Below are 57,671 nucleotides of genomic sequence, written 5' to 3'. Positions count from 1 at the left end.
AATTATGTGAGAAAGGTATTTTTCAGAATAATCAGGGAATTGTATCATCCCGCATTAGCCGGAAAGATTTTTATGGGATGCAGGGGGAGCAATTTGTGGAAGAGGCTTTTGACGGTTCCCTGCCGGCTTTTGTCGCTGCATTTACTGCCAGGAAGAAATTGTCAGATGGGGAGGTTCAGGAACTGATAGACATTATCAACCAGGGAAGGGGGTAACCGGAATGGATATTTTATATGGAATACTTCATAAAATTATCAATATGAGCATTACAGGCACAATAGCGATACTGGCTGTTCTTGTAATCCGTATGTTACTTTCCAGAGCGCCCAAAAAATATTCTTATGCGCTTTGGGGGATTGTGCTGTTCCGTTTGCTTTGCCCGGTATCACTGCCTTCTGTTTTTTCAGTGCTGAATTTAGCCCATGTGGAAGTCAAGGAGGGAGGCGAAGTTGCGTATATTTCAGAAAATATCTCTTTGGGACAAGGCAATCCGGACTTGTCAGCAGAACAAAAATTTCCCATGCAGCAAAGGCCAGTGAAGGAAAGAGAAAGTTCTTTAAAAGCAAAAGAAGAAGAGGCTTTCGGCATAAAATCAGTTGAGGATGAAACCGGCGCTTTGGTAAAGGTGGAAGAGAAGCAGAACAGTTTTTTATTCTTGGGAATGCAATCTTCTTTCTGGTTTGCGGTCTGGCTGATTGGGGCTGGGATACTGGCAGGCTCCAGGCTGCTTTCAGGAATGCGTCTTTCCCGTCAGGTATCCTGTTCCATACAGATTCAGGGAAATATTTACTTAGCTGATTATATTGCTTCTCCGTTTGTGTTGGGCATGCTGCATCCAAAGATTTACCTTCCTTCCTGCATTGAGGAAAAGGAACAGGAATATATTATCCTTCATGAACAATGCCATATTGCCAGAAAAGATTATTTCATAAAGATTCTGGCATTTCTTGCAGTATGTATCCATTGGTTCAATCCTCTTGTGTGGATGGCATTTTTTCTGGCAGGAAAAGATATGGAAATGAGCTGTGATGAAGAGGTAATGAGGAAAATGGACAGAGATATCCGGGCGGAATATGCGGAGTCGTTGCTGCGGTTTACTGTGGGGAAAAGAAAAATTCCAGGAATGCTCCTGGCATTTGGAGAGGGAGATGTGAAAAAACGAATTAAAAATATCATGGATTACAAAAAACCAACGGCTGTGGTAAGCGTAATCGGCATTGTTGGATGTTTACTGGGTGGGATCTGCCTTATTACAAATCCCAAACCGGAAAAAGTGATGCAGGACCTTGCCCAACTGGGAAATGGCAGTTCTTTTTTTGCAGATGGTTTTCATTCGGGAAGTGAAGGAGACAGCGGTTTATCTTCTGAAAGCCAGGAAAGGGAACAGATGGAAGAAGCGGCAGAAGCAGCCATAAAAGACGCCATTATAGAACATAATGGGACTTTTTATTCCGGAGAGTATAGTTATGACGTTGCCTGCGGCAGCTTTACGAAGCTGGGAGAAGAAAGTTCAGAGGATGCAAAGGGAAGGCAGAAAATTACTTATTATGGCTGGGCGCTTTACAATGAATATAAATTTCAGGAAAACGGCCTGAAAGAAGTGGGCGGTTCCCATATTCCGGCAGCATTGACATTTGTAATAGAGGAAGGGGAATATCTATTGGAGGAATACTGGGAGCCAGGGGACGGCAGCTATTTAGAGCAGGATATCCGTGGAAAATTTCCCGGGCATATCGTGAAAGACGGGCTTGACAGCCAGAAATTTATTGTAAAGCAAATGCAGGACTGTTATGAACAGGCAGTTGCATACGGGAAACTGGATACAGCTCCTGTCATAGAACAGTTGATTGATTCCATTTGTATGGATGGAGAATCGGAATCTTCTGACCCCCAGGACTATATAGACGCACATCTGGAAGAATATCGGGAGTTGATTTATTATGGAGGATATACGGTAAGGTATTGTATGAACCGGTTTGAACAAGGCGGAGAAACAGGGCTGGAAGGCCATATTATGGCAAGAGTTTGCGAAGAAATTACAGGAGCGGTAGCAGAAATTCCTGTCAAAGCGAAGCTGTCAGAAACAGGTCAGCAATGGTATGACGGGCTGAAGGGGTATGTAAGTAAAATTTTGGAAAAATTTGTTGAGACAGAAGGTATTCCAACTCATATAGAGTTTGGCATTCCAGTGTCACTGCCCCAGAATAAAAACTGGATTCAGAATCTTACAGTGCAAAAATCAGATGAAAAGTATCTTCAGCTTCAGTATTATGATGGGATTTTGAAAGGGCAGTGTACCATGTGGATTGTGAAGGACGGCGAAATTGATTTGCCGGAGATAGCTTTTGAAAAAGCCATGGATGAGACCTGGGAAGGCCATACGATAGCGGAACGCCTGGTGGAAGTAAAAGTACAGCATGCAGAAGGATGGACGCTGGCGTCTTGGGAATATGAAAGTTATAATTTTGCAATATTAGGAGAAGTGTCGTCACAGCACAGCGATACAATATCCATCCCTAAAACGGCATTGGGGCTTATTGGGAATTTGCCGTAGCGTAAAGCATTTGCAGTTGATTCGCCAGGCTGTGTATAGTATAATTTCTGAGTAGCAGCAAACAGAGGAAGTCGGGCTGTTGGCAGTTTCACAGCGTATTGCGGGAATTTGAAACGTGTTTTATATTAAAGAAAAAGGAGCTATGCGAAATGAAAAGGAACAGGAAAAACAATGTGATAGAAGAACCAGATTTCCAGGGGGTGGGTCAATGAGCCGCCTGCATTCTTCCCGAACAGGAATTTTTGTGGCTGTCTGCGGACTTCTCATGGCAGGGTATGGAATTTACCGGGGAGAAATATCCGTAGTTTTAGAGAAAGCGATTAATATATGTATGGAGTGTATCGGAATTGGATAAAAGAAAGAATATGTATGGAGTGTGCCGGAATTGGATAAAAGAAAGAATATGCATGGAGTGTGTCGGAATTGGATAAAAGAAAGAAAATAAAGGAGCCGAAACGTCATGGAGTGCAGGCGCTCTGGGCGCTTCTCACCAACAGTTACCTGGCAGGATTTTTACAGGGAAAAATATATCAGGGAAAATTGAAAACTCTCTGTGTTCCCGGCCTGAATTGCTATTCCTGCCCGGGAGCTGTGGGAGCCTGCCCGATTGGAGCAATGCAGGCGGTTATTGGAAGTTGGAATTTTAAATTTGCATTTTATGTGGCGGGATTTTTGATGTTTGTCGGTGGGCTGATGGGCAGATTTGTCTGCGGCTGGCTGTGTCCTTTCGGATTAATTCAGGATTTACTGCATAAACTTCCTTTTTGGAAAAAGCTTGAGACTTTTAGGGGCGATCGTCTGCTTCGGAAATTGAAGTACATAATTTTATTGATATTTGTCATATTGATGCCTATGGTTCTGGTGGATGTTTTAGGACAAGGGGCGCCTTATTTCTGTAAGCTGATTTGTCCGGCAGGCACGTTGGAAGGGGGGATTCCTCTGGTGCTTCTGAACCAATCCATGCAAAACGCATTGGGTTTGTTGTATGCCTGGAAGAATCTGCTGCTGTTGGTGACGATTCTTTTATCCATTTTGATTTACCGCCCGTTTTGCAAATACATCTGTCCCCTTGGAGCCGTTTATTCTGTTTTTAATCCCATATCTGTATTTCGTTATCGGGTGGACCAGGAAGCCTGTATCAATTGCGGTGTTTGTGCCAAAGTCTGTAAGATGCAGGTAAACCCGGCCAAAAACGCCAACCATCCGGAGTGCATCCGCTGCGGCGTTTGCAGGAACTCCTGCCCGGTAAAGGCCTTTCATTAGTGCGATAAAATTCTGTTCGTGAAGGAGTTAAAAACTTTAGTAAAAAATGCTTGCATTTTGTAAAGAACTGTGATAATATTAATCCGTCGCTGAGGTAACAGCGGGAAAGAGACAACAGTCAGGCTCCTTGGTCAAGCGGTTAAGACATCGCCCTTTCACGGCGGTAACACGGGTTCGATTCCCGTAGGAGTCATTTCATAGTTAATAATATGCCGATGTGGCTCAATTGGCAGAGCAGCTGATTTGTAATCAGCAGGTTATCGGTTCGAGTCCGATCATCGGCTTGTGTTGATTCAATCAACTTGGACCTTTAGCTCAGTTGGTTAGAGCAACCGGCTCATAACCGGTCGGTCCTGGGTTCGAGTCCCCGAAGGTCCACGCTATTAACTATGAGGAAATGGCCTAGTGGCTCAGTTGGTTAGAGCGCCGCCCTGTCACGGCGGAGGTCGAGGGTTCGAGTCCCTTCTGGGTCGTTATACAATTTAAGATTGTATAGTGATTGAGCATAACTTCAATCAGTGTTTAGAATGGGATCTTAGCTCAGCTGGGAGAGCATCTGCCTTACAAGCAGAGGGTCACAGGTTCGAGCCCTGTAGGTCCCATTTGTGCCGGCGTGGCGGAACTGGCAGACGCGCAGGACTTAAAATCCTGTGGTGGCGACATCGTACCGGTTCGATTCCGGTCGCCGGCATTTATTTATGAGAATTGTATCATGAGCGTAATTGTTGTAGAGTTTAGCGGGCCGTATGGCTATCTACGATATTCAGTAGGCAGATATAGTTCATCGGTAGAACGCCAGCTTCCCAAGCTGGAGAGGCGGGTTCGATTCCCGTTATCTGCTTTACAGGCAAGAGCCGTAGACTTAAGGATTTTAGCACAATCATAAGTTTACGGCTTTTCTTATTATTTTCAGGCATAATAAGGAGAATTGCCCCAGAATCATATCATCAATTGACAGGGAGGTTTTTCAATGATCAAACATATCGTTATGTTTAAACTGAAAGAAGCAAATGGAAAAAGCGCAGTTGAGAATGCCAAAGAGGCGCAGGCCATGGCAGCTCAGTTAAAAGATGTAATTCCCACTCTGGAGAAGATAGAGGCAGTATGCAACACTTCCAAGGCGGATCAGAGCAATTATGAACTGGCTTTGATCTGTGATTTTAAAGATACGGAAGGACTGAATGCATACCAGACTCATCCGGCGCATTTGAAGTTCGGAGAATTTATAAGCCGGATCAGAGAGAGCAGGGCATGCATTGATTACGAGTATTAATGCAGAAGCTGTATACAGTACAGAGGCATGGCAGGGGGGTGACCTGGCAGCTTTCAGGCATCTTTTTTGCGAATGGAAAAAGTGTCCGCCAGAAGGAGCCAGTTTGCCCGAAAAAGCTGCATAATTTGCCAGTATCCCATCCCACGGAGCCGGTATTCCTCCACCAGTCTGAATTTGGCCGAAAGGCTTCTCACATCTTCAAACCATACTTCATGGGTCAGGCCTTCTGAAAAATACTGAAAATAAGGAGACTGGGCAGTTTCATCAAATTGTATGGAGGCATCGTTGGCTATGGCAATCTGAACTGCCTGGATATTGCCGATGGTGACAGCCTTAGATGCGCCCTGTACAAAGGGGAGCGTCCAGTCATATCCGTAGTTGGGAATGCCCAGATTGATTTTGGAAGCCGGTATTTTTGTCAGCGCGTACTCCACCACTTCCCGAACTTTATTCAGCGGCGCAACTGCCATAGGCGGCCCGTAAGTATACCCCCATTCATAGGTCATTAAGAGAACTGAATCAGCAGCTTCTCCCAGAAGGCCGTAATCTTTTCCCTCATAGAGAAGCCCGATCTGCTGATCGGAGGTTTTCGGCGCCAGTGCAACGGAGACCGGATATCCCAGTTCATTGACGGCAGCCCGAATGTCACGTACAAAATTTACAAAGGGAATTTTATCTTCTGCAAGAATATATTCAAAGTCAATGTCCACTCCTTCAAATCCCCGTTCTGTTATTTGGCCAGTGAGATTTTCAATGAGACGCTGTTTGGCAGATTCGTTATTTACCACCTGAGAAATCAGATAGTTGCTGAATTGTCCGTTGGGGCCGAAAGGCGTTAAAGTCAGGATAGGAGCCGTGCCGGCGGATTTTGCCGCAGTAATGAGAAAAGTATCGTCTAAAAGGGGAGGAATCAGTTCCCCTTCCGGGGTAAATCCATAGGAAAAAATAAATAAATCAGAAAGATAGGGCAGGGTTTGATCTAATACCCATCTGCTGATAAATGGATAAGCATATCCGCCGGCGGATACTAGGGCGTTTGTTGCTTTTGGGGAATCAGAAGTTTCCCGGGACAGAAGAAGGGCCTGACCCACAGCCAGCGGATAGGGATAAGGAATCTGATTATTGTAAATGAGGGACTGAGGGGAAATACCGTAAGCATCGGCGATGGCGTCAACTGTATCACCGGGACGGACAATATAAATTTCCATAAAAATAAATCCTTTTTCTTTCAGAGTATGAAAAGGGACAGGAAAACATTCCGCGGAAAAATTTTTTCTTGTTTTTTCCGCCGGAAAAATTATAATAGAGATAAAGGTTTTTATATGTGCAGGAACTTAAAAGGCACAGCGGGGATATGTGAGAGGTGAAAGGCACAGCGGGGATATGTGTGCGGGGCAGAAATCGCAACGAGGAACGGTAAGGAGGAGACATATCATGGAGATGGGTAAGTTAAATACAGGACTTGTTTATACGAATGAAAAATGTATCGGATGTAACCACTGCATTTCAGCATGTCCGGTTTTTGAAGCAAATTATTCTCTGAAACAGGATGGAAAAGATTTGATTTATGTCAATGGTGAAACCTGCATCCAGTGCGGTGCATGTATTGACGCCTGCCACCATCATGCCAGGGATTTCCGGGATGATACGGAACAGTTTTTTGCGGATTTGGGAAAAGGGGAATCCATCAGCCTTTTGGTGGCTCCGGCATTTATTGCAAATTATCCCCGGGAATATGGGAAAATACTTGGATATTTGAAAAGTCTTGGGGTGAAACATGTGATAAGCGTCAGCTTCGGGGCGGATATTACCACCTGGGGGTATTTGAATTATATAATGAAACACAATTTTACCGGAGGAATATCGCAGCCGTGTCCAGCAATTGTGGATTATATTGAAAAGTATATTCCGGAACTGATACCCAGGATTGTTCCGGTGCACAGCCCCATGATGTGCGCAGCAGTTTATGTGAAAAAATATATGAAAATCACGGATAAACTGGCATTTTTGGGACCCTGCATTGCCAAGAAATCAGAGATCATGCGTCCGGAGAACCAGAAATATGTGGCTTACAATCTTACCTTCGCCCATTTGATGAATCAGTTAAAGGGTGTGAACCTGAATTCTTATGATGCTGTGGATGAATTGGAATATGGCTTGGGAAGCGTTTACCCTCAGCCGGGAGGATTGAAGGAGAATGTGGAGCATTTTCTTGGAAAGGATGTTCTGGTTCGCCAGATTGAAGGAGAACTTCATGCGTACCATTTTCTGAAGGAATATGCCAAACGGGTGAAAAGCGGCAAACAGCTTCCTTTTATGGTGGACGCGCTGAACTGCTCCAATGGCTGTCTCCACGGAACAGGCGTGGAGCCGGGGTCGGCAGAGAGCGACGACGTATTGTTTGAGATACATAATCAGAGGGATAGAGCAAAAGCCAGTAAGCGGGATAAGAAAAAAGATAAAGCAAATCCATGGAACAGACAGCTTTCCTTTGAGAAGCGTCTGGCTAATTTCAACGCCCAGTTTGCAGAATTAAAGCTGGAAGATTTTATGTGCAGTTATCAGGAACGGAATCTGGCGGCTTCCGTCAGCGACAGCCAGCTTGAGGACGGATATGAAGATATGAAGAAAGACACTTCGGAAAAACGGGAGATTGACTGCGGAGCCTGCGGATATGAAAGCTGCCGTCAAATGGCTGCGGCAGTGGCCCTGGGGCTGAACCGGAAGGAAAACTGTATGCATTACGAGAAATATGCGCTGCAGGAGGAGCAGGAGCGGATGCGGGAGTTTACCGCTCAGTTGGAAGAATCTCAGAGACGAAAACAAGAGTTGTATGAAGAGGTGATTGCTGATTTTCAGCAGATTAAAAATGCTATGGGAGAACTGGCAGAGGGAAACCAGGCGTCTGCGCAGGATTCCACGAAAATTGCCCAGGCTGTGGGAGGAATGTCAGGATTTACGGAAATGCTGCGCGGCTCCATGAAACAGGTGGTGGATGCGGTGCAGGGATATGATATGATGAATGAAGATATTATCAAGATATCCAATCAGACTGGAATGTTAGCGTTAAATGCAGGAATTGAGGCAGCCAGAAGCGGCGAGGCCGGAAAAGGATTTGCGGTAATTGCCAACCGTGTGCGGGATCTGTCAGAACAGACCAAGGAAGCAGTGTCCACTGGAAAGGGACAAAGCGCAATTTTGCTGCCTGCCATTCAGAAGCTTGATTCGGAAACCAGTCAGTTTGTACAGAACATAGAGAATATTAACGACGGTACCTCAGCCCTTGCGGCAAGCAGTGAGCAGATCGCTGCACAGACTGAAATGGTAAATGAGATTGTCAACCGTCTGGCAGAGAAGATGAAAGAGGTTGTAGATTAGAGAAGAAAAGACAGGAATTGATGATGCGAGAGAAAATTTACACCATTCCCATTCACGATGCATTTGCTCAGGATTGTGAATGTCCGGTCTGCGTTATGTACCGGAAATTAGAAGAAAATGCCATTCGCTATACGATAGGCCCAGGCGCAAGCTATATGGAGGAGGATATCCGGGCCCAGATGGATGAACAGGGGTTCTGCCAGAAACATTTACGGACTCTTTATGAGTATCCCAATAAGACGGGACTGGCCATGATGCTGAAAACGCATATGGACAGGACGATCAGGGAACTGGAGAAGGCTGCAAAAGCGCCGCTTCCCGGGCCGAATTCCATGTTTAAGAAAAAAGTCCGGCCAGCTTCCCCGGTGATTGATTTCATTGAAGAGCAGGAGAAAAAATGTTTTGTGTGCGGCTATATTAACCAGACCTTTGAAAGTTATCTGATGACCATTTTTTACCTGTATGAGCGGGAGGAAGAGTTCCGGCAGCAGTTTGCCGGGACTAAGGGATTCTGTACCGGCCATTATAAAAATCTGTTTGAACTGGCGCCCAGGTATCTGAATAAGAAGCATCTGGAATCTTTTCTGGGGCAGCTGAATGAGAGTTATCTGGATAATTTTAAACGTGTGCGGGACGACGTGGAATGGTTTATCTGTAAGAATGATTACCGGTATCAGGAGGAGCCCTGGAAAAATGCAAGGGATTCGCTGCAGAGGGCGTTGACCAAGGTAGGAAGCGTGATTGTATCAGAGGAGGTATCGTAAGCTCTGCCGGGGAAAAGAATATCGGAAAAAGATTTACGCAGAACGAGCCGCCGGAGCAAAAGATTTACCCAGAAAGAGCCGCCGGAGTAATAAATTGCGGGTAATCTGAGCATTGCCGGCGGCCTTTTTTTGCATAAGACGCCCCTTACATGCATCCCGGCTGATGCAGAAGCTGGCGCATCTGACAGATGTTTTTTTGCTGAGTACTGACAATTGTATCCAATATGGGTTTCAGTTGGGGACAGATATCGTACTGCAATGTGGTGTTGGACATTTCAATGGCGCCCATATGGTGGGGAATCATTTCCCGGATAAAGTCCGGATTGAGCTGGTTGGTGTCCGGGGCGCAGGACATTCTGGAAAACATATACTGCATAATCTGATCCATTCGGCGCTGATACAGGCATAAATCCTGGCTGCAGTTTTTGCGGAGGCTGCAGGAGCACTGGATTTCCTGCATATGCTCGATGCTTTTGGTCTGTTCTGCAATGATACTGCATGCAAGATCCTGCAAAGGGATATAGGTGGTGTACTGCAGCAGGTTTTGCGACATTTCAATGGCGGCCTGGTGATGGGGAATCATCTGCTTGATAAAATTACCGGAAATGCTGCAGCCCAGTTCTGCTGAAGTCATTTCCCGAATCATTTCGTCCAGAATACAGTGAAAAGTATTCAGATAATTTTTAGCGACATTGCTTAATTTACATGATGTCTGCATAGGAAAACTCCTTGTAACTCATATCAGTTACTTTAGTATATGCAGAAAAAAGCAGAGTGTTGCGGAAAAGAACGGCAAAAAGAGGGCCGCCTTTGCAGACAGCCCTCTTTCGTCAGATACAGAATCCTTTACAGGATTAGCCCTCTAAATCTTTTTTTACCTCATCTACCAGTGCAGCAGTGATAATTGCCATCGAATAAGCTTCATCTGCGGTACATCCTCTGGACAGGTCATTAATGGGGGAATTCAGTCCTAACAGGATTGGTCCGTATGCGGCAAAGTTACCCATACGCTGCGCAATCTTATATCCGATATTTCCGGCGTTGATGTCCGGGAAAATAAACACATTGGCATGTCCTGCCACTTCATCGTCCGGGCATTTGGTACGCGCCACACGGGGAGAAACGGCAGCGTCAAACTGCATTTCACCGGAAATCGGCAGATCCGGCCGCAGCGCTTTTGCCTTAACGGCGGCGTTGTGCATTTTGTCTACATCCTCTCCTGCGCCTGAACCAAGGGTTGAATAGCTCAAGAATGCAATTTTGGGCTCAATACCGAACAACTGGCTGCAGTCGGCAGCGCCAAGGGCGATATCCACAAGCTCGTCCTCCGAAGGCTTGATATTGATGGAACAGTCAGCCATGGCAAGCACTTCATTTTCACCGGTAGCGGAAGGACGTACCAGAATAAAGCAGGAAGATACGATATTTTTTCCGGGCCGTGTTTTGATAAGCTGAAGAGCAGGACGTACGGTGTCTGCAGTGGTATAAGTTGCGCCGCCCAAAAGACAGTCAGCATATCCCATTTTCACCAGCATGGTTCCGAAATAGTTGCCCTGCTTTAAGATTTTGCGTGCCTCGTCCATCTGCATGTTTTTGCTTTTTCTGAGCTCGCATAATAATTCGGCCATTTCGTCAATGCTTTCAAAATTGTCCGGATCAATAATTTCCGCTCCGCGGATGTTGTAACCATATTCCTCTGCAGCGTCCTCTACTTCTGTTTTGCTTCCTACCAGTACGGGGGTCAGGAAATAAGAAGCCAAAAGACGTGATGCCGCTTCCAAAATCCGGGGATCGCTTCCCTCTGTAAATACAATTCTTTTCGGGTTCTTTTTCAGCTTGCTGATCATCATTCCAAAACCCTGCATGTTCCTATCCATAGTGTAATTCCTCCTTAAAAAATATTTTGAAATTATTCCTGAGTATTAATGTAACATGTTTTTAAAATTTTTCAACCGCTTTGTGTGTATAAAAACAAATACAGTGAGAAATTTTATGTATTTTTTTAAAAACAGCAGAGATTTTCGAAAAAAAGATGCCAGTAAAAGAAGATTGTCAAAAAAATAACAAAATAATTTCATAAAAATTTTATATTTATTTTATTGTATTTTCTGTCATAGATGATTATAATAAATTGAAAACCGACCAGTCGGTCAGAAAGTAAACAGGAGGATGAGAGAATGCTGTCAAGATTCAGCGTGAAAAAGCCCTATACAGTAGTTGTGGGAATCGTACTGGTGATTATTCTGGGAGTGGTGTCTTTGAGTAAAATGAGCACGGACCTGCTGCCCAGTATCAATCTGCCTTATGCGATTGTGATTACTTCCTATCCGGGAGCAAGCCCGGAGCAGGTGGAGAATGCGGTAACTCAGCCGGTGGAGGCGGCAATGGCCAGCACCTCCAACATTAAAAATATCAGTTCCAGTTCTTCCAATAATATGTCCATGGTAGTTCTGGAATTTGAACAGACTGCAAATATGGATTCTGTTACAGTGGAAATCCGGGAAAGCCTGGATCAGATCAAAGGATACTGGCCGGACACTGTGAGTAATCCTATCATTATGAAGCTGAATCCGGACATGATGCCCATTATGATTGCGGCTGTGGAAGCGGATGGAATGGACAGTCTGGCAGTCACCGATTATGCGGAGAAAGATTTGATTCCGGAAATTGAGAGTGTGGAGGGAGTTGCCTCCGTTACCGGTACAGGGTTGATTAAGGAATCCATACGGGTGACTTTAAGCCAGGAAAAGATTGACGCAATTAATGCAAAAATTACTGCTTCCCTGGATGATAAATTTGCAGATGCAGAGGACGAGATGAGTTCAGCGGAAAGTGAAATCAGCAGCGGAAAGAATAAGTTAGACAGCGGCAAGCAGGAGATGGCAAATCAGCTCAGCGATGCCCAGAATCAGCTGAATGACAAGAAAATCGAACTGTTCCAGACAGAGACAGATTTGAACAATAAGCTGGCAGAGCTTAAAGAGACAAAGAGCAGCACGGAACAGGGAGTGAAATCGTTAAAAGAACTTAAAAAACAGGTGACTTCCCTGACAGACGGCAAGAAGAAGCTGAAAGAAGGCATTGCAGAATTAGAAAAACAGATTAAAACGCTGGAGGGACAGTCCGGTCAGTTGGAAGAAGGGCTTTCCCAGGCCAGGGACGGTCTTTCCCAGGTGCAGCAGGCATTGCAGCAGGCAAGCCAGGGACTGGAACAGCTTCAGCAGGCCATTGCCCAGGCTCAGGCAGCCCAGATGCAGGAGCAGGCGGCCCAGCTTCAGGCCCAGGCAGAGCAGCTTCAGGCTCAGATTAGCCAGTTAGAAGAGCAGCAGGGGCAGCTTCAGGCCCAGATTAGCCAGTTAGAAGAGCAGAAAGGAAAACTGGAGGACGGTCTGGGGCAGATGCGTCAGCAATTGGAACAGCTTCAGGAGCAGCTTGCCCAGGTGGAAAGCGGACTTGCGGCAATTAAGAGCGAACTGGCTTCCCAGGAGGGAAGCACGCTGAAAGCGGATGCTTCTGACAAACAACTGGCGTCTTACATATCCAAGTCCATCACTCAGGCAGAGCAGGGCATTGTGCAGATCAATGGAGGAATTGCAGCAATTGAGGCAGGACTTCAGAGTGTGGCAGAGGGAAAGACTACCATTAACGATACCCTGGCTACGCTGAATCAGAGCCAGATTACCGGGTCTGTGGATATGGGAAGCGCGGCGGCTCAGCTTGCAAGCGGAGAAGAGAAGCTGAAGGAATCCAAGGAAACCTTCAAGGATACCAAAGAGGAGGCGTATGACTCTGCAGATCTGAACAATATCCTTACAATGGAAACTCTGACAAATCTGCTGACCGCCCAGAACTTTTCCATGCCGGCCGGTTATATTACCGACGAAGGCGAGCGGTATATGGTGCGTGTGGGGGATGCGGTAGACAGCGTAGACGCATTGAAGGATATGGTTTTAATGGATCTGGGCATGGACGGCGTGGATGTGATACATATGTCAGATGTGGCGGATATTGTCGTTGTGGACGATTCTGCAGAATCCTATGCCAAATTAAACGGCAAACCCGGAGTGATGCTGTCCATTGAGAAACAGACCGGGTATTCCACCGGAGACGTGGCAAAACGGATCTATGATAAGTTTGACAGCCTGAAAAAGAATAACGAGAATCTGGAAGTGTCTGTTTTGATGGATCAGGGAATTTACATTGATATGATTGTGGATTCCGTGATGAATAACATGGTGTTCGGCGCGGGCCTTGCGATTTTTATTCTGCTTTTGTTTTTAAAGGATATCCGGCCTACGTTGGTGATTGCAGTGTCCATTCCCATCTCGGTAATTTTTGCAGTGGTGCTGATGTATTTCAGCGGCGTGACACTGAATATGATTTCCCTGTCGGGCCTTGCGCTTGGCATTGGTATGCTGGTGGATAACTCCATTGTGGTAATTGAAAATGTCTACCGGATGAGAAACGAGGGACTGTCTGCCAGAAAAGCGGCCGTGGAAGGGGCAAAACAGGTCAGCGGGGCAATCTCAGCCTCTACGCTGACAACCGTCTGCGTATTTGCGCCGATTGTATTTACCGAGGGAATTACCCGGCAGCTTTTTGTGGATATGGGTCTTACCATTGCCTATTCCCTTCTGGCCAGTCTGCTGATTGCGCTGACCTTTGTGCCGATGATGGGCGCGGGGCTGCTGAAAAAAACAAAGGACGTCAAACATCCCTGGTTTGACAGGTTTCAGGAAGGATACGGGGCGGTTTTGGAGAAGCTGCTGCATGTCAAGCCTCTGGTGCTTCTGGTAATGATTGTACTGCTGGTTGTCAGCGCAAAGGCTTCCATGTTAAAAGGAACGGCCTTTATGCCGGATATGGAAAGTACTCAGATGTCGGTAACGGTTACTCCGCCGGAGGAGGCGGAATTTGAGGACGCCTGCAGACTGGCAGATGAAGTGACGGAGCAGATTCAGACCATTGAGGATGTGGACTCTGTGGGAGCCATGGCAGGCGGAAGCGGCATCGCGGCAAGTATGATGGGCGGCGGAGGCGGCAATGACGTCAGCCTTTATATTATTCTGAAAGAAGATAAGAAGCTGACCAACGACGAAATTGCAAAACAGATTACAGAGTTAACCCAGGAGATGGAAGGGGAAATCAGCGTCAGCAGCTCTAACATGGATATGGGCGCACTGGCAGGAGAAGGGATTTCGGTTCAGATCAGGGGACGTGATTTGGATAAGCTGCAGGAACTGGCCAAAGATGTTTCCGCCATGGTGGAACAGGTGGAGGGAACCGCTGAGGTATCGGACGGCATGGAAGAGACAGAGAAAGAATTCCGCATTACCGTAGACAAAGAAAAAGCGGCCAAATACGGCATGACCGTGGCCCAGGTGTATCAGCTGGTGTATGAGCAGATGGAAAATGAAACCTCAGACGATACCATTTCCACCGATATCAAGGATTATGAGGTATACCTGGAAAGTGTGGAGCAAAAAGAAGCTTCTCTGGATTCTCTGAAAAAACTGACCTTTACTTATACGGACAAAGAGGACGGCAAGGAGCAGGAAATCTCTGTTTCGGAGATTGCCCGGTTTGAGGAGTTAGAGAGTCTTACCTCCATCAGCCGTGACGGCCAGGAGCGTTATGTCACGGTAAGCGCGGCCATTGCAGAAGGCTACAATGTAGGTCTGGTGGGAAATGATGTGGAACAGGCTCTGAAGGATTATAAAATGCCGGAGGGCTATTCCCTGGAGATGACCGGAGAAAATGAAACCATCAATGAGGCCATGGAGCAGCTGATGCTGATGCTGATTCTTGCCATTGCGTTTATCTACCTGATTATGGTGGCCCAGTTCCAGTCCTTAAAAGGGCCCTTTATCATATTATTTACGATTCCCCTTGCGCTGACCGGAGGATTTCTGGCGTTGTTCTTTACCGGTAATGAAATCAGCATTATTTCTATGATTGGATTTATCATGCTGGTGGGAATTATTGTAAACAATGGTATCGTAATGGTGGAATATATCAATCAGCTCAGGAAGGAAGGAACAGAGAAACGCGAAGCCATTGTAACGGCCGGGAAAACGCGTATGCGGCCCATTCTGATGACGGCCATGACCACAATCCTGGCTATGGTTACCATGGCCTTTGGAAATGATATGGGATCTGACATGTCAAGGCCTATGGCAATTGTAACCATCGGCGGTATGATTTACGGTACGCTGATGACGCTGATTGTGGTGCCCTGTATCTATGATTTGTTCTACAGTAATAAGAGCATGGTAGAGGAAGAGATATAATGAAAAAGGAAATCACAAAAACAAATGATCCCGGCCTGGAGCTGGAGCGGAAATATCCGCCCAAGGTAAAGGCCATGTATGAGGCGGTGTTGGAGCTCTTTGCCTCCGGGCGGGAGCTTGACACCCTGAAGGTGTCTGAGATTACGGCCCAGGCGGGCATCGGAAAAGGAACGGCCTATGAATATTTTTCTACCAAGGAAGAAATGATTGTAGGCGCCATACAGTATGAAACGGAACGTCATATTTCCATCATTTTTGAACTGATTGAGAATGGACAGAGCTTTCAGGAAATTATTTTCCAGGGAATGGATATGTTGGAAGCCACCTGCAGAAAATACGATGGTTTTGTACTGATGGAAAAGATCATGCGGGATAATACCATAACCGGGAGCAGCCTTTTGAATGAACTGGAAAAACGAAAGGAGGACTGCCGTTCGGCAAAGCATCTCACAGACCGGCTGCTTCAGCTGGCAGCCGATAAGGGATTGATCTGTGAAAAAGACGCCTTTAAAGTGTGGAGCGCTATTTTGTCCCAGTTTGTAGCATACGGTTTTTACCTGACCCATCAGTTTGTGTTTGACAATATAGAGCGTGAAAATGCCAGGAATTTTGTTTATGAGAATATCATAAAGCTTTTGAACTGAACCGATGCTGATTTTTCAAAAAAATTGCGGCAGGCTACTTGACATTTTTGCCGTTAGATTTTACAATGGACAGAAGCTATTGCTCCGGCGGAGTAATATGTGAGGCAAAGGTAGTGAGAAAGAGGAGTAGGCAGAATGCTCCTGTCAGAGAGAACAGCCCCTTGGCTGAAAGGCTGTTTCAGGAAGGTCTGCGGAAGGTAGCTTTTGAACCGGAAAGCCCAACAGGGCGGCATTTGCCGTCAGTAAGTTTTCCCGGCCCATCCCCGTTACAGGATACAGAGATATGCTGCGCTGCAGTGTGAATAAAGGTGGTACCGCGTACAATCGCCCTTTACCGGATTGGTAAAGGGCGTTATTTTTTGGAAAAGGAGAACAATTATGAGCAAAGAATTAGCTAAAACTTATGATCCCAAATCCATCGAAGACCGGCTCTATCAGAACTGGGAAGAGAATAAATATTTCCATGCAAAGGTGGATAAAAGCAAAAAACCTTTTACCATTGTGATGCCCCCGCCCAATATCACCGGGCAGCTCCACATGGGCCATGCCCTGGATAACACCATGCAGGATATTTTAATCCGTTACAAGCGGATGCAGGGCTACAATGCGCTGTGGCAGCCGGGAACGGATCACGCGTCCATTTCCACGGAGGTAAAGGTGATTGGATCGCTGAAGGCGCAGGGAATTGACAAGAAAGACCTGGGCCGGGAAGGTTTTTTGGAAAAAGTCTGGGAATGGAAGGAAGAATACGGCGGAAAGATTGTAAAGCAGTTAAAGAAAATGGGCTCCTCCGCAGACTGGGACAGAGAACGTTTTACCATGGACGAGGGATGCTCCGGGGCCGTACAGGAGGTGTTTATCAAATTATATGAAAAGGGCCTGATTTATAAGGGCTCCCGGATTGTAAACTGGTGTCCGGTGTGCAAGACTTCTATTTCTGACGCGGAAGTGGAGCATGAGGAACAGGACGGCTTTTTCTGGCATATTAATTATCCGGTAAAGGGAGAAGCGGGAAGATTCGTGGAAATCGCCACTACAAGGCCGGAAACGCTGCTGGGAGACACTGCAGTGGCAGTCAATCCTGAGGATGAACGGTATCAGGATATTATAGGCAAAACCCTGGTTCTTCCGTTGGTGGGACGTGAGATTCCGGTGGTGGCTGACCATTATGTGGATAAGGAATTCGGAACTGGCTGCGTAAAGATTACCCCGGCCCATGACCCCAATGACTTTGAAGTGGGCAAACGCCATAACCTGCCGGAAATTAATGTGTTGAACGACGATGCCACTATCAACAAAAACGGCGGAAAATATCAGGGAATGGACCGCTACGAAGCCAGAAAACAGATGGTGAAGGAACTGGAAGAGCAGGGACTTCTGGTAAAAGTTGTGCCCCATTCCCATAATGTGGGAACCCATGACCGCTGCAGAGCCACAGTGGAGCCTATGGTAAAACAGCAGTGGTTTGTAAAAATGGACGAATTGATTCAGCCGGCTGTAAAGGCAGTGAAAAACGGGAACGTTACCCTGCTGCCGGAGCGGATGGAGAAAATATATTTTAACTGGACTGACAATATCCGTGACTGGTGTATTTCCCGTCAGCTCTGGTGGGGACACAGGATACCGGCTTATTACTGTGCGGACTGCAAAGAACTGATCGTTGCAAAGGAAAATCCCGGAACATGCCCCAAATGCGGCTGCACCCATATGACGCAGGATGAAGATACCCTGGATACCTGGTTTTCTTCTGCCCTTTGGCCTTTTTCCACTCTGGGCTGGCCGGATCGGACGGAAGAATTAGACTATTTCTACCCCAATGATGTGTTGGTTACCGGCTATGACATTATTTTCTTCTGGGTGATCCGGATGATTTTTTCCGGCTATGAGCAGATGGGAGAGAAGCCGTTCCATACAGTGCTGTTCCACGGGCTGATCCGGGATTCCCAGGGACGGAAAATGAGCAAATCCCTGGGAAATGGAATAGATCCCCTGGAGGTGATTGAGAAATACGGCGCAGATGCGCTGCGTCTGACGCTGATTACCGGAAATGCGCCGGGGAATGACATGCGTTTCTATTGGGAGCGGGTGGAATCTTCCAGAAACTTTGCAAATAAAATATGGAATGCGTCCCGGTTTATTATGATGAATCTGGAGGAGGGAACTCTGGCAGAACCGGCCCTGTCGGAACTGGCAACGGAGGATCGCTGGATACTGTCAAAGGTGAACCGGCTTGCAAAAGACGTAACGGAAAATATGGATAAATTTGAACTGGGAATTGCTGTTCAGAAAGTTTATGATTTTATCTGGGATGAATTCTGTGACTGGTATATCGAAATCTCCAAGACGAGAACCTTTAAGAAAGAAGAAAATCCGGAATCCGCCCGGGTGGCCATGTGGACGCTTAAGACTGTTCTGATTCAGGCGTTAAAATTGCTGCATCCCTATATGCCATTTATTACAGAGGAAATTTTCTGCACCCTTCAGGAAGAAGAGGAGACAATTATGCTGTCCCGGTGGCCGGAGTACAGAAAAGACTGGGACTTCCCGGAAGCAGAAGAGGCTGTGGAGCATGTAAAAGATCTGGTTAAGGGAATCCGCAACACAAGGGCAGAAATGGAAGTTCCCCCAAGCAAAAAAGCGAAGGTATTTATTGTAACAGAGGAGGAGTTTCTGGGCAGTACATTCCAGGCCATGCAGGAGGCTTACCGCACCCTGGCCGGCGCCAGTGAGATAAAGGTGCAGCAGAACAGGGACGGAATCGGAAAAGACGCTGTTTCCGTGGTTATCCCGGGGGCTGCCGTATATCTGCCGCTGGAAGATTTGGTGGATTTTGAAAAGGAAAAAGAACGGCTTCTCAAGGAAAAGGAGCGGCTTGCCAAAGAACTTTCCCGTTCCAGAGGAATGCTTGCCAATGAGAAATTTATCAGCAAGGCGCCAAAAGCCAAAGTGCAGGAAGAAAAGGAAAAACTGGAAAAATATGAAAAAATGATGGCGCAGGTTCAGGAACGTTTATCGCAGATGCCATAGAGAATAATTCCTGGGAAATATTTATCCCTGTATTTTGAATAAATATGTTGAAATAAGACGCAAAAATTGTTATTATAGTATATATAACTTTATTTCGCTATAAATTCCAGGCAAGGGGGAATCTGTAATGACAGCTTTAACGAAGAATGAACCGCAGGTAAGAGTCAGTCATGACAACATGCAGGCGTATCTATACTTACCGGATCCCGTATTGGAAACATATGAAGAAAGTGATATCAGAGAAGCATTGCAAAAAAGCGGTGTGGTGCATGGGATTCAGGAAGATAAGATTCCGCAGATAATAGAGAGAAAAATGTACAATCGGGAAGTGCTTATTGCCCAGGGAGATACTCCCAGGGACGGAGTGAACGGTTACTATGAGTACAAGTTTGATGTGAATTTCAGCAAGAAACCAAAGGTGCGCCCGGACGGTTCCGTAGACTACTGGAGTATTAAGATGGTAGAGATTGTGACGGAAGGCCAGGAGATTGCAGTATACCATAAGTCAATCCCCGGCAAGGACGGAATGACGGTGAAGGGCAGGCCGGTACTGGCCAAGCGGGGAAGAGATCTGGTTCCTCTGCGGGGCAAGGGCTTTGAACGTTCGGAAGACGGTCTCAGTTATGTTTCGCAGATGGACGGCAAGATTGAGATGAACAATGAGCGTATCACAATCCTGCCGGTATATGAGGTAAGCGGGGATGTGGATCTTTCCATAGGAAATATTGATTTCAGGGGAGATGTTATCATCCACGGCGGAATCTGCAGCGGCGTGTCTGTGAAGGCCACCGGAACCATTACCGTGGACGGCGTGGTGGAAGGCGCTAAGATTGAAGCAGGCAAGGACATTGTGTTAAGAAGCGGCGTAATGGGAGCTTCCAGAGCAGTGATTACCACAAGAGGAAATATTTCAGCTAAATTTTTTGAATATACCAGAGTACATGCCAATGGTTCCATTCAGGCAGATGTATTTCTGAACTGCCAGGTATCCTGCGGTGAGAATATTATTCTGGATGGAAAGAAAGCAAGCATTGTCGGCGGAGAAGTAGGAGCCATTCAGGGAATTGTGGTACATACTTTAGGCAGCGACGGAGAAGTCAGAACCCAGGTGAGAATCGGCAATGATTCCTCTGTCAGACGGCGGATCGGCGTGCTGCGCAATAAGATTGAAGTGGAAAAGGCCAATCTTCAGAAGATTGAGGATGGTTTGAAGATCCTGAAGGATTTAAAGAATGATCCCAGAAGAACGGATCTTTTGCGGGTAAAGATTCGGGATACCGCATTACTGGCGGAGGACACGGCAGAACTGGAGAAGTTAGAAGATCAGTTAGAACGGGCCAAGGGCGGAAGCATTCGGGTCAACGGCCATGTCTATCCGGGCGTCCGGGTTGAAATTGACGACCTGGAAGTGCATGTGAAGGAAGAGCAGATCCGTTTGGAATTCATCAGGCAGATGGATAAGATTATTATGTGCTCTCTCTGATGTCTTTTGAGTTTGAGAAAAGAATATATATAAGCCTGAAGCAGTCATTTCGTGAAGGAGATGGCTGCTTTATCTGTCGGCAGAGAGTATTAGGGTATAGGATACCTGCTTTATCTGTCGGCAGAGAGCATGAGGGTACGGATATTATAGGCCAGGAGGCCGCGTAGAGACGCGGCCTGCGAAAATTGTCGCACGAAAATTTTGAAATATGGAAAAAATATCTGGATTTCATGGATAGGCTATATTATAATGGGTGGAGTATAAAGAGGTGCAATCAGATGAAGTCTTATGAAGAAACGGTAAAGGAACTCCTGGAGCTTCCAAAGTTTACCAGTAAAAATACATTGGATCACACCAGGGAATTCTTAAGGAGACTGGGCAATCCCCAGAACAGATTTCAGATTATTCATGTGGCGGGAAGCAACGGAAAGGGCAGCGTATGCGCCTTTCTGGCCAGTGTTCTGAAAGCAGCCGGGAAGAAAACCGGTCTTTTTACTTCTCCCCATCTGGTGGAGATTGAGGAGCGGTTTCAGATCGATGGAACGCCCTGCAGAAAACAGGAGATTGTACAGGCGGCAGAACAGGCAGAGGCGGCAGCGTCTATGATGGTGCAGGAGGGACTGCCCCATCCTACTTTTTTTGAGTATGTATTTGCAGTGGGCATGGTGATTTTTGCAGAGCATGAGATAGAATATGCCGTGTTGGAAACAGGGATGGGAGGAAGGCTGGACGCCACAAATATCGTGGCTCATCCGCTGCTTACGGTGATTACTTCCATCAGTCTGGAGCATACGGAAATTCTGGGTGACACTCTGGAAAAAATCGCAGCGGAAAAGGCGGGAATTTTAAAGCCGGGGGTTCCGGTGGTGTATGACGCTTCTGTGCCGAAAGCCGTATCCGTAATTGAAAAAAGGGCGGATTTTCTTCATTGTCCCAGGCATCCGGTCAGGCCGGAGAAAATAAAAATTTTATTAAACACAGGAAAAAAGATTGATTTTTCTTATGATTCTGGTTATGATGTTACTGAACTTTCCATTCCTTTCGGGGCGCCTTATCAGGCCGGAAATGCGGCGGTGGCGCTGAAAGCGCTGGAATGCTTGAAAGAGGCAGAAGGGATTTCTGAAAAAGCAGTCAGAACCGGCATGGCCGGGGTAAGATGGAAGGGCAGAATGCAGAAAGTGCAGCAGGATGTGTATTTTGACGGGGCCCACAATCTGTCGGGAATTGAACGATTTTTGGAAGCGGTGAGGCAGATTACGAAAGAATCTGCTGTTTTGCTTTTTTCCATGGTAAAAGAGAAAGATTATATGAATACCGCCCGGCTGCTTTTGACGGAAGGAAACTGGGAGAAAATTGTAATTACAACTGTTCCGGGAACCCGGGGAACAGACTGCAGGACATTGGGCCATGCATTTCGGGAATTTGCCGGAAACAGCCATGGGATGATTGTGGAAATAGAGGACAGGAAACAGGCGTTTGAATATGCCCTGGCTGTTAAAAAGCCGGGACAGAAGCTTTTCTGTGCAGGGTCTTTGTATCTTATCGGAGAACTGGAGCAGATAACAGGAGGTATGCAGAATGATTAACTTTGAGGAAGAATTGAAGAAATTTAAACCGAGCCTGGAAGTGGAAGAGGCGGAGGATGCCATATATGACAGGGATTTGACTGATATGACGGATATCATGCAGGAGATTCTCAGGGAAGCAAAACAGCGGAGATAAGGAACTATTTTTAGAATTAAGAAAGGAACTCTATGGATTCTTATAATAAAATTATTCGTGTATCCAATGCATTGTACAACGATGGATTGGAGAGAGCAAAGGTGAGGGATTTGTCCGGCGCCATCCAGTCCCTTCGGAAGAGCCTGCAGTATTACAAAGCGAATACACAGGCGAGAAATCTGCTTGGACTGATTTATTATGAAATGGGCGAAGTGGTGGATGCTTTAAGCGAGTGGGTATTGAGCCGCAGCCTGGAGCCTAAGGGAAATCCGGCGGAAAAATATCTGGAAGAGATACAGTCCAACCGTTCTCAGCTGAATGCAGTGAATCAGACCATTAAAAAATACAACCAGGCCCTTTTATACTGTCAGCAGGACAGCAAAGATCTCGCCATTATACAGTTAAAAAAGGTGCTTTCCATGAATCCGGGACTGGTGAAAGGATATCAGCTTCTTGCCTTGCTGTATATGGAAGAGGGCAAATATGAACTGGCCAGAAAAGAGCTGTGGGCCGCTGCGGAGATTGATACCAATAACGGCACTACCCTCCGGTATCTGCGGGAGGTAAACATCCACCTGCAGGAAAACCACTCAAAGCTGGGGCGTAAGGAGAAGGAAGAGTCCGCTTCTTATCAGAGCGGCAATGATACCATTATACAGCCTGCAAATTTTAAAGATAATTCGGCGGTAATGACGATTCTGAATCTGGTGATTGGCGTGGGAATCGGAGTGCTGATTACCTGTTTTCTGGTAATACCCGGAATTAAGCAGAATGCGGTATCCCAGGCAAAGAAGGCAGAACTGGAAGCAAATGATTCCTTAACTACCCGCAACCAGGAAATTAAGAGTCTGCAAAACCAGATTGAGGATCTGGAGAAGCAGATTAAGGATCAGAAAAATGATTCCAAGGATGCCCAGAAAATTGTGGACAGTTATGAACAGCTGATTGTGGCCTACGATGCATTTGCCCAACAGAATATTCAGGGGGCAGGAGACACCATTGCCAATGTGGATTCCAAATTACTGAAAGGTCAGGCCAAGGCAATATATGACAGTTTAAATACCCAGGTGAATGAGCAGTATATCAATGCCGTTTATGCGCAGGCAGAGCAGGATTACCGGGGAAATCGTTTTCCGGAAGCCATCACAGGACTGGAAAAGGTAGTGCAGGCAGAGGAAGATTATAATGACGGATATGCCATTTATTATCTTGCCCAGTCTTACCGTCAGACCGGGGATACGGCAAATGCCCAGAAATACTATCAGAGAATGGTGGAGCTTCATCCCGGTACTTCACGGGCCAGACGGTCGCAGCAGTATTTGGATGAAATGGCGGCGCAGCAGCAGCCTCCCCAGTGACAGTGTAAAATAAAATATAAGAATGATACAAAAGACGTCTTAATGCAGAAGGCGTCTTTTTTTGTGGGGCAGTTGCATTAAGAAAAACAATTATTCCACTGCAGCGGAAAGGAAGGAGAATTATGGAGCACAGATTTGAAAAAGAGTATGGATGCCTTGTGATCCGGATGCCCAGAGAACTGGATCACCATCAGGCGGAAGTTTTGAAGGAGGAAGCAGACGGGCTGATTCTGAAATATCCGGTGCGCAGTCTGGTATTTGATTTTTCCGATACCTGTTTTATGGACAGCTCCGGCATCGGGGTGGTAATCGGAAGATGTAAAAACGTGCGCTTTTCCGGCGGATATGTCAGGGCAGTGCATTTGAACCGGCAGATACAGCGGATTTTCAGGCTGTCTGGTCTGCAGAAAATTATGGAAGTGGAACAGGAAGAGAAATAAGGAGGATTCTATGGAACAGATAAGGAATGAAATGAAAATGGAATTTCTGGCGTCTTCAATGAATGAAGGCTTTGCCAGAATTACAGTGGGGGCATTTGTGGCAGAACTGAATCCCACAGTGGACGAGCTGGCAGACATTAAAACAGCCGTCAGTGAAGCAGTGACCAACTGTATTATCCACGGATATGAGCAGAAGGAGGGAAGTATCTGGATTCAGTGCAGTACCGGAGAGCAGCAGGTGGAAATCTCCGTGGTGGATACCGGAAAGGGAATCCGGGATGTGGCACAGGCCAGGGAACCCTTGTTTACCACCAAGCCGGAGCTGGAACGGTCCGGGATGGGATTTGCTTTTATGGAGGCTTTTATGGACGAGGTGGAGGTGGTTTCAGAGCCAGGCCAGGGAACCTGCGTTACCATGCGCAAAACCATTGGGAAAGGATAGGATGTTATGCGCGATTTGTTAAAACAGGCGCAGCAGGGAAATGCAGAGGCCAGAGAACAGCTGATCCAGAAAAATATGGGACTGGTCTGGAGTATTGTACATAGGTTTGCCAACAGGGGCTATGAACTGGAGGATTTATTTCAGGTGGGAAGCATTGGACTGATGAAAGCCATAGACAAGTTTGATCTGTCTTTTGAAGTGAAATTTTCCACCTATGCGGTGCCTATGATTACCGGGGAGATCCGGCGGTTTCTGCGGGACGACGGCATGATTAAGGTCAGCAGGAGCCTGAAAGAAAACGGCGCAAAAGTCAGGCAGGCCAGAGAAAAACTTCTGGCAGAGCTTGGACATGAGCCCACATTACAGGAAATTTCAGATGAAACCGGATTTCCCCGAGAGGAAATTGTGATGGCTCTGGAGGCAAACGGTGAGGTGGAATCCATTGATAAAACGTATCAGCCTGAGTCAGGCAAAGAATCCTGTCTGGCTGACCGGATTCCCCAGAAAGGAGACAGCCATGAAGCGCTGCTGAACCATATGGTGTTGGAGCAGCTTCTTTCAGAACTTGGAGATATGGAAAGACGGCTGATTGAGCTTCGGTATTTTAAAGATAAAACCCAGACTCAGGTAGCCGGGGAACTGGGCATCAGCCAGGTGCAGGTCAGCAGACTGGAAAAGCGGATTCTGTTGGGAATGCGAAAGCGGATTCGGTGACAGCAAAAAAGCATGCCGCTGCGGAGATGAAAACGTTACGGCGTGCTTTTTGTATTTTATGCTCTGGCGGATATTTGGTTTTAAGAATTGCTGATATGGAACTGCCGGAGTAGTACATATAATAAATATTTACGAAATGTTAATTGAGAAATTCTCCCAGATTCCCACCGGAATGTCTTGTCCGAAAGAATATTGCTCCACCAGCTCCTGTTCGATCTGATATACGGATACCATTTTTTTGTCCGGATCTACGATCCAGTATTCCCGAACCCCGGCGGTGCAGTATTTTAAAAGTTTCACCATATAATCCCGGGATTTGCTGCTGGGGGAAACGATCTCAATGACCCAGTCCGGAGCACCGTGGCAGCCCTTTTCATCCAGTTTGGAAGTATCGCAAATGACAGAAAGATCCGGTTCCACGTAATTGGCGCTGTCTTTGTTCAGAAATACGGCAAATGGGGCGGGGAATACTTCACAGTTTCCGCCGTTTGAATCAATATGGTTGGAAATAATTTGATTCAGTTTGCTTACCAAATGCTGATGCGTCCTGCCGGGAGGCGCCATATAGTAAAGCTGCCCGTCAATCAGTTCGGCCCGCTTTCCCTCGGGCAGGGAGTAAATATCTTCAATTGTGTAAATCAGTTCATTGTTTAACGCGTCCATGAAATCACCTTCTTTTTCTTTTATTATACATGTTTTCCATGTTGATTACCACATTTAATTTTCTTTTTCCCAATGAATAAATTCTGGATAAGATGGCATACTACTTCCAAAGATGGAAAAAGGATGTGAGAATATGAATCATAGTCGTAGCGCCATTTACCGAATTTGCCTTCTGGCAGTTGTGATTCTTACCATTGCAGGAGGAATTTTCTATTATGTGAATTACGTGGAAAAACAGACCACGGTGACGGAGGGAACTCTTGTATGGCAAGTTCAGACACCGTATATCTGAAAATAGAGCAGAATGTGCTGGTCAGGGAGCCTTCTGTGACATTGAAGGATATTGCGAAGATTACTTCCACCAATCAGCCGCTGATTCACAAATTAAAAACCCTGAAGGTATATACGTTTCATACGCCGGCCAACCAGAGCCGGAAGAAAAAGCAGGTGGAAGTTTTTTCTGTGATGAAAATTATTGAATTGATTGGACAGGAATTTCCCAATGTGGACGTCCAGAATATCGGGGAAAAGGATTTTGTCCTGGAATATGAGCCGAAACAGGAGCCCAAATGGCTGCTGTACCTGAAAACGGCAGTATTATGCGTGCTGATTTTTTTCGGCTCCGCATTTACCATTATGACATTTAACAATGATGTGGGCGTAGGGGAAGTGTTTGCGGACTTTTACCAGCAGGTGATGGGCACAGAATCCAGCGGATTTACCGTATTGGAAATCTGTTATTCTATCGGGCTGTTTTTGGGGATTACGATATTTTTCAATCATGTGGGACATAAGAAAATTACTCACGATCCAACCCCCATTCAGGTGGAAATGCGCACCTATGAAAAAGATGTGGACGCCACATTTATAGAAAACTGTGGAAGAAAAGGAACCAGTAATGATGTGGATTAAACAGGTGTTTTTGGGGTTTATCGGACTGGCAAGCGGTTCTGCAATTGCGGCAGGGGTGTTCAGCTTTATTATTTCTATCGGAGTGGTTCCCAGAATTATTGGGAAAAGCCGTACCGCAAAAGATATTGTTGCCTATGAGAATGCGGTGATTTTAGGCGGCGCAGTGGGAAATATTTTTTCCCTGTTTCCTGTTTCGGCGCCTCTGGGAATCGGGGCTGTCATAGTATTTGGGCTGTCGGCCGGAATATTTACCGGATGCCTGGCTGTGGCTCTGGCGGAAATTCTCAACACATTTCCCATTATGTTCCGGCGGTTTGGTATTAAAGAAGGATTAAGCCTTATGCTGTTTTTTATGGCTTTGGGCAAGGCGTTGGGCGCGTTGTATTTTTATGCAAATCATATGCACAAAATGTAAATCAGAGGAAAGGAAGGTCAGTTATGGCACAGGAAACCATGGAACAGAAAGAAAAGAAAAATCAGGAATATAATGATTATGTGAAGCAGGTGACTCCCACTCATTCCCTTCCGGCAAATATGGTGAAAGCATTTCTTACAGGGGGGATCATCTGTATCCTGGGACAGTTCATCCTGAATGTTGCGGTGAATACCTTTGAACTGGATAAGGATGCGGCGGGAAGCTGGTGCAGCATGCTCCTGGTACTGCTGAGCGTGCTTTTAACAGGCTTTAATATTTATCCCTCAATTGCCAACTGGGGCGGCGCAGGGGCTCTGGTGCCCATTACAGGGTTTGCCAATTCTGTGGCGGCGCCTGCCATTGAATTTCAGAAGGAGGGGCAGGTATTTGGCATTGGATGCAAAATATTTACCATTGCAGGACCGGTGATTCTGTACGGCATTTTTACAAGCTGGGCGCTGGGGCTGATTTACTGGCTCGGGCAGCTGATGGGGATTTTTTAAAGACAGGAAAATGAAATTCTTTTGATATTCTGTAAAAAAGAAAGGGATATAAATGGCTGGACAAATGGAAAACAAGGTTGACATGCCTATGGGTTTTAGTTTCCAGCTTGGGATGAACTCTAAAGCGATGGATGCGTATGGCAAATTGAATGATGAGGAAAAACGTCAGGTAATAGAGGCGGCAAGGAATGTGACCACCAAATTGGAGAAGCATCGGATTGTGGAAGGGTTGGAGCAAAATTTTTGCTGATGATGTATATAAAGGAGCTTGTCCCGAGGATATTTGCTTTGCAGGTATCCCAGGGACTTTTTTGTCAGATTTAGGAAACATTGAAGCTAATCATGGGAAATTCTTTTTAAATCTGATATAATGATTAGAATAAATCAGTGAGATGGATTAGCAGAGGATGTTATTTGATGAAAGCGTTTTTGAAGAGATTGAAAGGGGTTAGAAGGATTTCTATGATCCAAGTGGAGATATATGTGTTTCAAGCAGGTGAGGGTGACAGTTTTTTGGTTACAGTCAAAGATGGAAAAAAGGAAATAAATTTGCTGATTGATTGTGGAAACTATGTAACTTACCAGAAATATATACGAAAAAAATTATTGAACATGGCTCAGAATGGTAAGATGATAGATTATCTGATTTTGACGCATGTTCATTCGGATCATATTGGCGGAGCAATTCCCTTATTGAAAGAAAATGGAAGTTCAGATGCTGCAAAGGTAATACCAATAAGAAATGTTTTATATAACGGATTTTTGGGGCTGAAGCTGCAACATTACCAAGAGCAAGCTTGTGATGACAGGGAAAAATTAATTTATCAGGGAATATGTGCGCGGAGAGCAGCAGTCCTGTCGAAATGCATTAGAGGAAAAAGAATAACATTACAGGAAGAACTATGCATATCAAAATTGTTGTTAGACGGCAGATACAATTGGAATGGCGGATGTGGGGCGTGGCCGGAGAAAGTTATCATAAATCAGTCGGATCAGATTGAGATAGGGGAGCATATTAGCATTCGTTTTGTATCGCCTGGATTTAACCAACTTGTGGCTATGAATCAGGAATGGGAGAAATACTTAGAACGCATGAATAGGAGAATGGACTTAAAAGATAATACTCTTATTCGCAGTGCATATGAATCATTTCAATATATTTTAAATGAAAAAGAATATGAGGAAATTGCCCATATGATTGAACAGCCAAGTCCTGATAAAAAGGGGATAGAAAAACTGGCCGACAGTCGTATAAGTTATGATTATACATATGAAAACAGCAGTTCTATTGCATTTCTTTTGCAAGTGGGAAAAAAGAGGATGTTATTTCTAGGGGATGCCAATATAGGCGTTTGTCAGAAAATACTGAGAGAATGGTATGGAAATGAAGAAATGGAGATGGATTTCATCAAACTGTCTCATCATGGAAGTGAAAGAAATCTCTCAAAAAATTTTTTGAGACGGTTTGGTAGTAAAAACTATCTGATTTCTGCAGGCACAGGGAATAAGAGACCATCGAAAAGAACCTTGGCATTGTTATTTTCAGAGCATCCAGAAAGAAGCAAGAAAATATTTATAACAAATAGAAATGAACATATTTTATGGATGGATCAGGAGAAAATTCATCAGTATTATGATTTTGAATTTATTGATATAGCCGGTCAGTCAATTAGGATATAGGCAGCATGAAACAAGCTATGATTGAGGAGAAGCAGAATGACAGATATGAAAAAGGGGATTTGTGTAATTCGTAATTGTGAAGGTACTTTGGGAACAGGTTTTTATATAGGAAACGGCAGAATTATAACTGCAGCCCATGTAGTAGAAAAGCAATCTGTATTAGAGGCTGCTTTTATGGAAATTGATGAAACAGTGCATCAATACGAAGTGAAGCTTCAGGAAAAGCAGCCGGATACAGATCTTTGCATATTATCGGTAAAGGCAGATGCCTGGTTGGAAGATGTAATAATGCAATGTAATTTTAGCGGGGTCTTGGTCGGAAGTTCATTCTGTACTTATGGTTATCCAGGAGAGAATATGTCGCGGGGAAGCTATATTGCAGGGAAAGTTTTGAATGCGCATGATGGATTTCAGATGGCAGAATACAATATAGATTTGGAGGTCATGGAAGGGGCTTTGGAGAGCTATTCAGGTCTCTCAGGCGCTCCGGTTGTTATTGATGGAAAAGCTGTCGGGATTTGTACGTATCAGGATGCCAGGCAATTGGAAATGATAGAGTTTCATAAGTATAAGGCTGAATTAGAGAGATGCCTGGATTTAGAGGGGATGCAGGAGCCGAGTTGCGTTTCAAATATGCCGGATATTTCTGATCATGAGAAATATATACAAAATCCTTATCCCAGATCCGCAATCAGGTCACTGATTATGGATGGCGCCGTGAATGGAATTATCATTGTAAAGGGAAGAAACGGAACAGGTAAAACTGTGTGGACAGAATTGCTGAGTGGAGACAATCGGTTATATATTCTGGGAAAATATTTTATTCGAAGGTCAGATGATGCGTATTCGCCAATTTATCGTAAGAGCGAGGAGGCATTATATGAATGGATTTGTGACATGGCTGTCAAATTCGGAAAGGGAAGAGTGGAAATTGAACATGCTTCCTCTTACGGAAAGCGCCTGAAAAGCGCTCGAAGTATATTTGATATGCTGAATCAGGCAATGAAATCAGAAGGGAAGCATGGTTTGATCTGTATTGACGGTTTGGATGAATTTGTGTTAGATGCGCCATATATGTTTGAAGCGTTTTGTTCTTATTTTGCAGGAATGAAGTTAGAATATCTGCACATAGTTTTTACAGTCACAGATGAACAGATTCTTCCCGGGGTAATCAGAAATGATATCCAGGAGAATCAGATATTTGAATTGCCATATTTGAACAATATTCAGGTTCGGGATTTTCTGCTGAAAACGCTGAAAGTGTCGGGGATACAGGAAAATGTAGATGAATTGACCGAAAAAGCAGAAGGGCATCCGCTTTACCTTCGCTACCTTATTGAAACTGTTAAGAATATGGATAAGGTTGAAGAGGTACAATCCTTCATTCGGAAAATACCTGTTTATGGAGGAAGCATCCGTACATATTATGATTTTCGCTGGTTTGAGATGATGCGGGAGGAGGACCAGATTTCTTGTATTGCATATCTTTCGGCTTTTAGAAAATCTGTAGAAAGACAAAACTTTCTGGAAATGGTTCCGCAGGAAAAAAGGGCGGCATTTGATTTAGCGCTTAATAAAATGGGAAGTCTATTACAGCAGGGGGAAAGGCTTTCCTTTTTCCACACTTCTTTTCAACGGTATGTGGTAGAAAAAACAGGATACCTTCAGGAATCTATACATCATACATTTGCTGAATATTGTAAAGCGCATCAGGAAACGGAATATGGCGTGACACAGAAGTTATACCATTTATCATGCGGCAGTAATCAGGACAAGAAAGAATGTGTCATAAGCTGTAATCAGAAGTGGGTGGATCAATGCGCATTGTTTGATGTGGAGATCGAAGAAATGTTCTATGATATGCACAAGGTTTTGGAATTGTGCTGTTCGCAGGGGAATATGGCGCAGTTGATTGATAAACTGCTGCTCATGCAGCGTACAGAAATCAGATATAACGATATGTTTGCACGATTTGCCACGCAGGCGGCTTTGGCGGAAATAGCGTTGAACCGTCCGAAAAAGGCAATCCATTATTTGTATCGTAATCATTGCTTTATGGCAGATTCTGAGAGTTTGTTTGTATGCCTTGCACGTATGGTTGAGAAGGGAAGAAAAGACTGTGCAGAAGAGCTGTTTCAGCAGATGGAAGCTTCCTTTATGAGAAAATTGCAGGATAGAAATGCTGTTTCGGCAGAGGAGATTACTTATCTGATAAGAGGGTATCAGTTATTGGCTTATGCAGATGAGGGTGAAGACTATCATTTTTATGTGAAAAAATTGAAACTTTTCAATCAACTAATCTTTTCTTCAGAATTAGATGAAGTGTCAGAAAGTGCTTTTCTTCAGGCGTCTTCCGATTATAGCTTATGGAGCACGGGGGAAACTGTGACAGAAGACAGAATGGAGGAATATGGCCTAAGCATGAACCAGGCTTTTTTTGATACATGGCTGCTGACTGTTGCGGGAACAGCAAATATGACAAATTTGCTGGATAAAAGGGAGAAATCATTTGAAAAACTTTTGGATGCAATCTTAACGAATGCGGATTCGTATGAGTGGAATGAATTGTATACAAATGCCTATATGGATGCTGTTATGATAAGACGCGAATATGCGGCTAAAGTTCCAATAGACAAATTATGTCTGGCAGAGCAATGGGACGTGAAAAGCATCCGTGATGAAAATGGAGCAGAGGTTTCTTCTCAAAAGATTTATTATTTATTTCAGTTGTATCGCAGCAAAGGGTTTTGCGGAGAAAGATTTCAATATGGATGGAATCAGGGGGAGTGGAAAGGGCATTGGGAAGAGATGCTGGCTGATGGTATACGTTTTGTCGGCAGTTGTTATGGGTGCGGATTGAAGGGGAAGGAGCATGAAGCGGCAGAATGGATGAAAAGATTTCTGATGGAGGATATGTTTTCGTTTGATATGAGGACAAGCTTTCGGGATGCTTATCAGATACCGGAACATAGTATGGAATTCTTAATGATATATGTCGGCCAGTTTTTTCTTATCCTATATCCGGAAGATATGAATTGGTTTATGGAATTTATTCTGCAAAAATCGGATGACCAATTTGGAGTTTACTATGAATCTTATTTTCGGATTATGATAAGTATTGCCAAAGCGTTTTTAAAGTGGACGCCAAATGAAGAAGCTCCTGTTTCCATTTTGAAAAAAATTTATTCGGATATTTTGATGAAAGTTGCTAATCGATATGAAAGGACGGCATGGCTGCTTCAAGTGGTTGATCTGATGGAACGTTCCGGATGTGTGGAGTTGGCAGGGCAGGTATATCAGGAAATGTTACATAGTTCCATGGGGCCATGGTGGTATAAAGAAGCACAATTCACCTTGGCGGAACAACTGCTGGAGAACATGAAGGAAGATATGATTCGGCCACAGTTGACGGATAAAGTAATGGCGGCGCTTGACGCTGCATCAGGAGGGATGACGTTTGAGCGGTATATTCGAACTACAAAAGAAGATGTATTAGCTATATTATGGAAACGCAGGCAGTATGATTCCGTATTAAAGTATGTGCAAGTCCAACTGGTTCCAGAAGATTGGCAGGCGTCTGTTTTTAGCGACTACGAGCCGACGGATCGAAAAAATGGCTTGATTGGAAATTATCGCGTAGCTAATTGCATTTTCCCTCAGAGGCTGGTTTATTTGATAATAGCAGATGAACGGGTACCGGAGATTTATCGATGGATATTCAGCGAGATTTTTTTGCTTGTTGAACGGAGGCACATGGCGGATTATGCAGAAGTTCAGGCACAAATATTGAGCAGAAACGGAAAAGAGAAAAAGAAATATATCGAACGCATAGCGCAGATTCTTTTATTTGATACGGGAGACTATTATTTTGAAGATCTGTTACAGATTTATAAAAGTTGTCTGGATGAAAAAGATTATCATATTATCATTGAAATGATAGAAGAAGTTACAGAAAAATCCATAGAAGTTCCAGAATTTAAAACAGATGAAGGGAAAAGAGATATTGATACGAGAAACCCGGATGACGCGGCTTTGATAAAGGAACAAAAGGAAAATGAGGAAATTATAATGCCGGGAACATGGGGGACAACTGCTTCTGACAAGCAGGCTGAGTATTTATGGGAGGAGGCAAAAAAGGAAGAGGAACGCGGTAATTATCGGTGTGCATCTGACAAATATAAAGAAGTCATAAGGGAATTGGAGAAAGGCGGCTGGTCTGTATGGTCTTCAAGTTCATCTGAAAAAGGGAAACAGGCAATTCATAAAATTATTCAGATATCGGATAATTTCACAAACGCTCTTTGGGTGCTGCGGGAGGAAATCATCTGGCCGAAATATACGCCCAGATGGCAGATTGCGGACGAGTTATTAAAACTTGTAGCCGCAGGATTATCAGAAGAGGAAACGAATGCCTGTTATCAGGCAGTTATGGGACATTATCAGGAAATGATGACAGTTCCTGATAATCTGCAGGAACGGTATAAGAATGATAAATATCATGTGGAATCAGAGAGAGAGGCATTTTTTGCATTGCTGTTACAGTTTGTAGTATTGCCGAATCCATATATTAGCCAAAAGAGTATGGAAATGTTATCTTGGCTGGTATGTGAGGTGGGGGAAGAGATAGATAAAATGGTGGAGTATAGTTTTTTTGAAGAATTGGAAACAGCAGAAATCTGTTCTTCTCTGTGTGTAAAATTAGCCGATAGCAGAAACATGACGTTGAGGAAGGAATTGGAGAAAAGAGAAAATCTGGCAGAGAGGATCTTGAAATGTCCGTGGATGGTAGTGCGGGGAAATATGTATTTGGTATTAAAGTCGTATTGTGGCAGGAGCAGTTTGTTGAAGAAGCAGTGTCAACAAGTGGAATCTGCATTGATAGGAGAGACTGCAGCACTGACAAATGAAACCGAAAAACAGATAAAAGAAGAGCCGGCCTTGATTCCTGAAAATATAGAAATTTTACTGGATGAAAAAAGGTGTATGCCTCCAGAGAATATGAGACATGTATGTAAATATGCTTCAGAGGAAAGTATAAACGCTATGTGGAAGCTTTTTGGTGATGATAAATATCAGAAAGACTTATCCGCTTATGGAGAAAGGCTTTCAGCAGGATACCATAATGGTAATCTGAGGAACGATCCATGGAGAAGAAGATGGTATGAGGAAATTAATAAACTTGATTATCATTGTAACAATGAGTTGCAGATGATAAAATTTCTGAATGCGATTCGTCGGGTCAACTGTCATTTTCCAATCAAAGACATACAAGCGTTGCAGGATCGGAAACTATTTTGTATAATAAAGGAGATTTTTGATAGCCGCAATGTCCAGAAACTGAATATAGTATATGGACAGGAAATGTTACTGGCAGGGTTCCAGGCTGTTAATTTGGAAAATGGCATGACAGAAATATTCACTTTACGGACATTTGCAGTGCCGGAGAGTATGGGAGATAGAGATGGCGTTATGGCTGCCTTAAAGAATCACGAGGCTGCATATGCAAATATGTATCCGTTTGAGAAAACGAAAGGGGATACAGGGCATATCAAGGAACTGTCACTGAATATACATCCGGGAAGTATGCTTGGCGTGAATATAAGCAGTCGCATATTGAATCATGGCACATTATTGCTGATGGGGATATCCGGTAAGGATATAAAAGAGAGGGTATCAGTCGGTGAACGGCGCTGGAAGAAGCATATGGCGGGATGGCCAACGTTTCTTTCCGTATCCGGATGGATAAACAGAGATAAATTGAGATTGCCGGCAGGTTATAAATTGGTGACATTTGCAGAACTTGAAAAAGTGGAAAAAGAAAAACAATGGATGTTTCTTGATAACCAAACGAATCGTGTAGTATTTCTATGATAGAACAGGCGAAAAGAGGAGATGATATCATTTGGAAATTACCAGAATGAATACGCCCGATACGAGGGAAGAATTTGAGCGGAGAATGAATATTATGCACTATAGCGTGATGAACGGTAAGCTGCTGTTTTGTGAAGGTCTGACTACTATAGAAGGAATAAGTGATTTGCATGCGATGCCCAATGGCAGAGTGGATTTACTGACAGTGAATGAAGCTGCCAGACTTCAGGCAAATATGATGGTTCAATTTGGAGATAATATATTGGATATAGAAGAATATCAGAAAGAATAGAAATTTTTTGACAAAGAGAATTAGTCATATTGAATTGACTTTTTAAGGAGCAAGTATGGAAGAATTATTTGAACTGGCAAAATTTGATTCCTATAAAGAAGATAACCGAAGGGAAGTTAAAAAAGCAGAAGGCGGACTTCCTAATAGCTTATGGGATACCTATTCTGCTTTTGCCAACTGCTATGGCGGTGTCATAATTCTTGGGGTAAAAGAAGATAAATCAGGCAATTGGCATACAACCGGGCTGAAAAATGCGGCTAAATTGAAAAAAGATTTCTGGGATACCATTAACAATCGTAAAAAGGTGAGCATCAACCTTTTGAAAGACGATGATGTGGAAACTTTTTCAGTGGCCGGTGCAGATGACGTGATCATGGTAATCTGGGTGCCAGGCGCAAAGCGGGAGCAAAAGCCGGTATACATCAATGGTGACTTGTTTGGAGGAACTTTTCGCAGAAATTGGGAGGGAGATTACCATTGTACCAGATTGCAGGTAAAAACAATGCTGAGGGATCAGGCAGAGGAAACTATGGATATGGAAGTGATTGAGGAGGCCGATATTGAGGAGCTGAATCAGGATTCCATCCGCGGTTATCGCAACAGCCACAAATCCTTTAAGCCGGGACACCCTTTTGAGAGACTGGATGACAAGGAATATCTCAGAGTGATTGGAGCAGCGGGTTTTTCGAAAGACGATAAAAAACTTCATCCTACGGCGGCCGGGATGCTTATGTTTGGAAATGAGTATGACATTGTGAGATATTTTCCGGACTATTTTTTGGATTACAGGGAGAACCCGGATACGGTGCTCAGATGGACGGACAGGCTTCAATCATCGTCTGGCGAATGGTCGGGAAATGTATTCGACTTTTATTTTCGTGTATACAATAAGCTTACGAAGGATATCAAGGTGCCATTTCGGATGGAGGGCGGTTTTCGGGTGGATGATACGCCGGTTCACAGGGCGCTGAGGGAGGCATTGGCGAACTGTATCATCAATACGGACTTTTATGGGAAATATGGTGTTCTCATAATCAAAGAAGACGATAAAGTCATATTGGAGAATCCCGGTTATATCAGACTCGGGAAGGAGCAGATGCGCAGAGGAGGAAAATCCGACCCAAGAAATAAGAGTCTGATGAAAATGTTTAATCTGATAGATATCGGCGAGCATGCGGGAAGCGGAGTGCCTAATATTTTTAACGTATGGGAAGACGAAGGGTGGGAAGAGCCTGACATAAAGGAAGATTTTGATCCGGACAGGACATCGCTGACTTTAAAATTCATAAAAAAACAAGCGATAAAAACAAGCGATAAAAAACAAGCGATAAAAACAAGCGATAAAAAACAAGCGATAAAAACAAGGAATAATCAGGAAAAAATCAGATTGTATTTACAGGGGAATGAAACAGCAAAAACCAGAGATATCGCAGAATTGCTGGGTTTGAGCATGGCGAGGACGAGAGAAATACTTTCTATAATGGATGATGTGGAAGCGATAGGAAGAAATAAGAAAAGGATATATCGCTTGCGAAGAGAATCGTAATGGGCAGACAAATATTTAATTTTTCAAAAATTAATGGGTTCTAACTTGACACAAGCAGAGGGGCAGGTATTTGGCATTGGATGCAAAATATTTACCATTGCAGGGCCGGTGATTCTGTATGGGATTTTTACCAGCTGGGCGTTGGGGCTGGTTTACTGGGTTGGGAAGATGATGGGAATTTTTTAAGGCTTGACAGATAAAAATAATATGAGGTATAAAATTTTATTTTTTGTCTATACTACTTCTAAACGCAGAAAGAAAGGGTTGCAGGGAATGGAACATAACTATGATATGCCCATAGGCCTCAGCTTTCAGCTCGGGCTGAATGAAAAAGCATTGTCCGTCTACGCGAAAATGGACGACGAAGAGAAGCAGCAGGTGGTTGAGGCTGCCAGAAACGTGACTTCCAAGAGAGAAATGCAGCAGCTTGTCTCTGAATTGGAGCATAATTTTGTGTAGACGGAGAGAAGCCTGTTGGGAATTGATATGTAACCGCCGGGATAACAGGGCGGGCAGGCAGAACAGAGTAGAAAACCGGCGTCGCCGTTTAGGCGTATCGCCGGTTTTTTTATATTAGGTTTTGAAAAAATCCGAAAATATTGTTATAGTGGTAGTATGGCGGGAAAAGACACTGTTTTTGTATCATAAGGCGGGAAATGATATTGACAGGCAGAACAGGAACAAGAAAAGACAACAGAGACAGGGAGATTTTTATGGAGAAAAAAGACAAAGTATACAGGAGCCTGGATTTATATGCACGTCTGCAGAAGGGAGAAATTATCTGCAAAGCAGAAGAGGCTGTGAATTTTGGGGTAAATGAAAAAAGCATTCAGCGGGACATTGAGGATATCCGGGATTTTTTGAAAATGCAGATGGTGGAGGAAGGATTGGAGAATGATATTATTTATGATTATGACAAGCGGGGATACCGGATGCAGCGGTGGGAGACGATGAGTTTTTCCAATGAAGAAGCGCTGGCCATTACAAAAATTTTACTGGAGAGCCGTGCATTTACAAAGACGGAAATGACAGGGATGCTGGATAAGATGCTGAAACGGTGCGTTCCTGCGGAAAACCGGAAAACAGTGGAAGAGCTGATTGCAAATGAGCGTCTGCACTACATTGAGCCTCACCATAAAAAGGTGTTTATTGATAAAATGTGGGAGATCGGAAAGGCAATTAATGAGCATAAATGCATTGAAATTACATATGAAAAGTTGAAAGGAAATCAGAAAGTGTCCAGGAAGCTGCAGCCCTTGGCCATTATGTTTTCCGAATACTATTTTTATCTGGCAGCTCATATTGAAAATATAGACAGGGAGAAGGAATTCCAGGTTGCAAACGACATGTATCCCACCATTTACCGTATCGATCGAATCTGCGGCCTAAAAGTATTGGATGAATATTTTAAAATTCCATACAAAGATCGCTTTGAGGAAGGGGAATACCGGAAACGAATTCAGTTTATGTACGGCGGGAAGCTGCAGCGGATTGAATTCTGGTATAAAGGGCAGAGTATAGAGTCCGTTTTAGATAAACTTCCCACCGCGGAAATCATCAAAGAAGAGGATGGAAATTATCTGGTTCGGGCAGAGACTTTCGGCAGCGGAATTGATATGTGGCTGCGGTATCAGGGAGAGAATGTGGAATTGGTAAAAAAATTTTAACAAATTAAGTGAGAAGGACAGATTGTGTCCATGGCGGATGCTATAATGGAACTGAAGCAGCAGGAGCGCAGGATGCTGATGGTTCTGCCTGCGCTTTGTCCCGCCATTAAAATATATTCAGGAAGTATTATTTTTCAGGAATTCATCTAAAAGCTGCAAAAATACTTCTCTGGAAGAGGGTGGGAGGGAGCGGTATTTTTGAATGAGAGCAAGCTCTGTATTGTTTAAATCCGTAGGATGGACTTCTTCAATTTTATGGGGGCAGGAGGAATGGCCGATGAGATAGTCCACGGACACGTCAAAGAAGTCGGCAATGGTTTTTAACATATCAATATCGGGTTCTGTGATATGATGTTCGTATTTGTAGACAGATTGCTGGCCTATGTTGAGTTTCTCGGCAAGGGACTGTTGGGTGAGTCCCTTTTCCAGTCTGAGTTTTTTTAAATTGTCCATGGTTTGTGCTCCTTGCTGCTTCGGATATTCGATAAGTTTATTGTAACAAGAATAAAAATAGAAATACAAAACCAAAAAAGAGTTGAATTTAAAACTTATTTAGATTAGAATAGAAAGTGAAAGATTTGCCATTAAACCTAAGTTGTTGGTAAAAATGAGAACAAGAAATTAAGCTGCGGAAATAAGAACCTTTGCGTCCGGTGCGAAGGTATGCAGCAGAAATTTCTGACGAATATAAATATACTGGGGGATAAAGTGATGCAATTTGTAAAAGGCATGAGAGACAGAATCCAAAAATATTTTGATGAAACAAAAGTTTTTACTGTTGAGATGGAGGTTTTGGGCAACGCAACATATGATTGCTGCTGCTTTGGGGTAGATGATAAGGGAAAATTATCCGATGAAAATTATATGATTTTTTATAATCAGACAACTTCGCCGAATCATGAAATTAATTATATGGAATCAGGTCATAAAAGTATATTTGAGATAGATTTAATCAGGCTGCCTGAGAAAATAGCAAAGTTGGTGTTTACGGTCAGTATTGATGGCAATGAAACAATGGCAGAAATGGAAAGATTTTGCCTTAAGCTGAAACAGAACAACATAGAATATATATCCATACAGAATACCAAAACGGATTTTGCGAAAGAGAAAGCTATTATATCCACTGAAATATATCAAAAGAATGGTTGGAGAATTGCTGCTGTATCCAGTGGTTTTAATGGGGGATTGAGTTCCCTGCTTACATATTTTGGCGGTGTGGAGGAAAAAGAGAGAGCAGAGGTGCCGCCTGAGAAGGAGACAAAGGAGCGTCAGAAACAGAATGCGTCTTTTAAGACAAGTATGCCGCAGGAAATCAAATTACCGGCGGGGGAAGAGAAAGCATTGGGGAAAGTTAATTCGCAGGAAGTATTTAATTCGAAAAATGCTGACAATAAGCCCACAAGAATTGGATTTAAATATAATCCGTATGTGGTTGAGTCATTCATAACAATTGATGGAAAAGCAGTTGAGCCGCCTAACAAATTATATGATCTCAGAAATGAGAGAATTCAGGTGTGGATCGAACAGTTAATGCCAATATTGGTAGACTTATGCAATGACAGTTCTTTTTACATAGAATTTTATGGTCTTAGACTTGATTATGATGATTTGTATGAGACAGTAAAAGAATACTGTTTTGAACATTCCAATATTGAAGTTTCGCTTGTATTTACGGAGGCAAGAGGTTCTGAAGACAGGTTGGCTGAACTCCAAAAGCTTTTTGAGAAGATGCAGAGAGAATGTCCCTTTGAGGATTTGCGGACGCAGCAAATACAGGAAAATTTCTACAGCGCTGTTAGTTCTGAATTTGAGGTCAGCGTTATTGCCACAATGAGTTCCGGCAAATCAACTTTAATCAATGCTCTTCTGGGAAGAGAACTGATGCCGTCGAAAAATGAAGCCTGCACCGCGACGATAGCAAAAATAAAAGACAGAAGTTCCGGAACCGAATTTGACGCAGAGTACAGAGATAAAGATAACCGGATATTGGGAACGTATACGGATTTGACATTGGCGGATATGGAGGAGATGAATGCGAATCCCAATACAGCTTATATAGATATAACCGGCAATATTCCTAATATTGATTCATCAGGAATACGTTTGGTTTTAGTGGATACTCCCGGACCAAATAATTCCAGGACTGAAGAACATAAAAATCATACCTATCGGGTTATTAAGGAAAAGACGAAACCTATGGTATTGTACGTGCTCAATGCCACGCAGCTTCAGACAAATGATGATTATACGTTATTGGCTACGGTTGCAGAGGCTATGAAAGTGGGAGGAAAACAATCAAAGGATAGATTTATTTTTGCAGTTAATAAGATTGATCAGTTTGATCCGGATAAAGAATCTGTACAGGACGCATTGGAGCATGTGCGCGAATATTTACGGAAATTTGATATAGAGAATCCTAATATTTTTCCCACATCGGCGGAAACTGCTAAGGTTATCAGAATGTACCAGAACGGCGCTAAGCTGACGAAAGGGCAGAATAAAACATTGAGTAATTGCAGTGCGTTTATTGATGAACAGCAGCTGCATCTTTCTGAGCAGGCAAGTCTGGGAAAAAATAATCTCCAGAAAGTGAAAAATTCCATAGATGCGGCTAAAAGGTCGGGGAATATGTATGAAGAAGTTATGTGGTACACGGGGATACCTGCTGTGGAAATTGCCATCAATGAGTATTTGCAAAAATATGCGTATACTGCGAAAATTAAGGCGGCTGTAGATACTTTTAAGAAGAAAGTCGAAGAGAAAGATATGCATGCAAAGATGATGTCCTCCATCCAGAATAATGAGAGTTCGAGAAATGAAATACATCAGCAGCTTGAAACGATTAAAGGTATACTTGCGGAAGGGGAGGAAGCGAAAAAGTTCAGAAGCCGCATAGAGGCTTTGGATATGATGAAGGATGCAAAGAAAAGAATCAGGGAGGTCAGAGCTAAAATATCTAAAGAACTGAATCCCTCTTCAGGAAAAGGCGCAATGACGACATTGGAAGTTCAGCAGATGATGATGAAATTGAATAATACAGTGATGCATTTGCAGAGTGATGTAAAGACAGAGCTGGAAAACATTATTAATGATGTCATTGTGGAAAATGCAAATACCATTATGGAAGAATATACGGAGCATATTCATAAGCTGATCCAGAGCGGGGTTGTAAGAGAGCAGCAATATAGTGGATTAAATGATGATATTGGCGTTGGCTTCCTGGAAATGGATATTCCCAATGCCCAGGAGATCATTAATAGTTATAAATATGAAGAAACATATGATACAGGAGAAGTGGAATGGGTAGAAAATACAAACAAAAAATGGTATAAGCCATGGACATGGTTTGAAGCGTCTGGATATAACAGGGCAATTTATGCTAACCGGGAAATGGTGGATTATTCCACTGTGGAAAATGAGTATCTCACGCCAATCATCAGCAGCTTTAATGAAAATCTTGAAAGCGCGCAAAATACAGCAAAGGATGAAGCAAAGCAGTTTAAAAAATTCTTTTTGAGACAGCTGGAGGAACTGCAGGAGGCATTGAAGAAGAAAGTAGAAGAAAATGAAGAATTAACGCGGAATCAAAGCAGCATTGACGCAAGGATTGAATCTGAAAAAGAGAAAGCTGCATGGCTTGAGAAGTTCTTGGCGCAGTTAGATGCGGTTTTGGAAATATAAAATATGGAGGATATGATGGAGAAAATTGCGGCATTAGAGGATGCTATATCGAAAAAAAGTTTGGTTGGAATCTATAGTGTTTTTTATACGATAGCACATGGGGATCCGAATTTTTCAACAAATAAATTCAGGAATGTCCTTGAATATGTGAAGACAAAAAATATTTCCGGGCTGCTGCAGGAGTTTGATGGGGAAGACTTTGAGCCGGAGGAAAAATGGGATGAGGATTACTGGGCGCTGGTAGCTTCTTCCCTGATAGATAATTTTTGTGAAGAGAGAATTCAGCATCTTGAAATTGTCGGTAAAAAAGTGTATCCATTAAAAGCATCGGAGGAGAATAAAAGCCCCTGTAAAATTCCAATGGAAGAGGGGGCGCGGCAAAGTGAAAAAGGAAAAGCAGCGAAGAGGAAAAAGATGATGTCTGGTGAGCAGGGAAAAAGAATAATTTCAGAAGAGAAGAAAAAGGAAGTGAAAGCGAATCATGCGAACCGAATCCGTAAAAGCGGTGAGAGTTTATTGAGCCGGATACTTGGTTCCAGATCAGGGAGGTAGATATGCCGGAGCAATTACAGAAATTTACGCAGAGCCAGGAAAAAATAAACGCGGCGTTTACGCAGGCAGATAATATAATCATGAGAAAGTATATGCCGGAGATAGGTAACTATCCGATTAAAGATATTCCGGCAGAAATAGCGGATGCGAACATTAATAGCGTGCTTCGTATGAATCAGATAACAAAGATTGTTTATGATGCAGATGAGAATAATTTGGATAAGCTTATGAATGTTTACAATTCAGTAGCTTTGTGCGGCGGAACCCTTATACATATTATCTTGAGTGACGGCAATAGCGTTGAATATTATATTGGAACCAGAACAAGTAATATCAACGAAATTTCAATATGTCAATCGGTGCTGTCCGGAACCTTTGAAGGAAATTTTCCGGGATCAAAATTAATTCAGCAGGACAAAGCAGGATTAACAGCTTGTCTGAATAAAGTATTTTCGTCTTCTGCCCTCGGGCAAAGTCCTGTGATCAGCGCCGTAAGCGGCATACCGGGTTTGAGAAGTGAGAATAATAAAGATTTTGTGCAGGGGATGGAAAAGCTGATTGATTCAATGTCAGGAAAAAAATATGCCATGATTACAATTGCTGAACCTGTATCCTCAGAACAATTATTAGAATTAAAGGATAATTACGAGGAAATTTTTTCTCAGCTGTCGCCCTTTGCCAAGATTACACAGACATATTCAGAGTCTGACAGCAGTGCGTTAGCTGAAAATATTTCGAATGCGGTAACAGAATCTGTTGGAAGCACCATAAGCAGCACACGTAATGTATCGAAGACCAAGTCCAGGGGAAAAAGTAAGGCGATAAGCCCCAGCATAATAGTTCTTTCAGGAAGTTTTGGCACCAATTCCGGGGAGTCAAATCAGACAGGCTTTTCTCATAGTGATTCTCAGAGCAGTACAAGCGGAAGGACTCAGACAAAAGGAACAACAGATACATTTACAACAACAACAGGGCAAACGCTGCAGCTTGTAAGGGATAATAAAAAAGTAATCGATTTGCTGCAGAAAATTGAGAAACAAATAGAACGGATAGACGATGCAAAAGACAATGGTTTGTGGAGTACGGCGACATATTGTATATCAGATGACACACAGACCAGTAAGACGTTAGCAGGGACATTACAGTCATTGTGCAGAGGAAAGAAAGATACGGTAGAAAATTATAGTATTAATACCTGGATGGATCCTTACAAAACAAAACGGATAGAGGCATATCTTAAGAAAATGATGCATCCTCTGTTTGAAATGAATACTGGAAATGAGCCGGTAGACATTACGCCTGCGTCCATGATAAGCGGCAGTGAGTTGGTAATTACTGCCGGGCTTCCGCAGAAAGCGGTGAATGGCGTTTCCATAAGTAAGATGGTTTCTTTTGCAAGGAATGTTTTTATAGAAGATGGGCAATGTGAAGCAGGGAATACCATTCTATTGGGAAATGTATATCATATGGGGAAAAGAGAGCAGGCAAAAATTGAAATTGATCTGGAAAGTCTTGCTTCTCATATGATGATTACAGGAACAACTGGTTCCGGTAAATCAAATACAGTTTATCAGATATTATCGGAGGCCCGGAAAAATGGCGTCAAATTTTTAGTGATTGAACCGGCAAAAGGCGAATATAAAAATGTTTTTGGAAATGAACAGGATGTTCATGTTTTTGGCACGAACAATAAGATGGCAGAGTTGTTGAAAATCAATCCGTTTTCCTTTCCGGATGAAATACATGTCCTTGAACACATTGATAGATTGATAGAGATATTTAATGTATGCTGGCCTATGTACGCGGCAATGCCTGCTATTCTAAAAGACGCGGTTTTACAGGCGTATCAGGTTTGCGGATGGGATTTGGAAAATTCAGAAAATATATTAAAAAGCAAGAAGAGTTATCCATCTTTTAAAGATGTTCAAATGCAGATAAGAAGGATATTGGATACGTCTGATTATTCTGAAGACAACAAAGGAGATTATGCGGGAGCGTTAATTACCAGGGTCCGTTCTTTGACTAATGGAATTAATGGCCAAATGTTTACTGCGAATGAGGTATCCCCAGCCATTTTGTTTGAAGAGAATACGATTATTGATTTAAGCAGGATCGGTTCTCAGGAAACAAAATCGCTGATTATGGGGATTGTCGTAATGAAGCTCAATGAATACAGAATGGGCCGGGCAGATGGATGTATGAACCAGGAATTGAGCCATATCACAGTTTTGGAGGAAGCGCATAATCTTTTGAGAAATACGCAGGGGAGGTTTTCAGCGGAAGGGGCTGATATGGCAGGAAAATCCGTGGAGATGATTACGAATTCGATTGCCGAGATGAGAACGTACGGAGAAGGTTTTGTGATAGTGGATCAATCGCCCAACGCAATTGACATTTCTGCTATAAGAAATACCAATACAAAGATTCTTATGAGACTTCCTGATGAAAATGACAGGCAGCAGGCAGGAAAATCAGCGGCGATGACCGAGAAACAGATTCCGGAACTGGCCAGGCTTCCGAAAGGAGTTGCGGTTGTGTATCAAAACAATTGGTTGGATCCTGTATTGTGTAAGATTAATAAAGCGGGAATCATGGAACATCCATATAGGTATCGTCCAGAGGAAGCGGGCGGGATGAATCGTGATGCAAGACGGATGATTGTTATGATGCTTGTGGGAAACAGGATGGATGAATATTTAGATATTTCAACAGAATTGATAAGAAATAATATTGAAGATCTTAACTTGCCGTCAGAAAGTATCATTGTCATTCTGGATGCAATTGAGAAGCTTGAGAACGGGGGTGTCCCAAGTATTCTGGAAGAGGAATCATTTGAGAAATTAAGCGACGTGGTATGCGAATTGGTGAAGTATGATGGATTTAAAAATGTAATTATCTCAATGGACGAAGTGAATGGGCTTCAGGAACAGATACATAATCATTTGGCGTCAATTCTTGGAGAACTGTCCGTGGAATTAGAATTGGCAATCACACAATGCGTGATGCGTAAGATGGTGAAAGAGGACAGAGGAAAAGCTTCGCTTTACGCAAAATGGCGCCAGTATGCAGTAGCCAGACGGAAGGAAGGATGTTAAGGATGATAGGTGAGATTGCCAAAGCTGCTGAAGTGGCGGGGGAAGCAGCGAAAGGGATGTCCGAAGAGACAAAGAAAATGGTGAAAGAGCTGGATAAACCATTGAATGCTTCTGATGTTAAGGAAGCAGGAGACATTAAAGAGAATGATTTTAAGGATTTGTTAAAAGAACTGGACAGGCCGTTGAATGCGGAACTAGAAAGAGAGGCGGAGCCTCAAACAGAGAGAAAACCAAATTTGCCGGAAGACGAAGGTGTGCCTGAAAATGATTGTCTGCAAAACGGATCAGATGCAAATCAGGAATTAGAAAGGCAGGAAATCTCAAATTCAGAGATAAGGGACAGACAGGGCGGAAGGTTTGGAGATATCTTTAAAGAGGGTGAGGGCGATAAAACAGAGATTCATCATATGCCTGCAGACAGTGTTACAGAATTGTCGCGCAATGATGGTCCGGCAATCAAGATGGATAAATCGGATCACAGGGAAACGGCAAGCTGCGGAAGTTCCCGCGAAGCCAGAGCGTATAGAGAACGTCAGAAAGAGCTGATAGATGAAGGTAAATTTGACGAGGCTGTACAGATGGATATCGATGATATCAGAGAAAAGTTTGGAGATAAATATGATGATGCAATAAATGAAATGCTTGCGTATATTGACGAATTAAAGGAGGCAGGAAAAATATGACAGAATGGAATGTAAATCCCAAAGACAATGTTAACGGGCTCAAATTTGGAATGGACAGAGAGTCGGTGCGGGAGCGGTTAGGCGCGCCTGTGAAAGAGTTTAAAAAGTCTAAATATAGTAAAAATACTACAGATGATTACGGCGGATTCCATGTGTTTTATGACGCCGAAAACAATTTTGAAGCTGTTGAGATTTTTGAAGGCACAGTTTCGGTTGAAGGAACAGTGCTGTTTCCCGGAACGCTTCAAAATATACTGGATTATGATGAATCCTTTGAAAGGGAGGATGACGGCTGTACCAGCGTTAAACTTGAGATAGGAGTATATGCTCCGGATAACTGCACGGAAAGTATTTTGATAGGCTGTGAAGGGTATTATTAAAATCAGTAAAAGCCGTAAAGGGAGAGAGTAATGTTAAGCAGATTTGGGATCAACAATGGAGAGATCATCCCAGTATGTGTAATGGCCACAATGAGTTCCGGTAAATCTACTTTTTTGAACGCAATTTTAGGAGAAGAGATATTGCCTGAAAAAAACGAAGCTTGTACAGCAAGAGCATTGGCTGTTCTGAATCAGCCGGGTACAGCTGAAGCAAAGGCATATATCCGAAAAAATGATGGCAAAAATTATGCTGTTGATATCTCTTACCCCAGTACAGTTTCTAAGATAAACGCTGACGAAAATGTATTAGATGTTTTGATTGTAAAAGATATACTTACATTAGAGAATACAGACAAGGCGATTGTATTAGTTGATACGCCAGGCGTGAATAATTCCGGGGATTTGAGGCATGCGGAAAGAACAAAAGAGATTCTTGAGCATTTAGAAAAAGGTATTATCATCTATCTTTTAAACGCAACGCAGTTAGCGACCAATGATGATGAACTGCTCCTTCAAATGGTGGTCAGCCATGTGAAACATCATAAAGATGTGAAATTGATTTTTGTCCTTAATAAGATTGATATGCTGGATGAGGAAAAAGAGAGTATTCAGAATACGATGGAAAATGCATCGCAATATATTAAAGATCATGGGATAGATGGGTTTGAGATTTTTCCCTTATCTGCCTTATCAGCGAAAGTGTTTCGATTAAAGTTAAATGAAAAGAGATTGACGAAAACGGAACAACGGTATTTGGATCAATGCTATCAAGAATATCAGGACGAGAGCAAAAGCATGCTTAGGTTTGCCCATTCCTATAATCAGATGAATAAGGAATATTTTGTGAATCATAAAAGAGTATCAGAATATGCATTGCGCAGGGCTATTGAGAATACTGGAATTGTTGAGATTGAAAAAGAGATAGGCAGATTAATCATATCTTCAAAGCGGCAGCTGCCTGAAAATATTGATGAACTCAATGAGTATGTTAATTTAGAAGGGGTTTATTCCCGGAAAAGAAGAACTAAGAATCCGGCAAATTACAGTGGCAGGATCAATTGGATATGTAAAAAATGCAAACAGATCAATGGAGAGGAACAATCATGTCTATACTGTAAGGCGCCGAATGTAAAATGGAGAGCAGTATGATAAATATTTTCTCAGCTTAAAAAATGAACGATAAAATTATATAAATAGCATTAAAGGAGGCAATTACAATGGCAATTAATTTATCAAAGGGACAAAAAGTTGACTTGACAAAAGGAAATCCGGGGCTTAAGAATATCATGGTAGGGCTTGGATGGGATGTAAATGCATTCGATTCGGGCGCTGATTTCGATCTTGATGCAGCAGCATTTATGCTTGGGGCAAATGGAAAATGCCCAACAGATAAGGAATTTGTTTTTTATGGAAATTTATCGCATCCGAGCGGCGCTGTAAACCATATGGGTGATAACCTTACAGGTGAGGGAGAAGGTGATGATGAACAGGTGCAGGTTGATTTATCAAAAGTACCGGCAAATGTTGAGAAAATTGCATTTACAGTGACAATATACGATGCAGAAACAAGAAAACAGAATTTTGGGCAGGTTTCCAATGCATTTATTCGTCTTGTGGATGAAGCAAACGGGGCGGAACTGATTCGGTATGACCTTGGAGAAGATTTTTCAATTGAAACGGCGGTAGTTGTAGGAGAGCTTTACAGAAACGGAGCAGAATGGAAATTCAATGCCATCGGAAGTGGATTTCAGGGGGGACTTTCAGCACTTTGCGGACATTATGGCATTGAAGTGGCATAGGAGAGTACATACTGAGGAAAAGATATTGAATATAAACGGATTAGCGCATTGTATAACAATTGCAGGAGACATAGAACAGGAGATTAGGTATGGCAATTAATTTACAAAAGGGTCAAAAGGTGAATCTTGAGAAAAAAACATCCACGGGTTTGGGGGAAATTTTAGTAAACTTAAATTGGAATTCGAGACCTGTGAAAAAAGGTTTTTTGTCAGGTTTACTCAGTGGCAATCAGGGGATAGATTTAGATTTAGGATGTTTATATGAATTAAAGAATGGGGAAAAAGGGGCAGTTCAGGCATTGGGAAATGCATTTGGAACCCTGAATCGGGCACCATATATTATGTTGGATGGAGATGACAGAACCGGCGCGGCGGCAGCAGGTGAGAATCTCCGAATCAATGGCGACAAACTGTGTGAATTTAAAAGAATTTTAGTATATACATTTATTTACGAAGGTGTGGCAAACTGGCAGCAGGCCGATGCAATTGTTACAATAAAGTATCCAGGTGCAGAAGATATAATTGTAAAGATGGATTCTTATAATTCATCAAATATCATGTGTGGATTAGCGCTGTTTGAGAATCAAAAGGATCAGACATTCAGCGTTGAAAAAATAGTACAGTTTTACCAGGGACATCAGGCTTTGGATCAGGCATTCAATTGGGGAATGAGGTGGAAGGCTGGAAGAAAATAGGATACTATGGATTTTTAAGATGTTACTAAAAAAGATAAGTTGAAGTTAATACAAGCATTTTAGCAATAAATAAGTCAGTATACGGGCGCGTGTTTGAAAAAATAAATGGCATAACGTCCAGTGTCATTGGCGATATTGTACAAACAATTATTTTCTTATTGCATAGCTTCTGGGAAAGTGATAGAATAGCCTGGATGTTCGAAAAACATTACCTTTTTCTGGCATCTGGGGAATGTTATGTTACTTTCCCGGGAGCATTTTTTTGTGTTTTACAAGGGCACCGGGCATTTTTGGCCCTGATGGATGAATGTCCGGAAAGCGGCTTGTTTTAGAATAGAAAGGGTGGGATCAAATGGCAAAAAGCGTAACAAAAGACATGACAAACGGCAGTCCTATGAAATTAATTCTGCAGTTTTGCATTCCGCTGTTTTTCGGAATGCTGTTTCAGCAGTTTTACAGTATGATGGATACAGTGATCGTAGGAAAGTTTCTGGGAGTGAACGCCCTGGCGGCAGTGGGAGCCACAGGCTCCATTAATTTTATGATCATCGGCTTCTGCATGGGAGTGTGCAACGGCTTTGCAATTCCGGTGGCTCAGCAATTCGGGGCCGGGGATTACCATGCCCTGCGCAAATATGTGGCAAACAGCGCGTGGCTTACCATAGCGTTCGCAGGAGTGATGACTGTGGGAGTATGTGCGCTCTGCCGGCAGATTCTGATGTGGATGAATACGCCGTCAGATATTATGGACGGCGCGTACGGATACATATTTATTATATTTCTGGGAATTCCGGTCACGTATCTGTATAATCTTTTGTCCGGGATTATCCGCTCTCTGGGAGACAGTAAAAGTCCGCTGATTTTCCTGGTATTTTCTTCGATATTGAATATTGCGCTGGACATGGCGCTGATTCTTGTATTTCGTATGGGAGTGGCGGGGGCCGCGTGGGCAACGGTGATTTCCCAGGCCATTTCAGGCATTGCCTGTTTGATTTATATGATGAAACGATTTGAAATTCTGAAAATTACAAAAGAAGAATGGCGGCTGGACGGAAAATATGCAGCAGTCCTCTGCAATATGGGAATTCCCATGGGGCTGCAGTATTCCATTACCGCAATCGGAAGCGTTATTTTGCAGACTGCCGTGAATATGCTAGGTTCCACAGCAGTGGCTTCCATTGCGGCGGCTTCCAAAATCGGCTTGTTTTTCTGCTGTCCCTTTGAAGCCATGGGCTCTACCATGGCCACTTATGCAGGACAGAATGTGGGAGCCGGCAAACTGGATCGTATTTCCAAAGGAATAAAATCCACCTGCATTATGGGCCTGGTGTACTCTGTAGCTGCGTTTGTATTGCTGACAGTTTTTGGAACCACCATTGCCCTGCTTTTTGTGGATGCTTCTGAAACATTAATTCTCCAGAATGTCAGATGGTTTCTGATGATTAACAGTGCCTTCTTTTTTCCGCTGGCTCTTGTGAATATTGTCAGGTTCACCATTCAGGGCCTTGGATTCAGCCGGCTTGCAATTCTGGCAGGCGTCTGTGAGATGGCGGCCCGCAGCATTGTGGGGTTGGGCTTCGTGCCGGTGTTCGGCTATATTGCCGCCTGCTTTGCCAGTCCCATTGCGTGGATTTGCGCAGATTTGTTTTTGATACCTGCTTACCTGTATGTGATGAAAAAACTGCGGGAAATGCTGGAAAAAGATCCAGGGAATTCCGGCGGTATTCAGACATAAAGAGTTCACTGGAATCCTTTAAGAAATTTTAAGAAAATTTTCATGGAAAGAGGGTTGATTTTTTCATGAAATCCGTCATATGATAGAGAAGAAAGATATACGATAGATTAAAGAGAGTATGGACAGGGAGAAGAAAGCAATGGAGAAGCAGAGAGAAGAAATGAGAAGGCGGGCAAGCAAAGAAAGACAAAAGAGATATTTTAGAAAACGGCTGATCACCACACTGGGCCTTCTGTTGGTGATTACCGGAGTTGGCGTTACAGCAGCAGCGGTGGCAGCCAATAAAAAGAAAGAGAAACAGAAAAATGCCAAAGACGGCGTTGTGGAGACGGTTGCAGATCCGGCAGTGAATGAAACGCCGGAGCAGAAGGAGCAGCCGAATCAGAAAGAGGAAACAAAGGAACCGGAAGCTGCATCCTGGGAAACTGTGCTGGCAGAGGCAAATCTGCTTGCGGAAATGTACGATTATGACGGCGCCATGGAGAAAATCAAGGGTTTTTCTGGATACGAAAGCGTAGGAGAGCTGACAGGGGCTATTTCCGATTATGAGGCCCGCAAGGCGGAATGCGTTCCGGTGGATATCAGTACGATTCCCCATGTATTTTATCATTCACTGGTGGTAGATCCGGGCAAAGCTTTTGCCAATCAGGAGACAGACCCTCAGGCAGTGGGCAATAATCAGTGGATGACCACGATAGATGAGTTTAACAAGATTACCCAGATTATGTATGACCAGGGCTACGTTCTGGTGGACTTAAAGGATATTGCCCAGGAAACTGTGGATGACAGCGGGGCCACTCATTATACGGAAGGCACCATTATGCTTCCTCCCGGTAAAAAAGCATATGTAATGTCTCTGGATGATTTGTCTTATTATCATAGTTATGATGGATATGGTTTTGCCTCCAAAATGGTACTGGACGAAAACGGCAAGCCCAAATGCGAATATATCCAGGATGACGGTACGACAGTAGTAGGCAATTTTGATGCCGTGCCGCTGTTGGATCAATTTATTGAGGAGCATCCGGACGCCTCCTATCACGGAGCTAAGGGAACCATTGCGCTGACCGGATACAACGGTGTGCTGGGATACCGTACCGATATCAGTTATCAGACAGTGCCGGAGGATATCAATGCGGACAAGAAGAAATGGTTGGAGGAGCATCCTGATTTTGACCTGGAAACAGAGAGGGCAAAGGCAAAGGAAGTTGCGGATGCCATGAAAGCGGACGGATGGAAATTTGCAAGCCATACCTGGGGCCATATGAAGGTTGGAGAGGCTTCCATGGAGCGGATTCAGGCAGATACCGTCAAATGGAAGGAAAACGTGGAGCCCATCGTCGGTGAGACGGATGTTATTATTTTTGCCCACGGCCAGGATTTGGCAGGATGGCCGGAAGGCTACGTGGCAGGCAATGAGAAATTTGAATATTTAAAGAGCAATGGATTTAATTATTACTGCAATGTGGACTCTGCTGCATATAATGTCCAGATCCGTGATAATTATGTAAGGATGAGCAGGAGAAATCTGGATGGCTACCGAATCTATTACAATTCCATCGGTGAGGAAAATACGCTGTCTGATTTGTTCAATGCATCAGAGGTTATTGATCCCAAACGGCCGGCGGTGCCAAAGCTGCATTAACTTTATATTTAAAAGCTGCAAAACAGTATGCTGCACAAACTATAAGCTGCTGTTTTGCAGCTTTTTATAATACAGAAATTTCTGGCCTTCTGTTTTTTCAGAGTAAAATGGAAAATAAGGGACATAATAACCTCAGGAAAATATTACAGGAGGAAAAATTATGTCGCAGACAGTTGGGACACAGAGTATCCAATTTGAGCAGGCGCCTTATATCTTAAGCAGCGCCAGTATTGTAGGCACAAAAGAAGGAGAAGGTCCGCTAGGAAAATTTTTTGATGTGGTAGGCTCTGACGATAAGTTCGGGGAAGAGACCTGGGAGGAGGCAGAGAGCACTCTTCAGAAAGAAGCCGCTGTTTTAGCCCTTGGAAAAGCGGATCTGAAAAAAGAGGACATCCGCTATATTTTCGGCGGCGATTTACTGGGGCAGAATATTGCAACTACTTTTGGATTGATGGAATTGAACGTTCCCTTATTCGGCCTGTACGGCGCCTGTTCCACTGCAGGAGAGTCCCTTGCCCTCGGAGCAATGGCAGTGGCCGCAGGATATGGGGAACAAGTGCTGGCGGTTACCTCCAGCCACTTTGCCAGTGCGGAGAAGCAGTTTCGATTTCCCCTGGAGTACGCCAATCAAAGGCCCCTATCAGCTACCTGGACGGTTACCGGAAGCGGAGCCTTTATACTTGGAACAAAGCGGAGCCATCTCAGAATTACCGGAATTACCCCTGGAAAAGTGGTGGACTACGGCGTGAAGGATTCCATGAATATGGGAGCGGCCATGGCGCCTGCGGCCTGTGACACCATTTACCAGAACCTTGCGGATTTTAATCGTCAGCCGGAGGATTATGACAAAATCATTACCGGGGATTTGGGAACGGTGGGGCAGGAAATTCTGATTGATTTGCTGAAAAAGAAAGGAATCGACATTTCCATGGTGCATATGGACTGCGGAATAGAAATATTTGACAGCGAGACCCAGAATACCAATGCGGGAGGAAGCGGGTGCGGCTGTTCTGCCGTAACGCTGAGCGCCTATATTCTGCCCCGGCTGGAACAGGGAACCTACAAACGCATCTTGTTTGTTCCCACCGGCGCGCTGCTGTCCACGGTAAGTTTCAATGAAGGGCAGAGTGTTCCGGGGATTGCCCATGGAGTTGTGATAGAATATGCCGGATAAGGAGGGCTTTTGGGATGGATTATTTTAATGCGTTCTGGGTGGGCGGATTGATATGCGCACTGACCCAGATTTTAATGGAAAAAACAAAAATGCTGCCGGGCCGGATTATGGTGCTGTTGGTGTGCAGCGGAGCCGTTCTGGGCGCTTTGCAGATTTATGAGCCTTTTCGGGAGTTTGCGGGAGCAGGCGCCAGCGTTCCGCTGCTGGGCTTCGGCAATACCCTGTGGAAAGGGATTGAGGAATCAGTGCAGTCGGATGGATTTATCGGAATTTTCATGGGCGGTTTTACTGCCAGCGCAGTGGGAATTTCGGCCGCTCTTGTATTCGGATATCTGGCAAGCCTGATTTTTCAGCCCAAGATGAAAAAATAAACAGACGGGTATAAATTTCAATGATTTTGCCCACATTAATACAGCGAAAGAAAATTTTATGAAAAAGGAGATTTTATTATGAAACAGTTTAGAAAAGCTCTGATCGGATGCCTGCTGGTGCTGGTATTGAGCAGCGTGACCGCCTGCGGCAGCCGGGACAATGACAATGCAAATGACAAAAACAATGCCACTGAAAATGGAAACGGAACCACGAATAACGGAACCACCAATAATGGAACTACGAATAACGGAACCACCAATAATGGAACTACCAATAATGGAACCACGAATAACGGAAACGGAACCACCAATAACGGAACCACCAATAATGGAAACGGAACAACTACCAATGGGACAGGCAACGGCACCCTGACCGATGATGTGGAAAATCTGGGAGATGACATTATAGACGGTGTGGAGGATCTGGGAGACGACGTGGAAAACGGCGTGGAAGATATGACAGACGGCAAGGACGACAAGACAAATAACAATACCAACGACAAGAATAATACCGGAAATAATAAAGATACCAACAAAACAAATACCAAGGATAAAAAATAAGAACGGAATTTGAAATGCCTGCAGGCTGCGGTTCCTGGCTGATGATTTCAGCAAAAGGGGGATTGCAGCCTGATTTTTTGCTGCAGAAATCTTCTGTTTATGAAATAAAACAAAAATTTCTGGTGAGAGTGAGACAGGGAGTGAGAAAAGTGCTATAATATAATTCATAAAAATATGATGAGTATAACAGGAGGAAACTATGGACGTTGTTGCATTAGGTGAATTATTGATTGACTTTACAAAGAATGGGATCAGTGAACAGGGAAACGGCATGTACGAAGCCAATCCCGGAGGCGCTCCCTGCAATGTGCTCTCCATCCTTCAGAAGCTGGGGCATTCCACAGAATTTATCGGAAAAGTGGGGAAGGATTCTTTCGGAGAACTGCTGAAAGGGGCGATTGAGGAACAGGGAATCGGCACAAAGGGTCTGTTGTTTGATGAGAAAGTGCCCACCACCCTGGCATTTGTACATACTAAACCCGACGGGGACAGAAGCTTTTCTTTCTATCGGAGTCCGGGCGCAGACATGATGATTCAGAAATCAGAGGTTTCAGAAGAGCTGATCCAGTCCGCGAACATTTTCCATTTTGGCAGCCTTTCCATGACCTCTCCCCAGGCGGAAGAGGCAACCAGACATGCCGTTGAAACAGCCAAAAAGAATCATGTACTGGTGTCCTTTGACCCCAATCTGCGTCCGCCTCTGTGGGACAGCCTGGATACTGCCAAAGAAAAAATTGCCTACGGCCTTACCCAGTGTGATATTTTAAAGATTTCAGATAATGAAATTGAATTTATGACCGGAGAGCAGGATATCGAAAAAGGGATACAGATAATTTTGGAGCAGTATCATATTCCGCTGGTTTGCGCCACCATGGGAAAAGACGGAAGCAAAGCATTTTACAAGGGGAACATTATCACAGGAAAACCCTTCCACTCAGACGACACCATTGAAACAACAGGAGCCGGAGATACTTTCTGCGGATGCATGCTTCATTTTGTCCTGACCCACGGCATGGAGGGCCTGATGCCTGAAGTATTAAAAGATATGCTGGAATACGCCAATGCAGGAGCATGCCTGGTTACCACAAGAAAAGGAGCGCTGCGGGTGATGCCCTCTAAAGAAGAAATTGAGGCGTTTATGGCGGGAGGCTCCCAATAATTTTATCAGGAGGGCTCTCAGTCTGGCGTCTATGTTTCGTCTGCCGGAAAGGAGGGAATATGCGTGGGACTTTTTAAGAAAAAACTGACAGTAAATGAGGCGGTCAATAAAGCGCGGACCACAGAAAATGCATACCTGATTGACTGCAGAACCAAACCGGAATACAAAAGCGGACATGTTTCCGGGGCAATCAGCTGGCCGGCGGATACCATGACAGAAGAACGCACACTCCGCAGGTTTCAGGATAAATCCGCAGAGCTTTATATCGTGGGCAGCTATACCCAGAAGCCGGAAGCGGTTGTGAAAAAGTTTAAGAAGATGGGATATAAAAATGTAGAAGCCGGCGGGTTGATGGAAGAACATCATGGGCTGCTGACAAAATAGCGGATTTATGGAAAAGATTTTTTAGATGTGCTTTGGAACAGCGGTGAATTTTCTACATTAGGCTACGGACGGAAAAACCGGATAGCCCGTTCACCTGCAAACGGTGCGACGTTCTGGCAAACTAAGAGCGCACATGAATAGTTTGCTAGGTGAAAGGGCAATCCGGTTTTTTCTGTGTATCGAAATATAGGTTGTTTGCAGCAGGTGCAAAGTGTGGGCTCATTTGAAATATGCTTTGGCCCCTTGGCGAAGCTGCTATTTTAGGATGGGGTATATTCAACCGCCCTGTTCGAGCATCTTACCGACAGTGCTTCCTATCTTTACATACGATTACAAGGCAAAGAATGAACGTCAGGAAGCTAGAGGAAAAAGTCTGTTCATCAATGCGGAATATATACAGGCAAATGTCATTACCTGTTAAAAAAGAGATGACGGGTTCTGATAAGTACCTTTACCGATGACAGTTATGTTTAGGACCTGTGAGGAATCATCCTTGAATATAGGATGGTTTTTTTGTATAATGAAACCAAGAGACACCTGATTATTTCCCCGCCCAAAAGGCGGGATGAAAGGAAGAAGGAATGGAAAAAACGGATATTGCAAAATATACTATTAAAGACAGCGTTTTTACGAATTTATTTCAGGATAAAAAATACCTGATACAGTTATACAGGGCACTTCACCCGGAAGATACAGAGACTACGGAAGATGAACTGAAGGACATTACGATTAAAAATATATTAGTGGATGCGTGCTATAATGATTATTCCGATTCTTGGTTTATCCCGATTTTAACACAGGCAGACTGGGAAATGCAATAAATAACTGCTTTCCCAGCCTGTCTTTTCTTAAAAAA

Annotated in this window: 49 protein-coding genes, 7 tRNA genes, 1 pseudogene and 1 other annotated feature (1 of these 58 running past the window's edge); of the genes and pseudogenes, 52 read left to right on the top strand and 5 right to left on the bottom strand. The window is 43.8% G+C overall.

The features are described 5' to 3' along the window. The 12 genes from ACTO17_RS11450 to ACTO17_RS11395 all read left to right on the top strand — a co-directional run. Window positions 1–215: the 3' portion of a BlaI/MecI/CopY family transcriptional regulator gene (locus ACTO17_RS11450; protein ID WP_172538181.1), read on the top strand. The gene continues 145 nt to the left of window position 1, outside the view; 215 of the gene's 360 nt are visible here — the last part of the coding sequence; the start codon falls outside the window, past its left edge; its stop codon occupies window positions 213–215. A 5-nt stretch (window positions 216–220) separates the two neighbouring features. Then, window positions 221–2,554, top strand: a complete 2,334-nt coding sequence (locus ACTO17_RS11445) for a M56 family metallopeptidase (protein WP_172538180.1) — start codon at window positions 221–223, stop codon at window positions 2,552–2,554. Window positions 2,555–2,762: 208 nt separating this feature from the next. Further along, complete coding sequence (locus ACTO17_RS11440) at window positions 2,763–2,909, top strand: CD1871A family CXXC motif-containing protein (RefSeq protein ID WP_172538178.1); 147 nt, start codon at window positions 2,763–2,765, stop codon at window positions 2,907–2,909. 68 nt (window positions 2,910–2,977) lie between these two features. Continuing rightward, window positions 2,978–3,817, top strand: a complete 840-nt coding sequence (locus tag ACTO17_RS11435) for a 4Fe-4S binding protein (protein ID WP_172538179.1) — start codon at window positions 2,978–2,980, stop codon at window positions 3,815–3,817. Between the two features lie 121 nt (window positions 3,818–3,938). Further along, window positions 3,939–4,010, top strand: a tRNA-Glu gene (locus ACTO17_RS11430). Between the two features lie 18 nt (window positions 4,011–4,028). Continuing rightward, window positions 4,029–4,101, top strand: a tRNA-Thr gene (locus tag ACTO17_RS11425). A 20-nt stretch (window positions 4,102–4,121) separates the two neighbouring features. Next, window positions 4,122–4,195: transfer RNA gene (locus ACTO17_RS11420), tRNA-Ile, on the top strand. A gap of 21 nt (window positions 4,196–4,216) precedes the next feature. Next, window positions 4,217–4,290, top strand: a tRNA-Asp gene (locus ACTO17_RS11415). 56 nt (window positions 4,291–4,346) lie between these two features. Continuing rightward, a tRNA-Val gene (locus ACTO17_RS11410) sits at window positions 4,347–4,419 on the top strand. Window positions 4,420–4,424: 5 nt separating this feature from the next. After that, window positions 4,425–4,508: transfer RNA gene (locus ACTO17_RS11405), tRNA-Leu, on the top strand. Between the two features lie 79 nt (window positions 4,509–4,587). Further along, a tRNA-Gly gene (locus ACTO17_RS11400) sits at window positions 4,588–4,658 on the top strand. Between the two features lie 129 nt (window positions 4,659–4,787). After that, a complete protein-coding gene (locus ACTO17_RS11395; RefSeq protein WP_482558026.1) occupies window positions 4,788–5,090 on the top strand; it encodes a Dabb family protein in 303 nt (100 codons plus the stop codon). Between the two features lie 53 nt (window positions 5,091–5,143). Here ACTO17_RS11395 and ACTO17_RS11390 read toward each other — a convergent pair whose 3' ends face one another. Beyond that, a complete protein-coding gene (locus ACTO17_RS11390; RefSeq protein ID WP_482558025.1) occupies window positions 5,144–6,298 on the bottom strand; it encodes a glycosyl hydrolase family 18 protein in 1,155 nt (384 codons plus the stop codon). 226 nt (window positions 6,299–6,524) lie between these two features. Here ACTO17_RS11390 and ACTO17_RS11385 point away from each other — a divergent pair, with 226 nt between their 5' ends. Together ACTO17_RS11385 and ACTO17_RS11380 are read left to right on the top strand one after the other, a co-directional pair. Continuing rightward, window positions 6,525–8,468 (top strand): [Fe-Fe] hydrogenase large subunit C-terminal domain-containing protein, encoded by a 1,944-nt coding sequence (locus ACTO17_RS11385; RefSeq protein ID WP_482558024.1) that lies wholly within the window; start codon window positions 6,525–6,527, stop codon window positions 8,466–8,468. 20 nt (window positions 8,469–8,488) lie between these two features. Beyond that, window positions 8,489–9,232 carry a DUF6062 family protein gene (locus tag ACTO17_RS11380; RefSeq protein ID WP_482558023.1) on the top strand — a complete coding sequence of 248 codons (744 nt, stop codon included), beginning with the start codon at window positions 8,489–8,491 and terminating at the stop codon, window positions 9,230–9,232. 145 nt (window positions 9,233–9,377) lie between these two features. Here the strand turns inward: ACTO17_RS11380 and ACTO17_RS11375 are convergent, their stop codons facing one another. Together ACTO17_RS11375 and pta are read right to left on the bottom strand one after the other, a co-directional pair. Beyond that, complete coding sequence (locus ACTO17_RS11375) at window positions 9,378–9,950, bottom strand: DUF305 domain-containing protein (protein WP_482558022.1); 573 nt, start codon at window positions 9,948–9,950, stop codon at window positions 9,378–9,380. Between the two features lie 136 nt (window positions 9,951–10,086). Then, on the bottom strand, window positions 10,087–11,097 hold the full coding sequence (pta, locus tag ACTO17_RS11370) for a phosphate acetyltransferase (RefSeq protein ID WP_482558031.1): 1,011 nt from the start codon (window positions 11,095–11,097) through the stop codon (window positions 10,087–10,089). A gap of 312 nt (window positions 11,098–11,409) precedes the next feature. On the opposite strand from pta, the gene ACTO17_RS11365 reads away from it, so the two are divergent. The 10 genes from ACTO17_RS11365 to ACTO17_RS11320 all read left to right on the top strand — a co-directional run bounded on the left by ACTO17_RS11365 (window position 11,410) and on the right by ACTO17_RS11320 (window position 25,352). Next, window positions 11,410–15,522 (top strand): efflux RND transporter permease subunit, encoded by a 4,113-nt coding sequence (locus tag ACTO17_RS11365; protein ID WP_482558021.1) that lies wholly within the window; start codon window positions 11,410–11,412, stop codon window positions 15,520–15,522. Next, the gene (locus ACTO17_RS11360; RefSeq protein ID WP_172535504.1) at window positions 15,522–16,166 is read left to right on the top strand and encodes a TetR/AcrR family transcriptional regulator; all 645 of its coding nucleotides are present in this window, start codon (window positions 15,522–15,524) and stop codon (window positions 16,164–16,166) included. The genes ACTO17_RS11365 and ACTO17_RS11360 overlap by 1 nt, the downstream gene beginning before the upstream one ends. 104 nt (window positions 16,167–16,270) lie before the next feature. After that, window positions 16,271–16,501 (top strand) — a binding site (T-box leader). Window positions 16,502–16,544: 43 nt separating this feature from the next. Further along, window positions 16,545–19,193, top strand: coding sequence for a valine--tRNA ligase (locus ACTO17_RS11355; RefSeq protein ID WP_482558020.1), 2,649 nt, complete (start codon window positions 16,545–16,547; stop codon window positions 19,191–19,193). Window positions 19,194–19,320: 127 nt separating this feature from the next. Then, a complete protein-coding gene (locus ACTO17_RS11350) occupies window positions 19,321–20,676 on the top strand; it encodes a flagellar assembly protein A (RefSeq protein WP_172535271.1) in 1,356 nt (451 codons plus the stop codon). A 278-nt stretch (window positions 20,677–20,954) separates the two neighbouring features. Beyond that, a complete protein-coding gene (locus tag ACTO17_RS11345; RefSeq protein ID WP_482558019.1) occupies window positions 20,955–22,262 on the top strand; it encodes a bifunctional folylpolyglutamate synthase/dihydrofolate synthase in 1,308 nt (435 codons plus the stop codon). Continuing rightward, entirely contained in the window at window positions 22,255–22,398 is a 144-nt protein-coding gene (locus tag ACTO17_RS11340; RefSeq protein ID WP_172535273.1) for a hypothetical protein, read from the top strand. The genes ACTO17_RS11345 and ACTO17_RS11340 overlap by 8 nt, the downstream gene beginning before the upstream one ends. Window positions 22,399–22,430: 32 nt before the next feature. Then, window positions 22,431–23,756 (top strand): tetratricopeptide repeat protein, encoded by a 1,326-nt coding sequence (locus tag ACTO17_RS11335; protein ID WP_482558018.1) that lies wholly within the window; start codon window positions 22,431–22,433, stop codon window positions 23,754–23,756. A gap of 122 nt (window positions 23,757–23,878) precedes the next feature. Then, window positions 23,879–24,196, top strand: coding sequence for an STAS domain-containing protein (locus tag ACTO17_RS11330; RefSeq protein ID WP_172538415.1), 318 nt, complete (start codon window positions 23,879–23,881; stop codon window positions 24,194–24,196). Window positions 24,197–24,206: 10 nt separating this feature from the next. Continuing rightward, window positions 24,207–24,638 carry an anti-sigma F factor gene (spoIIAB, locus tag ACTO17_RS11325; protein ID WP_482558017.1) on the top strand — a complete coding sequence of 144 codons (432 nt, stop codon included), beginning with the start codon at window positions 24,207–24,209 and terminating at the stop codon, window positions 24,636–24,638. A 6-nt stretch (window positions 24,639–24,644) separates the two neighbouring features. Beyond that, entirely contained in the window at window positions 24,645–25,352 is a 708-nt protein-coding gene (locus ACTO17_RS11320) for a SigF/SigG family RNA polymerase sporulation sigma factor (RefSeq protein WP_482558016.1), read from the top strand. A gap of 129 nt (window positions 25,353–25,481) precedes the next feature. Here ACTO17_RS11320 and ACTO17_RS11315 read toward each other — a convergent pair whose 3' ends face one another. Continuing rightward, the gene (locus ACTO17_RS11315; protein ID WP_482558015.1) at window positions 25,482–26,015 is read right to left on the bottom strand and encodes a Uma2 family endonuclease; all 534 of its coding nucleotides are present in this window, start codon (window positions 26,013–26,015) and stop codon (window positions 25,482–25,484) included. Between the two features lie 133 nt (window positions 26,016–26,148). Between ACTO17_RS11315 and ACTO17_RS11310 the strand changes: the two genes are divergently transcribed. The 12 genes and pseudogenes from ACTO17_RS11310 to ACTO17_RS11255 all read left to right on the top strand — a co-directional run bounded on the left by ACTO17_RS11310 (window position 26,149) and on the right by ACTO17_RS11255 (window position 38,901). Continuing rightward, a complete protein-coding gene (locus tag ACTO17_RS11310) occupies window positions 26,149–26,307 on the top strand; it encodes a hypothetical protein (protein WP_172539324.1) in 159 nt (52 codons plus the stop codon). Next, a complete protein-coding gene (locus ACTO17_RS11305) occupies window positions 26,280–26,927 on the top strand; it encodes a stage V sporulation protein AA (protein ID WP_482558014.1) in 648 nt (215 codons plus the stop codon). Before ACTO17_RS11310 ends, ACTO17_RS11305 begins: the two co-directional genes overlap by 28 nt. Further along, window positions 26,914–27,342: a stage V sporulation protein AB gene (locus ACTO17_RS11300; RefSeq protein ID WP_482558013.1), complete on the top strand. Its 429-nt coding sequence runs from the start codon at window positions 26,914–26,916 to the stop codon at window positions 27,340–27,342. The genes ACTO17_RS11305 and ACTO17_RS11300 overlap by 14 nt, the downstream gene beginning before the upstream one ends. A 23-nt stretch (window positions 27,343–27,365) precedes the next feature. Continuing rightward, on the top strand, window positions 27,366–27,845 hold the full coding sequence (locus tag ACTO17_RS11295; RefSeq protein WP_482558012.1) for a SpoVA/SpoVAEb family sporulation membrane protein: 480 nt from the start codon (window positions 27,366–27,368) through the stop codon (window positions 27,843–27,845). Between the two features lie 52 nt (window positions 27,846–27,897). Next, the gene (locus ACTO17_RS11290; protein WP_172536638.1) at window positions 27,898–28,095 is read left to right on the top strand and encodes a hypothetical protein; all 198 of its coding nucleotides are present in this window, start codon (window positions 27,898–27,900) and stop codon (window positions 28,093–28,095) included. A 167-nt stretch (window positions 28,096–28,262) separates the two neighbouring features. Beyond that, entirely contained in the window at window positions 28,263–29,525 is a 1,263-nt protein-coding gene (locus ACTO17_RS11285) for a ComEC/Rec2 family competence protein (protein ID WP_482558011.1), read from the top strand. Between the two features lie 36 nt (window positions 29,526–29,561). Continuing rightward, on the top strand, window positions 29,562–35,396 hold the full coding sequence (locus tag ACTO17_RS11280) for a S1 family peptidase (protein WP_482558010.1): 5,835 nt from the start codon (window positions 29,562–29,564) through the stop codon (window positions 35,394–35,396). A 31-nt stretch (window positions 35,397–35,427) separates the two neighbouring features. Continuing rightward, window positions 35,428–35,688, top strand: coding sequence for an AVAST type 1 anti-phage system protein Avs1c (gene avs1c / locus ACTO17_RS11275; protein WP_482558009.1), 261 nt, complete (start codon window positions 35,428–35,430; stop codon window positions 35,686–35,688). A gap of 55 nt (window positions 35,689–35,743) precedes the next feature. Continuing rightward, window positions 35,744–37,234, top strand: coding sequence for an RNA/DNA-binding domain-containing protein (locus tag ACTO17_RS11270; protein ID WP_482558008.1), 1,491 nt, complete (start codon window positions 35,744–35,746; stop codon window positions 37,232–37,234). 54 nt (window positions 37,235–37,288) lie between these two features. Further along, window positions 37,289–37,420: pseudogene (locus ACTO17_RS11265) on the top strand (SpoVA/SpoVAEb family sporulation membrane protein); the annotation flags it as partial. 87 nt (window positions 37,421–37,507) lie between these two features. Then, window positions 37,508–37,693 carry a hypothetical protein gene (locus ACTO17_RS11260; protein WP_172539285.1) on the top strand — a complete coding sequence of 62 codons (186 nt, stop codon included), beginning with the start codon at window positions 37,508–37,510 and terminating at the stop codon, window positions 37,691–37,693. 254 nt (window positions 37,694–37,947) lie between these two features. Then, window positions 37,948–38,901 carry a helix-turn-helix transcriptional regulator gene (locus ACTO17_RS11255; RefSeq protein ID WP_482558007.1) on the top strand — a complete coding sequence of 318 codons (954 nt, stop codon included), beginning with the start codon at window positions 37,948–37,950 and terminating at the stop codon, window positions 38,899–38,901. Between the two features lie 117 nt (window positions 38,902–39,018). Here the strand turns inward: ACTO17_RS11255 and ACTO17_RS11250 are convergent, their stop codons facing one another. Further along, the gene (locus ACTO17_RS11250) at window positions 39,019–39,354 is read right to left on the bottom strand and encodes a helix-turn-helix domain-containing protein (protein WP_172539283.1); all 336 of its coding nucleotides are present in this window, start codon (window positions 39,352–39,354) and stop codon (window positions 39,019–39,021) included. 210 nt (window positions 39,355–39,564) lie between these two features. Here ACTO17_RS11250 and ACTO17_RS11245 point away from each other — a divergent pair, with 210 nt between their 5' ends. The 16 genes from ACTO17_RS11245 (at window position 39,565) to ACTO17_RS11170 (ending at window position 57,636) form a co-directional block, all read left to right on the top strand. Continuing rightward, window positions 39,565–42,582, top strand: coding sequence for a TerD family protein (locus ACTO17_RS11245; protein ID WP_482558006.1), 3,018 nt, complete (start codon window positions 39,565–39,567; stop codon window positions 42,580–42,582). A 15-nt stretch (window positions 42,583–42,597) separates the two neighbouring features. Further along, window positions 42,598–43,134, top strand: a complete 537-nt coding sequence (locus ACTO17_RS11240) for a hypothetical protein (protein WP_482558005.1) — start codon at window positions 42,598–42,600, stop codon at window positions 43,132–43,134. Between the two features lie 2 nt (window positions 43,135–43,136). After that, entirely contained in the window at window positions 43,137–46,229 is a 3,093-nt protein-coding gene (locus ACTO17_RS11235) for an ATP-binding protein (RefSeq protein WP_482558004.1), read from the top strand. A gap of 2 nt (window positions 46,230–46,231) precedes the next feature. Further along, a complete protein-coding gene (locus ACTO17_RS11230) occupies window positions 46,232–46,912 on the top strand; it encodes a hypothetical protein (RefSeq protein ID WP_482558003.1) in 681 nt (226 codons plus the stop codon). Further along, entirely contained in the window at window positions 46,909–47,292 is a 384-nt protein-coding gene (locus ACTO17_RS11225; RefSeq protein ID WP_172539278.1) for a hypothetical protein, read from the top strand. Before ACTO17_RS11230 ends, ACTO17_RS11225 begins: the two co-directional genes overlap by 4 nt. Before the next feature lie 30 nt (window positions 47,293–47,322). Continuing rightward, window positions 47,323–48,441, top strand: coding sequence for a dynamin family protein (locus ACTO17_RS11220; protein ID WP_482558002.1), 1,119 nt, complete (start codon window positions 47,323–47,325; stop codon window positions 48,439–48,441). A gap of 68 nt (window positions 48,442–48,509) precedes the next feature. Continuing rightward, on the top strand, window positions 48,510–49,091 hold the full coding sequence (locus tag ACTO17_RS11215; RefSeq protein WP_172539276.1) for a TerD family protein: 582 nt from the start codon (window positions 48,510–48,512) through the stop codon (window positions 49,089–49,091). Window positions 49,092–49,180: 89 nt separating this feature from the next. Then, window positions 49,181–49,786, top strand: coding sequence for a TerD family protein (locus tag ACTO17_RS11210; RefSeq protein ID WP_172539275.1), 606 nt, complete (start codon window positions 49,181–49,183; stop codon window positions 49,784–49,786). Window positions 49,787–50,138: 352 nt separating this feature from the next. Next, window positions 50,139–51,521 (top strand): MATE family efflux transporter, encoded by a 1,383-nt coding sequence (locus tag ACTO17_RS11205; protein ID WP_482558001.1) that lies wholly within the window; start codon window positions 50,139–50,141, stop codon window positions 51,519–51,521. A 139-nt stretch (window positions 51,522–51,660) separates the two neighbouring features. After that, complete coding sequence (locus tag ACTO17_RS11200; protein WP_482558000.1) at window positions 51,661–53,166, top strand: polysaccharide deacetylase family protein; 1,506 nt, start codon at window positions 51,661–51,663, stop codon at window positions 53,164–53,166. Window positions 53,167–53,326: 160 nt separating this feature from the next. Further along, window positions 53,327–54,340 (top strand): stage V sporulation protein AD, encoded by a 1,014-nt coding sequence (spoVAD, locus tag ACTO17_RS11195; RefSeq protein ID WP_482557999.1) that lies wholly within the window; start codon window positions 53,327–53,329, stop codon window positions 54,338–54,340. A gap of 14 nt (window positions 54,341–54,354) precedes the next feature. Then, on the top strand, window positions 54,355–54,711 hold the full coding sequence (spoVAE, locus tag ACTO17_RS11190) for a stage V sporulation protein AE (protein ID WP_172539271.1): 357 nt from the start codon (window positions 54,355–54,357) through the stop codon (window positions 54,709–54,711). Window positions 54,712–54,789: 78 nt separating this feature from the next. Further along, complete coding sequence (locus ACTO17_RS11185) at window positions 54,790–55,272, top strand: hypothetical protein (RefSeq protein ID WP_172539268.1); 483 nt, start codon at window positions 54,790–54,792, stop codon at window positions 55,270–55,272. A gap of 199 nt (window positions 55,273–55,471) precedes the next feature. Further along, on the top strand, window positions 55,472–56,431 hold the full coding sequence (locus tag ACTO17_RS11180) for a carbohydrate kinase family protein (protein WP_482557998.1): 960 nt from the start codon (window positions 55,472–55,474) through the stop codon (window positions 56,429–56,431). 63 nt (window positions 56,432–56,494) lie between these two features. Then, a complete protein-coding gene (locus tag ACTO17_RS11175; RefSeq protein WP_172539269.1) occupies window positions 56,495–56,815 on the top strand; it encodes a rhodanese-like domain-containing protein in 321 nt (106 codons plus the stop codon). Window positions 56,816–57,396: 581 nt separating this feature from the next. Then, window positions 57,397–57,636: a hypothetical protein gene (locus ACTO17_RS11170; RefSeq protein WP_482557997.1), complete on the top strand. Its 240-nt coding sequence runs from the start codon at window positions 57,397–57,399 to the stop codon at window positions 57,634–57,636. Window positions 57,637–57,671: the final 35 nt, after the last annotated feature.

The organism is Petralouisia sp., from assembly GCF_056822245.1.
The sequence above is the reverse complement of the archived record's forward strand: the minus strand, read 5'-3'. Positions and strand labels throughout refer to the sequence as shown.

What these genes read in the sequence shown, in the direction of transcription:
- ACTO17_RS11445 (WP_172538180.1), top strand. Translation starts at nt 221, where the DNA reads ATGGATATTTTATATGGAATACTTCATAAAATTATCAATATGAGCATT.
- ACTO17_RS11440 (WP_172538178.1), top strand. Translation starts at nt 2,763, where the DNA reads ATGAGCCGCCTGCATTCTTCCCGAACAGGAATTTTTGTGGCTGTCTGC.
- ACTO17_RS11395 (WP_482558026.1), top strand. Translation starts at nt 4,788, where the DNA reads ATGATCAAACATATCGTTATGTTTAAACTGAAAGAAGCAAATGGAAAA.
- ACTO17_RS11390 (WP_482558025.1), bottom strand. Translation starts at nt 6,298, where the DNA reads ATGGAAATTTATATTGTCCGTCCCGGTGATACAGTTGACGCCATCGCC.
- ACTO17_RS11385 (WP_482558024.1), top strand. Translation starts at nt 6,525, where the DNA reads ATGGAGATGGGTAAGTTAAATACAGGACTTGTTTATACGAATGAAAAA.
- ACTO17_RS11380 (WP_482558023.1), top strand. Translation starts at nt 8,489, where the DNA reads ATGATGCGAGAGAAAATTTACACCATTCCCATTCACGATGCATTTGCT.
- ACTO17_RS11375 (WP_482558022.1), bottom strand. Translation starts at nt 9,950, where the DNA reads ATGCAGACATCATGTAAATTAAGCAATGTCGCTAAAAATTATCTGAAT.
- pta (WP_482558031.1), bottom strand. Translation starts at nt 11,097, where the DNA reads ATGCAGGGTTTTGGAATGATGATCAGCAAGCTGAAAAAGAACCCGAAA.
- ACTO17_RS11365 (WP_482558021.1), top strand. Translation starts at nt 11,410, where the DNA reads ATGCTGTCAAGATTCAGCGTGAAAAAGCCCTATACAGTAGTTGTGGGA.
- ACTO17_RS11360 (WP_172535504.1), top strand. Translation starts at nt 15,522, where the DNA reads ATGAAAAAGGAAATCACAAAAACAAATGATCCCGGCCTGGAGCTGGAG.
- ACTO17_RS11355 (WP_482558020.1), top strand. Translation starts at nt 16,545, where the DNA reads ATGAGCAAAGAATTAGCTAAAACTTATGATCCCAAATCCATCGAAGAC.
- ACTO17_RS11350 (WP_172535271.1), top strand. Translation starts at nt 19,321, where the DNA reads ATGACAGCTTTAACGAAGAATGAACCGCAGGTAAGAGTCAGTCATGAC.
- ACTO17_RS11345 (WP_482558019.1), top strand. Translation starts at nt 20,955, where the DNA reads ATGAAGTCTTATGAAGAAACGGTAAAGGAACTCCTGGAGCTTCCAAAG.
- ACTO17_RS11340 (WP_172535273.1), top strand. Translation starts at nt 22,255, where the DNA reads ATGATTAACTTTGAGGAAGAATTGAAGAAATTTAAACCGAGCCTGGAA.
- ACTO17_RS11335 (WP_482558018.1), top strand. Translation starts at nt 22,431, where the DNA reads ATGGATTCTTATAATAAAATTATTCGTGTATCCAATGCATTGTACAAC.
- ACTO17_RS11330 (WP_172538415.1), top strand. Translation starts at nt 23,879, where the DNA reads ATGGAGCACAGATTTGAAAAAGAGTATGGATGCCTTGTGATCCGGATG.
- spoIIAB (WP_482558017.1), top strand. Translation starts at nt 24,207, where the DNA reads ATGGAACAGATAAGGAATGAAATGAAAATGGAATTTCTGGCGTCTTCA.
- ACTO17_RS11320 (WP_482558016.1), top strand. Translation starts at nt 24,645, where the DNA reads ATGCGCGATTTGTTAAAACAGGCGCAGCAGGGAAATGCAGAGGCCAGA.
- ACTO17_RS11315 (WP_482558015.1), bottom strand. Translation starts at nt 26,015, where the DNA reads ATGGACGCGTTAAACAATGAACTGATTTACACAATTGAAGATATTTAC.
- ACTO17_RS11310 (WP_172539324.1), top strand. Translation starts at nt 26,149, where the DNA reads ATGAATCATAGTCGTAGCGCCATTTACCGAATTTGCCTTCTGGCAGTT.
- ACTO17_RS11305 (WP_482558014.1), top strand. Translation starts at nt 26,280, where the DNA reads ATGGCAAGTTCAGACACCGTATATCTGAAAATAGAGCAGAATGTGCTG.
- ACTO17_RS11300 (WP_482558013.1), top strand. Translation starts at nt 26,914, where the DNA reads ATGATGTGGATTAAACAGGTGTTTTTGGGGTTTATCGGACTGGCAAGC.
- ACTO17_RS11295 (WP_482558012.1), top strand. Translation starts at nt 27,366, where the DNA reads ATGGCACAGGAAACCATGGAACAGAAAGAAAAGAAAAATCAGGAATAT.
- ACTO17_RS11290 (WP_172536638.1), top strand. Translation starts at nt 27,898, where the DNA reads ATGGCTGGACAAATGGAAAACAAGGTTGACATGCCTATGGGTTTTAGT.
- ACTO17_RS11285 (WP_482558011.1), top strand. Translation starts at nt 28,263, where the DNA reads ATGAAAGCGTTTTTGAAGAGATTGAAAGGGGTTAGAAGGATTTCTATG.
- ACTO17_RS11280 (WP_482558010.1), top strand. Translation starts at nt 29,562, where the DNA reads ATGACAGATATGAAAAAGGGGATTTGTGTAATTCGTAATTGTGAAGGT.
- ACTO17_RS11270 (WP_482558008.1), top strand. Translation starts at nt 35,744, where the DNA reads ATGGAAGAATTATTTGAACTGGCAAAATTTGATTCCTATAAAGAAGAT.
- ACTO17_RS11260 (WP_172539285.1), top strand. Translation starts at nt 37,508, where the DNA reads ATGGAACATAACTATGATATGCCCATAGGCCTCAGCTTTCAGCTCGGG.
- ACTO17_RS11255 (WP_482558007.1), top strand. Translation starts at nt 37,948, where the DNA reads ATGGAGAAAAAAGACAAAGTATACAGGAGCCTGGATTTATATGCACGT.
- ACTO17_RS11250 (WP_172539283.1), bottom strand. Translation starts at nt 39,354, where the DNA reads ATGGACAATTTAAAAAAACTCAGACTGGAAAAGGGACTCACCCAACAG.
- ACTO17_RS11245 (WP_482558006.1), top strand. Translation starts at nt 39,565, where the DNA reads ATGCAGCAGAAATTTCTGACGAATATAAATATACTGGGGGATAAAGTG.
- ACTO17_RS11240 (WP_482558005.1), top strand. Translation starts at nt 42,598, where the DNA reads ATGGAGAAAATTGCGGCATTAGAGGATGCTATATCGAAAAAAAGTTTG.
- ACTO17_RS11235 (WP_482558004.1), top strand. Translation starts at nt 43,137, where the DNA reads ATGCCGGAGCAATTACAGAAATTTACGCAGAGCCAGGAAAAAATAAAC.
- ACTO17_RS11230 (WP_482558003.1), top strand. Translation starts at nt 46,232, where the DNA reads ATGATAGGTGAGATTGCCAAAGCTGCTGAAGTGGCGGGGGAAGCAGCG.
- ACTO17_RS11225 (WP_172539278.1), top strand. Translation starts at nt 46,909, where the DNA reads ATGACAGAATGGAATGTAAATCCCAAAGACAATGTTAACGGGCTCAAA.
- ACTO17_RS11220 (WP_482558002.1), top strand. Translation starts at nt 47,323, where the DNA reads ATGTTAAGCAGATTTGGGATCAACAATGGAGAGATCATCCCAGTATGT.
- ACTO17_RS11215 (WP_172539276.1), top strand. Translation starts at nt 48,510, where the DNA reads ATGGCAATTAATTTATCAAAGGGACAAAAAGTTGACTTGACAAAAGGA.
- ACTO17_RS11210 (WP_172539275.1), top strand. Translation starts at nt 49,181, where the DNA reads ATGGCAATTAATTTACAAAAGGGTCAAAAGGTGAATCTTGAGAAAAAA.
- ACTO17_RS11205 (WP_482558001.1), top strand. Translation starts at nt 50,139, where the DNA reads ATGGCAAAAAGCGTAACAAAAGACATGACAAACGGCAGTCCTATGAAA.
- ACTO17_RS11200 (WP_482558000.1), top strand. Translation starts at nt 51,661, where the DNA reads ATGGAGAAGCAGAGAGAAGAAATGAGAAGGCGGGCAAGCAAAGAAAGA.
- spoVAD (WP_482557999.1), top strand. Translation starts at nt 53,327, where the DNA reads ATGTCGCAGACAGTTGGGACACAGAGTATCCAATTTGAGCAGGCGCCT.
- spoVAE (WP_172539271.1), top strand. Translation starts at nt 54,355, where the DNA reads ATGGATTATTTTAATGCGTTCTGGGTGGGCGGATTGATATGCGCACTG.
- ACTO17_RS11185 (WP_172539268.1), top strand. Translation starts at nt 54,790, where the DNA reads ATGAAACAGTTTAGAAAAGCTCTGATCGGATGCCTGCTGGTGCTGGTA.
- ACTO17_RS11180 (WP_482557998.1), top strand. Translation starts at nt 55,472, where the DNA reads ATGGACGTTGTTGCATTAGGTGAATTATTGATTGACTTTACAAAGAAT.
- ACTO17_RS11170 (WP_482557997.1), top strand. Translation starts at nt 57,397, where the DNA reads ATGGAAAAAACGGATATTGCAAAATATACTATTAAAGACAGCGTTTTT.